Here is a 47,411-nt window from a genome sequence, read left to right on the forward strand (position 1 = left end):
ACAACTATGACGCTCAGGCGTCACCACCTAGAATGAAAATAATATACTCCAAATTTCCAAATTGCGCTTTTTCGAAATAGTACAGCTAGCTTATTCGTGAGAAGTCAGAGGATTGCAGATCGAACACAGTAGAGGAAAAAATCTCCTTTATTTTCGAAAATGAGATGATTTTAAGGAAAATAAAGGAATTATTTTCCTCTATCCTTACTGAAATTGCCCTAAAATGCGAAAAATCAGCGTGTAGCACCAAAATAGAGGAATTAAGTTCCTTTATTTTATGATCTTGAGCGAATCCTGATGGAATAGGGGAACCTTTTTCCTTTATTGCTACCGAAGTGTTGAAAAATGTAGGAATATTGTTTAGAATAGACTAGTTTGAAGAGAATCCTTAGAGAAAGCCTGCACATTTGCAGGAATTTCAGGAATTCCGCATCATGACACTATTACACATGAGATAAGGTCATAGAATGCGGCAGGATCAAGCGGTGCAGGGAGCGTCTTCCCTGCACCGCTATTTCTAGTTTTGAAGTAAACCTACTTTTGGGACAGCCCCCTCCCCAATACCTTTTCATATTTAGCTAAATGTATCCTATTCGAGCTTACCGCCTTCAACTACAAGCTCATCGGTATAACCCTCGCCATAAACCTCATTTAATGTTTCTTTATATGCTTGGTGAATAAACTGTTCTTTACCCAGGTTATCAAGCTCGGTATTAATCCAGTTTAGTAGCTCTGTATTCCCCTTGGCCACTGCTGGAGCGATCGTATCTTGGCCGCCAAAGGCTGGAATACTAACCGTGAAACCGGGATTGGACTTAGCCCATGCGATCAACTCTGTATTATCATTTGCAATTGCTGCACCGCGTCCATCTTTGAGCGCAGCGAAAATTTCCGTATACTGGTCAAATTTGAGCAGCTCGATTTCCGGGTATTCTTTTGTAAAATAAGTTTCTGCTGTCGTACCCTTAGCTACAATTAATCGCTGGCCTTTTTCTTTTAGCTGATCTATCGAAGTAATAGGCTCACTATCCGGTGACACAATTCCAAAGGACAGCTTCATATATGGATTGGCAAAATCAACTTTTTCCTTTCTCTCGTCGGTTACTGTAAAATTAGCCATTATAATATCGACCTTGTTGGATTCCAAATAAGCTACGCGGCTGGCTGCATCTACAAGTACGAATTCAACCTTCGATTCATCACCAAGGAGGTCTTTTGTGAATCGTTTGGCTATATAAACGTCAAAACCCTGATTCTTACCGTCAGAATCTACATAACCAAATGGCGGCTTATCAGCAAATACCCCAATCTTGATCTTGCCATTCTTTTTAATCTGCTCGATTGAATTAAATTTGGACTTGGATTCCCCGTTATTTCCGGAGCTTCCGCAAGCGGTTAACCCCATCAATAGCAAGCTCATGGTCAAGAATACAACTAATATGTTTCTGCTCTTCTTCATTCCTCTTCATCCCCTGTTTCTATAATTTTTCGTACTGAAATATATCCAGAAAGTGCTGTGCACGCTCTGTCTCTGGCCGGGTAAAAAATTGCGCCGCCGCCCTAATTTCACAAATTTTGCCCTGATCCATAAAGACAATAAAATCCCCTACGGATTTCGCAAATCCCATCTCATGCGTCACAATGATCATCGTCATCCCCTGGTTGGCGAGCTCTTGTATTACATCAAGTACTTCCCTGACCATTTCGGGATCAAGCGATGCTGTCACTTCATCAAATAAAATAATGTCCGGATTCATACATAAAGCTCTGACAATCGCAATTCTCTGCTTCTGCCCCCCGGATAGCTGTCGTGGATAGGCATCCTTACGATCAAGCAATCCGACCCGATCAAGTAATTGTTCAGCTTGCTGAAGCGCTTCTGTCTTATCTCTCTTCTGCACCTTCAAAGGTCCTAGCAGAATATTATCGATTACCGTCATATGTGGAAATAAATCATAATTCTGAAACACCATGCCGATATGCTGCCTTATTTCGCGCCAATCTACCTGATCTTCGGCAAGATTACGACCGAGATATTGGATTTCGCCTCCTTGAACCGATTCCAGTCCGTTAAGACATCGCAGGAATGTGCTTTTGCCGCATCCTGATGGACCTAGAATGACGATCACCTCCCCTTTTCTTACCCGTAAATCAATTCCTTCCAATACCTTTCGATCCCCGTAGCTTTTCTGCAGGTTTTTTATTTCAAGCAGCAGTTCTCTTGAATCCCCCATAAATAACGTTCCTTCCCATCGCTAATTTTGCCATCTGCGCTCAAAACGTCTGGAAATGATTGATAACGGATAACATACGAGAAAATATAAAATAAAAATAAAGCCATATACCCAAAATGATGCCGAAGGTGCTTTAATCACACCCAATTCAATAATCTGTTGTCCGATTTTCACAACCTCAATTACTCCGATTAATACAACAAGGGATGTCGTCTTCACCATACGTGTCGCTAGATTGATCGAGCCTGGCAGCATTCTTCGTACAGCCTGCGGAATCAAGATGTAGCGATAAATTTGTCCGCTGCTCAGACCTAATGCCTTAGCGGATTCCATTTGATGCTTCGGCATAGATTCTAATGCACCACGTACGATGTCCCCAATCTCCGCTGCGCCCCATAAGCTGAACACAAGTATAGATGTCACTTCTCCACTGATATGAATATCAAACAAAGGTGTGAAGCCAAAATAGACTACATAGAGCCAGACCAAAATCGGAATAATTCGGAACAGCTCAAGATACAAGCGCAAAATAAATCTAAGAAACTTTAACTCTATCGTTCTAAGCAGTCCCATGAATAGGCCTAATATCGTTCCGAGTACAATGGAGATAAACGAAATTTCAATCGTTACGAGCAAGCCCCCCAGCAATCGTTCCATATTGGAGCCTTCAAACAACACCTCAATCCCCAAATTCTGCATATCTCACCTTCCTTTCTACCCACGACAGCACAATAGACAAAGGCAAGATCAAAATAAGATAAGACACAACGAGAAGCGTCAGAGATTCTGCTGTTTTGTAGTGCATACCAATCAGGTCTTTTGCCACATTCATTAGATCCATTAACGCGATCGCGCCAACAATCGAAGTCTCTTTTAACAGGAAAATGGCATTGGCTCCCAATGAAGGAATGCTGATCGCATACGCCTGTGGAAGAATTACATATCTCGCAAGTTGAACCTTGGATAACCCAATGCTAAGGCCGGATTCAACTTGCGACTTGCTCACCGCCTCAATCCCGCTGCGGAAAGCCTCCGTCATATAGCTTCCGCCAAGAAATGTCAGTCCGACTATTGCACAAGCTACCTCACTCATGTGAATTCCGATTTTGGGTAAGCCATAATATAAAAAGAACAATTGAACTAATAACGGAGTATTCCTCGATAGCTCGACATAAGCAACAATCACACCCGAGATCACCGGTAACTTATAATGCAAAACAACACTAAACAACAATCCCAAAACAAGTGAAAAAAGTGTTCCCCAGAAAGCTAACTTCACCGTCAACCACATGGCGTCCCCATAAAGGGGCAAGCTTTCAACAATAAACTCCCAGTCAAAATTCATAAGCACAGCCCTTTATTGTTCATTAATTTATGTAAGCCATGAAAAATAATAAATTCTATTCCTAACATTAATCACTGTATTCACACTATTTAACTAGGTATTAAATTATTGTTTTAAATCTTATAGCAACCTTACGTATCACGATATGATTTTATTCACATTATTCTTATTTAATAACTATGGATTGAAATTGATGACAATAATAATTAGACAACTGAATAAATATGTAATACCTAATTCATAATTCACTTCTATTCTCATCCATACATAAAAAAAAGCCGTCCTGTCCAGTTTAGACAAGAGGCTTTTGTTTTGATGACTTGATCAATTATAAATACGCGTCGTTCTATTCTGGTATTGTAACAGAAACACCATAAGACTGGTCCCCAGAACAATAAAGAGTGCGATTAATTGCGAGGTAGATAGTAAACCGACTTGACCTCGAATAATATCCCCTCTGTAAAATTCAATTATAAATCTACCAAGACTGTAAAAGATTAAATAGACGCAGGCAACTAGTCCAAAAAAAAACGTTGCGGAGAACCCCGAACATTTTTTCGTTTACAATTCCATTTAAGTAATATATTGTAAAGTTAGGTTCTAATTAACTCTAATTAAATAAGGAGGGTTAGTTAATTTTGTAAGTTACCTAATATAAGGGAGGAATAGGAGTATGTTTAAAGCTAAATTTCCAAAGTCTAAACGAACATTTTTAAGTGTTTTTGCAGTTGGGGTACTTTTTTTCACAACCATGAATGTTCATAGTTATGCAGAATCTGAAAAAAAATTAGGTAAAATTACTGAAGGTAATTATGTTGTTTCAACAAGCGTTGATGACGAAACAGGACTACCCTCATCTGGATTACCAACATATTATCAAGGGACCCCCGGCATGGTTCAACCATATCTTGCGTCAGGAAATATTATTTGGAATGATGCAGGCTACTATGGATCCAGTTATGTAGTAGACAAAGCAATTTCCGAAGGAGAATCAATAGCATCAAGGTTATTTGTAAAATATCTAACTAGTTCTTGGGCAAAAGCTGCTAGTTATACCTGGGGAACATCTAACTCCGCTGCATGGACTTACTCTGGCAGCGCTACGTTTGATATCGCGAACAAAGTTAAAGTCCAACTGGGTCTTTCAACAACGAGAACAACAACATACAGTGTAGCCATTAATATACCAGCAGACAGTTCGAGATTTAGTAAACTTGGTTTCGCAAGTGACTACTTCACACAATACTATTATTGGACAAAAACAGTCGATGGTACTCTAGTTGATTCGGAACATGAATATATTAGAACACCTTTAGCAGATTCCTATTTAATTGTGTATTATCAATAATAATTATGGGTAAGATACTTAAACTCTTAGTTGTTATTTCATTCATTATGACAATACTTATTGCTTGTTCAGAGAAAACAAAATTATCAAACCGTACAGAATTCTTTGCTTGGATGGATGCTTATATTGCAGTAGAAGAAAATGTGGCAAACTCAATTGCTATCACTATGTTTTTTGAGAAAGCCCCCTATGATTTTAAAGAAATTTCCAATATCTCGTTTGTTGGTATTCAAGATAAAGTAAAAATTGATGAATTTCAATTTACTCAAAACCAACAGCCCAACTTGAAATACTCATCATATGGAATCACTCTAAATTACAAAGCTATAAAAAAAGGAATATTTCAGACATCAGGCATTATTATTACCTTGAAATCTAACGAGAAAATTCAATATCCAGTGGGTGACTGGACGTTCGACGTGGGTACATCAGATGCAGGTAATGTGAATACTTGGAACTCCCCAATAGCTAGCTCGAATGGAAAACAATTCCCTTATCAGTACTCTTTAAATAATTCTTTGGGTTTAATTAAGAAAATGTATTATGGAAATGGATTATTTATTGAAAAAGCAGAAGGAATAAATTTAAAAGGCACAATACGCCTAGAAGAGCATTATTCTTCTCCTATCGTCTATATTAAGACAAAGATTATCTATTCTGAAACCGAACAAGAATATTCTAATTATGGAAAAGGTACTTATTGTGGTGCGTACAATATTTCAGAGGACATAATTGAAAAATCGAAAGAGCATAATAGATTGGAGACTAATCCAAATTAGAGAGATTAATAAACTCAAAGCGACATGAGAACTAAATTATCAATTCACAACTACAGAAATCTAACTTGAACCGCTAGTCTCTTTTATGACTAGCGGTAATTTATTGCCTATAATTTCTATTTGTACTATTAGATTTTCTATAAACGAGATACGGAAAAGTAAGCATCTAATAGCCCCCACCTAGTTAGATAGAGCTTGATATAATTGAATTATCACGGTGTCAAAAAAAAATAATTTGTTAGACTCGGAAAATTAAGTTGTAGACTGGTAAGCCGCTAAGCTCTAGATTGTTCCTTTCGGAAGCGTTCAATTCGGCGTGATCGTTAGTCTTACGACGTCGTCGGCCAACTGCGAGGCGAAGTTATACTTGCCTCATCAGTCTAATACTTTATTTTCTTCTGACACTTCCTGATAGTCCTACTTCAACGGTTATAAACACTGAGTCTAAAACTTATTTTTGATAAGCTACTGATTTTCGCGGTTAAAAACCACGATATATAAACAATTTCAGTCTACAACTTCATTTTCTTCAAACATTAGCTACCCTCCATTTGTTTAAAACCCCTACTTTCTATGAGCTTATTATAGACTATTACTAAATATGTTAAGAAAAGAGAGTTACCCAAATTCTATTCTAGCGGCTGCGACTATTACCAAACTTAATAATACAAACCTCACAACCTACAAAAATAAAAGGAAGTTGAACGATGTTACTCCATTCAACTTCCCGACAACTAACTATAGACTAACAATCTCTTACCCGGCTAATTGATTTTTACTTTTTTTAAATGCATAAGCTATCCCCTATTAATGGCATAGATATATATGACCATCATTTGAATAATAAATTTATTAATAATATTATACTATATTTTTCCTATTACTATCGATATCTTATTGTTGTTGCTTCAGAAAAGATAAAACCTAAGTCCTATACTTCCAAAGTGGGGATAGATACGACCTGAGGGTGATTGAGTATGTGACCAGGATAAATAGTAATGTATCGAAGATATCTCTTAGATTACTGCTGGCTTACAACCTCAAAGTTTATGGCGCCCATATAACGGAATGAGTAATTAAGAAGAGAGTATTACTCTTTTTCAGTAGAAAAAGGTAAAAAGGATAGGCGATCATAGTCGATCGCCTATCCTTTTTAGGACCTCATGATACGTTTTTGGAAGCAAAATTTTGCCTCTGGTTATTGGAAGCATATTCTTGCCGATGCGGCAAAATTTTGCTTCAAGTCACAGTAAACAAGCATGCGGGCGGTGTTCATGATGGTGGAGGCGAGGGGAGTCGAACCCCTGCTTTGCATATAACCAAATGTGGACTAGCGAGTAATCTTATATCCATAGAACAGTCACACCTTTAGCCAAATAGTTAAGGTTTTAGCTAAATAGGATATATATTATTGCTGTCATTTTCAAGTATACTATAGCCGGATTGATTATCTTAACAAATATAGAGGAGTAACTTCACATCATGCTCAAACGACTCACCGAACTATTTTCGATTCCTTCGTATGCCTTACTCTTTTTATGTATGTTACTGCAGGGGATGGGTGTTTCACTCAGTGCCCCTTTTTTATCCATCTATTTCACAGAACAGCTTGGCGTATCTGTCGGAATGTTTGGTATTTTTCTAGCAGTCACGTTAATTGCCGGGATATGGATTAGTACATTAACCGGGAGACGCTCCGATCGCGGCTTGAATCGCAAAAACATTTTTCTAATTGCCACGCTCTGTAATGCTCTGGCTTATGGTGGGTACTTGCTCATCCAGGATTTTACGATCCTGTTCATCTACATGACTGTGTTCACCGCCCTTGGTGCACCAGGGATGCCTCAATTATTCGCCATTTCTAGAGAAGCAGTGAGTAAGAGCAACTTTACGGACCATGCATTTGCTAATTCTACCTTACGTTCTGCTTTCTCTCTCGGCTTTATCACAGGACCTTTAATCGGTACTTTGCTAATCGCTGCTGTTGGGTTTAGGGGGATTTTCTCGGGCACGATCGGAGTGTTTCTGCTTGTTGCCTTACTTATACTCCTATTCCTCAAATCAAATATAGAGCTGAAGAGCAATAATGCCGAGGTAAAATCAACAAACTTCCAACTAGTTCAGAACCGTAATATTCTGCTTCCGTTTCTAATTCTGATATTCATGTATGTGGCTCACTGGATGAGCAGCATCAATACGGCCCTCTTTATTACAAACAATCTAGGGGGAACGACAAGCGATGTCGGTCTAGTCAGCAGTATTTGTGCTGCGTTGGAAATTCCTTTTATGATTATGCTCGGTCTACTTAGTGCAAAGTACAGTAACCGGACCTTGATGATGTGCGGGGCCATTCTAGGAGGCGCTTATTATCTCGTTGTCATTATCTCAGGAGCGATGTGGCAGATGCTTGTAGCTCAAATTCTGCTTGCTGTTTTTGTTGCCGTCATCTCAGCGATTGGCATTAGTTACATTCAGGAACTGCTTCCAAGCATGCCTGGTTATGCATCCACGCTCTACTCGAATTCATCTACAATCGGCAGACTGATTGGTAGTCTTGTTGGTGGGGGATTAGCCAGTCTTATAGGATATCGGTACTCTTTTGTGTTCTGTTTTATACTCATCATTATTTCTCTAATCTTACTTGTGGTTAGCGAACGACACTCTGTACATGAACCACAACACGATCGTTTTCAATGAATTCGATTTTACGGAAATAACGGGTCACATTCTGTTTATCATTTGTCACTTTGACCTCACCATTCATTTGATCATTTCCTGACGATACGCATCAAGTAGTGGAATACAAAAAAAGAGAGCTTCTAAAGCTCTCTATAGGCTGGCTGCATCATCCCTTGAGTGGGTTGATCCTCTGGGAAGTCATAATATTGCGACTGAACCGGTGCATGTACTTGTGATTCCACTGGCACTGACGGCTGCTGATATGGCTCATCCACATACATGATTCTGCGCTGAATTTGCATGAGCCCATTCACGACGCGAAGCGCGATCCAAAAAAGTACAAGACCAATGCCTACGTACAGCATATATTGCTGATTATAGGTCCAATCTATATGAAAATAACTAAACAAGGTATTCTCTAAAATATCAAGCTGCATTTCATTCATCAAAATGATATGCACGACTGGAAGAGCAATAAATCCTAGTCCCAGGGAAATTACCGTTACCATAATAACAAAGAATACAATGCCTGTTACAAATCTTTGTAATATGAGCAGCAGATTTCGAATGAATAGCCCACCGTCAAAACCTCTCACCATGCGCTTCAACCAGTTCTGCCCAGCTTCAGACTGTCGATTGTAGGTATACGAAACAGGAGGGGGAGTAGGTAAGCCCAAAATTTGTCTAATCATGCTTTGTTCAAAATTCACAATCCCATTCAGCAGCTTGGCTACTCCAAAAAACAGTGGTATTCCGATAAATATTGGAGTTAAACCGATGGATAGTGCAAGCCCCGTTATCGCTACTGTAAAATAGATAATCCCTAACGGGAGAGATAGCAATAAATAGAGGATCGTTGCATAGGTTTTTGGATTAAAAAGCACCCAATTCACCTTACCTGTCCGCGCCTTCGCAGTCGCTTCCATTGTCTTCATATTCAAACACTCCTTTGGCTTCATAAGACACGATCTGAGTTATAAATCCATTATATCCGCCTTATTCGACTGACATAACCGTCTTAAGAGGGATCTGAAGCTAGACTTTAGACTAGGGACTGGTCGATTTCTCCGCTAAAAGCCTTCCCGAAATTTACGAAATTCGTTGGTAGTTACATAGAAAAAGTAATAGGTACAAAGAACACTTAGAACTTTGGCTACCGCAGGCTAGCCAACTTCTCCAGAAAGTCTGCCACGATTTCCAACGACGCAGCGTCGAAACTTGTTAACAATTCCATCGATTTTTGATCCTGCTCCTGATGGAATACCCGATGCAGTTCGGCCAATTCGGTGCCGAGCGAAGTCACTGAGAAATAAATTTCTTTCAGGTTGTCCGGCAGCCGCGTTTTCGAAATCAGGTCCTGATCCAGCAATTTGCGGGTAATTTTGGAGACGGCGCCCTTTGTTATCCCCATATCGCGAGCGATATCGACCCCTTTAATGCTTTCATGCGCATTGATCACGTCCAAAACGTGCAGGCTTGAGACGGATAGGCGGGGCAGCAGCTTCTTTAGCCGGACATCGGAGATGCGCCCTACGAGCCAAAGCCGATCCTGGTCCTCGTCGGTTTTGCTGATGAGGATCCGGTACATGGATTTTTCGATGCGGTTTTTGAGCTGAAGCAAGTCATCATTCATATCTGGCATAAGGCAAGCCTACCTTTTTTCTTTTTATTATACCATGGTTTCCGAGGAAACCATTTGACAAAATATTCTCTCCTTGTTATTATGGTTTCCATGGAAACAATTTAATTATACACCTGTCTTCTGAGACTTCTACAAAAAACTAACTATTTGGAGGGAATCTAAATGAATGAGGTCTTGCAAGTGATCCGCCAGCATCGCTCCATCCGTAAGTTTAAAAATATTCCGTTGACTGGCGAGCAAGTCGATGCCATTGTCGATGCAGCGCAAATGGCACCGACCTCGGCGCATATGCAGCCGTTCTCGATCATCGGCGTTACCGATCAGGGACTGCGGAAGAAGATCGCGGTGCATTCGAAAAATCCGTCGATTGAAGAATGCGGGTACTTTTTTATTTTTTGCGCCGATCTTCATCGGATGATGTTGGCCGCCGGCCCGGAGCAACAAGAAAAAATGGGTCGTAATCTGAGCTTTTCGTATTTTTACCAAACCGCTGTGCTGTGTGCCGCGCTCGCCCTGCAAAATGCCAATGTGGCGGCGGAATCGATGGGGCTCGGAACCGTGATTATCGGCGGAATTAATGAGGCCCTGCCGGCACTGGACGAATGGCTTGGCCTGCCGGACTTCGTCATTCCTTTGGTCGGTCTTGCAGTAGGCGTTCCCGACGAGCTCCCCGAGCAAAAGCCGCGGTTGCCTCGGTCTGCCGTATTTTTTGAAAACCGGTATGATCCCGATCTTAAAGCAAAGGTCGAAAAATATGACCAGGAAATAGAGGAGTACTACGGCGCGCGAACGAATAACAAACAAAAGGCTAGCTGGTCCGGAAAATTCATCGCCATGTTGGATAAGGATTTGCCGTTGGGCGGATATACGGAATACGTAAAAAGCAAAGGATTTGATTTAAAATGAGGATCATGTATAAGAGCTGAAACGCAAAATCCACAACCGGATTCGGTTGTGGATTTAACATTATGGAGGCGAGGGGAGTCGAAACTTAGCTAGGGACGCAGGTTTCTTTGAAGCGATAGAATTCTCAAAGAAACCGCAAGCCCTAGGGGAAAACCCTTACGCTTGCGGTTTCTTTCATACTAGTGGCAACTTCAACTATCTTAAATTAATAGTGGCCTTGTTCTCATCTTTTGCCAGCTTTAGAATCAAACTATCTTCTGATTTAGCTACTGTGTCAGGAACTTCCATTACAACAAATCCGGTTTTTGAAGATAGCGGCTTAATACTTTCTTTGCTAAGGTCTTTATCTATCATCGTGATCGTATATGTATACTCATATTTGTCCTGAAATAGCGCCTTCATTTCGACTCCGCCAATCATTGACGTAAAGTTGTCTGCTTCCGTTCCTTGATTAGTAACCGTATAGTTTAAAATTAAAAACTTATTGCCCTCGTCCGCACTAGAAGAAAAATATTCATCACTGACTTTTTGATTAAATTCAAACGAGTCCAGCACAACTTCCCAATCGCCCAAATTGAACTTGTCCCCTACTTTGTTGACAACCTCTTTCGGCTCTTCAGGCTCCTTAGTCGGTTCTGTTGTAACAGCGTCATCTGTTTGCTCATTATTTACGTTCTCTGCAGGGCCTTGATCCTTTACAGAAGTATTAGCATTTTGCGTTCCTGTTGATGTAGACGCAGCACCTCCACATGCAGTAACCAGTAATAACAGTGCCAAAAGTAAAATTCCCAAACTTGTCTTTCTCAAAACTTTCTCCCCCTTTTCTACATATTACCACATATTACGAGCTTTTTAGTCCCTAAGTTTCATTTTTCTCAATATTTCGCCTTTCTTCCGTCCCAAATTTGTTAGTCACTACCTTAACGTAATTTTGCCACTTCCTATTTCATCAAAAATAAAAAGTTGCTCTGACGCTACCGTAGCAGGGAGTATGTCACATCTCGACCAAGGGACCATAAGTATTCTTTGTTTGTTGATTATTGAGAGGGCTTCATTTATTTGTTTTGTATGTAAAAGGAAACTAGTTATTATTTTCGTTGAATATCAAATCAAAAATTGTATAATTGTTATAACAGTTGAATATATTGATAAGGAGGATTTCCGAATGAATAGGGTGGTGGAAATGGAACGCAAAGTGACTAAGTTTGGGAACAGTTTGGGCATAACCATGACCGATGCACTCAAGCAAATCGGCTTGAGTCAGGGAGATAGCGTCCAAATCGATGTTAACCAGACCACTGGTGAAATTATTATTAAAAAATCGACAAAAGTAGTATTGCCCAATGGGATTAGTAAAGATTTCATGGATACGCTGTCCAACGTAATTGATGAGTATGACCAGACATTACAAGGTCTGAAAGATCGATGAACAAAGTACGTTATTTGTCCGTAGAAGAAGTCATAGCCATTAATATTGCCATGATTCAGCGATATAGTCCAGGTGAACAAACAGGTGTTAAAGAAGCAGGGCTGCTTGAATCAGTCGTCCTTCGCCCCAAGTCCTCTGCTTTTGGTGAGGATGCCTACCCCAACGTTTATGAAAAATCAGCCGCACTGTTTGAGTCTTTAGGGCAAAATCATCCCTTCCACAACGCTAACAAACGCACTGCCTTTACGGCTCTGGTCATATTTCTACGTTATAATGGCTTGCAGTTTAAAATGCATACCAAGTATGCCGAAGACCTCACAGTAGACATGGTAAACCACAAATACACATTGGAGGAATTGGCCGTAATCATTAAAAGGCATTGCGTAATTATTTAATCAAATGAGGACGTAAAAAAACGACCAGTTAAGGTCGCTTTTCTGCTACTATATATGGAGGCGAACCGCATCTTGGACACCTCCGGTTAAATGATTACCATTATTACAGTAGGTTTGTAACTTCTAAACCAGAGTCAGACCTCCGCCCGATCGCTGGAGTTCTTTTATAAAGCGGTAGCCTTCCAGAAATCCAGCCACAAAAGCTTCCTCTTCTTCGAGACCCTGTTCTGTGCTCATAGCCTCCTCCAATTTGCTAGATTTAACAGACTCTGGTTCATTCATGACTAGCAAGCTCAGTGCGATTTCTGGCTACATTGTAAGTAATCTCAAATTTTTGCCCAGTGGCAATCCTTACGGTTAAATAATTCATCCGTATACGCTACTCAAGGTCTTCTTCATCCATATGTCCTAAATAGACACTATACAAATCTATCATATCAAATCCAAAACCCCAGCCAATATTCAGACTTCTCTGCATCAATTTGTTGCATCGATCTACAAATTTCTCTTCTAATTGATTGTCTACAATATGCTTTAAGGCTTGTTCATATATGCTTGCTATAGTATGGTAGAATTTCTGACCAATGTCTCCAAATGAAAGCGTGAAGTCCACTCCACATTCCACTGTAAAAACCATTATTTCTGCAATTTGCTCCTTGTTGTTTGAAACATTACTGAAGTCCTTAATTGCTTTCTTTATAATCGGGTATCGCAAAATCTCTCCCTTGCGGTATCCAAATTCCTTCTCAATAATTTTCTTGTACTTGCTTAAGACCTCAACTTGATCAGGAAATAACACTGAAAAATAATGCTCTTGAATGATCGGGTATTTTTTGGCCAAATTCAAGACTTCAGCCTCAAGCTCTTCCTTCGTAAGATTGTTCAGATGCTTTTTAATGGTTGAGTTTCTTAATTTTGGCATTATAATCTCCTTAATTCGGTTATTATTACTCTGTAGCTTACAAGGTATAATATAAATAAAACGCGAGGAACAATCAATGGACAAGCACGAATGAACAAATAATGTCTTATTCTACCTCCCCGGCAACAGAAAGCAAAGAGACAACTGTTAGAGAAACTAATATTTACCGGTACTCTACCGTAGAGGACAAGCTCGCCCTGTATAAAAGTTATTTTCGCGGCAGAGAAGATGTATACCCGATACGCTGGAGCAACAAGCAAGGCAAGTCCGGATACTCGCCCGCCTGCGCCAATGAGTGGACTTCCGTTTGCGAGAAACCCCGGGTGAAATGCTCATTTTGCAAACACCAGAGCTTCATGCCCCTTACAAGCGAAGTGCTGTCAGCCCATTTAGATGCAAGAAAAGACCGGACGATTGGCATCTATCCAATGCTGCCGGATGAAACCTGCTGGTTTTTAGCCATGGATTTTGACAAACATGATTGGAAGCAGGATGTTACTGCCGTGATGGAGCTATGTAAAAGCCACGAATTACCTGCACTGTTAGAGCGCTCACGCTCTGGCAATGGGGGGCATATCTGGATTTTCTTCAGTCATAATATTGAGGCTGCGACTGCCAGAAGATTTGGGATGACTTTGCTGAGTTTAACCATGAACAAAAGATATCAGATCGGCATGGAATCCTATGACCGCCTGTTCCCCAATCAGGATACGCTACCCAAAGGCGGATTTGGCAAGATGAACGAAGACGAGGTGAAGCAATTTATATCAAGCACAGGGAACGTGGTGAAGAAATCCAATTCAAAAAAGCAACCTCTGAATAATTATTTATTTCTATCATTTCGTCCTCCCTTTTTCAAAGTTTTCTTGAGCACTCGTATGGCATAATAGACATCTTACATAATTTCGCCAAAAAAACATTTTATCCTTCCGTATTATTTCCAAGTAAGTATGAATTCGATGATTCCCGCTGTATCCAAACATAACACTAAGAAATCAATAAATAGGCTTCCCCTTGCAGTTCCTGTACATAGCAAAAGACACCCTCGTAACAATACTCTCCCTCAGTAAAAGAAAGCGCATGATGGAGTGTCCGGCATCAGATAGGTGGTCGCTATATGTAGGTCGGAACGGCTGGATTCGAAGAACAATCAAAAGAAAAAACCGGAGACCTCCCCTCAGGCCCCGGGCTTGCTCACTACTTATCGATAAACCCTCTCCCAAAACGAATACCCGCGCGACATCGCTCTCTGCGCGCCGTTCATCTTAACATATCTTGCTTGAATGGTTGGGAAGAATATCTCATCGACAGCCCTATCGTCATATTTTTGGTCTATTGCCTACTTCATAAGTAGATTATGGGCAACGAAGCTTTTCCACTTAGGCCTGCCTGGACGATATTTGCTGGATTTTGATTAAATTGGTGCTTCCGGATTTACCGATGGGAACGCCGGCTGATATAACAACGAAGTCCCCGTCTTTCAATAATCCTGTCTTGCAGCTGTTTTCTATAGCGGATGCAAACATTTCATCCGTTGATCGCACCTCACTACCCATCACGGGTATAACACCCCACATCAAGCATAGTTTCATCATCACATGGGGATGCCGTGTGATTGCAATAATAGGTGCTTTAGGCCGGTATTTTGAGACCATTCGCGCAGTAAATCCGCTTTCAGTCGGCGTAATAATCGCTTTGGCGTTTAATTCCAGCGAAGAGCTAGCCGCGGCTTGACTGATGATTTCAGTAACGTTAGCAGACTTCATTATTTTGCGCAGAGCAAACTGCTCAGAATAATCGATACTCGTCTCAGCTTTTTCAGCAACCGTTGCCATTGTGCGTACAGATTCGACAGGATATTTCCCAGCAGCAGTTTCGCCTGAAAGCATCAATACATCCGCCCCCTGTAGCACGGCTGTAGATACATCGCTGACTTCCGCGCGGGTCGGCCTTGGGTTAATCTGCATAGACTCAAGCATATGAGTGGCTACAATAACTGGTTTCCCTACGGTGTTGCACTTCACAATGATTTCACGCTGTACAAGCGGAACTTCTTCGACTTGAATTTCAACGCCCAGGTCACCTCGGGCTACCATGATACCATCAGATACCTCGATGATCCCGTCTAAATTAGCGACTCCTTCTTCATTTTCTATTTTGGAAATAATTTGTATATGTTCGGCATTTCTTTCTTTTAAAATTCTTCGGACTTCTAAAATATCTTCGACCTTTCTTACAAAGGATACCGCAATAATATCGATCCCGTTTTCCAGTCCGAACATGATGTGGCGAACATCTCTCTCCGTAATGCCCGGCAACGTTGTTTTTACTCCCGGCAGATTTACGCCTTTTCTCGGTTTTAAAGTGCCTCCATTAAGTACTTTGCAATTAATTTCCGATCCGCTTATATAATTGACTGTTAACTCAATCAGCCCGTCATCGATTAGGATACATGAGCCAGGCTTCAGGACATTCGGCATGTCCTCGTAGTTAACGGGTATTCTTTTTGAATCGCCGAGTACCTGTTCTGTAGTCAGGATAATTTCATCATTGATCGACAATTCGATGGCTGATTCTTTAAATTTTCCGATTCTTATTTCTGGTCCCTTGATATCTAGCAGAACTGGAACAGAAACATTCATTTCTTTCGATGCAGCTCGAACTTTTCGTATTCTTTCGCTGTGCTCTTCTAGTTCACCATGAGCCATATTCAGTCTTGCAATATTCATGCCTGAACGGATCATCTCTTTTAATACCGGAAGCGATTCGCATGAAGGTCCCATCGTACATAAAATTTTAGTTTTTTGCATACATCTATCTCCTTTACCGTTTGCTATATTCTATTCAAGATAAATTTATATTTCCATTTAATCTAGTACTATAGATGGAGTATAGTACGGAAAGGTGTGTGCGAAGTGTTAATGATTCAAAGACTGCGTATTGATAATGAGCAGGAATGGAATAAGGAAAACCAACAGACTGTTCTAAACGATTTCTATTTCAGTTTAGTTACTTATGGCAAGTGTGTTTATTGGGTGAATGATCAGAAGATCATTATGGATAAAGGAGGTATTCTTCTAATACCTCCTGGCAATTCTTTTAAATGGAAATATATCCCCACTGTTTTCCACTCCAAGTATGTAGTGGAGTTCAATACAAAGCAGGACTTCACAAGTTTGCCTTTGATAATGAAAGACAGCCATACACATCTTCAAGCGGGATGTTTCAGCATTTTACATGAGAAAATGAAGATAATAGGAAGCCAGTGGACTGAAAAAATGCCGTATTATGAAGTCTATGCATCATCCGTATTCACCGAGGTGCTCATTCATATTAATCGTGAACTGGACAGAGGCCCAGTAACTCCTGATAAGTACAGGTATGCAGAACTTATGAAAAACTATATACGTGAGAATTACCGAAGCAAAATAACTAAAGAAGATCTGGCCGATGTGATACAAAAAAGTCCTAATTACACAGCGACACTGTTCAGCAGCGTTACAGGTCAGACTATAAGCGAATATGTCCATTCGATCCGGGTAAAAAAAGCGCTCTATATGCTGGAAGAATCCCAGTTTACTGTTGCTGAACTGTCTGAATTTTTAGGATACAGTGACGTTTCTTATTTCAGCAGGGTTTTCAAACAAATTATCGGTGTATCGCCTTCTGACTACGCACATCATAAATTGATTTATCTGTAGCGCTCTTGGCTTTAGGTATTTGAAAAGCTGCATTCGAGGGCAGAGCATCCATCAGGGCTTTTTGTCATGAATTGCGTTTGGAATTGTATACTGTACCATTTGGTTCAGCAGCCCGCCAAATACCAAGCAAAAAAAGATGAGCCGTTCAAACTGAGACTGTAACGCTTCAAAAGAACCTGCTCGAAACAGCCAGACAGATCAAAAATATTCAGCACGATCGCCAATGGCGTTACCAACTCGACCTCGGCAAACTAAAGGAACTTTGAAGCCCAAATTTTAAAGCTGAAGCATCTCTTAATTAGTCACGGTTTTGATGTCACCCTGGCAGTGCCCATTCAAACCATGGTTAAACTTCACAGGTTCGTTTATAATGGTACTATCGAATGAATGGAGGGATCACATGCGAAAACTTTCTCTTCAAGATATTCAAAGCAGGTTAAGCAAAAGTAATCCTGATGTGAATCTCGCTGTTGCAAAATTTCGAGATATGACGATCGAACAGGGCTGGTCCTTATCCCGTAATCGCCCAAGATCTGCAGACGAAATAAAAGCTTTAAATTATATAGCCAGGATTACTATTCTAAAAGGCATCCGATCAGGCACCATTGCTTACGATAAAGAAAAGAGGGTGCTTCGTATTGAGAAATATGCAAAAGGCTAAAGAAGCCCTTGAACAACTTCACGACAAATCAAAGTTTGAAAAATTGATCCAAACAGCTGCAATCATTACAGAACTACTTCTTCCTCACGACATCCGCCCCATTATCGTTGGAGGCCTTTCCGTAGAAATCTACACCTTGAATGGGTATACCACTCAGGACATTGATTTTGTCTTGAACGGTTATGACTTAGCTAGTGAAGTTTTTGCTTCATTAGGCTTTGTAAAGCTGGGGAAAAATTGGGTTCATGCAGACCTTGGTGTTTCAGTTGAAATCCCATCAAATTTCTTAGCGGGGGACTATGATAAAATAACGGAACTATCCATAGCTGATAGAACTGTTTATATCATCGGACTCGAGGATATTATCCTAGACCGCTTACGAGCCGCTGTTCACTGGAAATCAGGCGAATCTCGTGAATGGGGATACCGTATGCTGCTTATGTACTTCGAAGAGCTAGATTTGGAATATATTCAAGGACGCTTCGAACATTCCCTTGAAGAGAATGAGTTTAATCTGTGGATTAATGAAGCCATACAAGAAAAAGCCCTGATTGCGGACAAAGAAAAAGACACCGATCACTAGGTCAGTGCCTTTTCTGCATATGGAGGCGAGAGGAGTCGAAACCCTGTCCGAAGGCAACGCCACACAGGTGTCTACGGGTGTAGTCACGGTTTTGATGTCACCCAATCATCTGTACCCCAAAAAAAACAGTTTCAGACCAAGCAGGTATCGACTCAACACAGTAGATCATCTTACCCTTCATGATTTCAGCCACAATGGAAGGCTCGTATGTATTATCAATGGTGATAACTTGGTCTGCGATGGCTAAAGCAGGTTTCTGGGCGGTTAAGCTTCCATTTCCGGCACATTTGCATGAACGTATAGGGAATTGGGATAGACGCTCTAATATACGTTTCCTATCCTCTGGTAATTCCGCATCTAACAGTTGAGTGCTCAAGGTTAGATGCGATGCTAACGATGCAGAAGATGATCTTCCAAACAGCTTGGACACTCGTTAGGAAAACTTAAACCTTCATTCCCGTAATATTCAGGATTCTCCTCATCAAACAGCCAACAATCCCATTCTTGTACGAACTCTTCAGCTCGCCTTTCTTTTTCGATCGCCCACGCGAAGTGAATATAATTGTGGGATACTTACCATTGACCTTCCTTTCCAGAAAACCTGTTCGAATCATATGATCGACTTTATCCATGATCTGTTCCAATGTAAGGTCTTTATAATAACCTTAAGAAGGGGTTCGATCTAATCCAAGTTCTAACAACTTTCGTTCCTTTGAACCTTTCAAGATTTTCGAAAGAAGCGTCCTTCCGCCTTCGGCAATGATATCGTCCGCAGCTCGCAGAATAGCCCTCAGTTCAGGATCTGGCAATGGTTATATGTGTTTTTTATTGGTATTCGAGGGTCCCCCATTCCTCTGATAGGTCTACCTTAGCCTGATACCACAGAAACTCTTCTAAATCAAACGGCACCTCCTCACGCTCCGGTCTTTCGATAACTAACCAGTACTCATCCGTACAAAATTGTGGCTCCTGGCTCTGATGTAGGAGCGTATTATCAAGGCTCGCCTGATCGAAAAGCCTTCTTGCGTGATTTTTTTGTCCTTGCAGCAGCTTTTTCATTTTCCTTAGCTTTTCGAACGGCATCGTCGGTTATCGGTACTCCCAATATACGGAGCTCTGTGATGGGCATCCCTACGAGGGAGTCGAACCCCTGATATAATACCGGATTTTAGGGCTAAACAACGGATAAATTCACGCTGAGTTCTCCCATTACCCTCTCGAAAAGGGTGGAGTACATTTAGTTCAGTTAAATAATGGTTCAATCTGTTTATTAACACATCCTGCTCCAAGCCAATTAAATATTGCTCTAGTTTAAGCTCATTCAGAAGTTGATGAGTTTGAGCTAGCAGAAATTGCACATGAACAAAAATCTGAAATTCCCCTTTAGGGGCTTCGAGGCAAGTTACGTAAACGGTCCGCTGTTACCAAACGTTCATAGGCATCGAGTTGATTTTGTTCACCGCTGTACCCCTTGCACCTCCTTTGCATGCAGTTATTATTTACTTAGTGCCGATAATGCTCAAAAAGGTTGCTTTTTTTATATTGCGGATATAGTAAGGCCCCAGAAAAGATGAAAGCCCGCTCACAGAGCGGGTTTTCAGTATGGAAATGAGTGCTATAATCTTCATCATTACAAGTTAGGAATCTGCCAATCAATTTCTTGAAGTCCCGTCTTTCGTAAAAATTCGTTTGCACGAGAAAACGGCTTGCTGCCAAAAAATCCTCTATGGGCAGACAACGGACTCGGATGCGGCGAACGAATAAGCACATGTCGTGGGTTCGTAATGAGCTCCGCTTTCTTCTGAGCGTGGCTTCCCCACAACAGGAACACAACAGGATCATTTTTCCGATTGATCGTTTCAATCACTTTATCCGTGAAATGCTCCCAGCCTTTATTTTTATGAGAATTGGCCTCATGCGCCCTTACTGTGAGCACCGTGTTCAGGAGCAATACTCCTTGCTGCGCCCATTTAAGCAAATGCCCGTTATTCGGAATGAAGCAGCCCAAGTCATCCTGCAGCTCCTTAAACATATTTTGCAAGGATGGAGGTGTACCTATACCCTGTTTAACGGAGAAGCTTAATCCATGAGCTTGCCCCGGTCCATGATAAGGGTCCTGACCCAAAATTACCACCTTAGTGTCAGCCAACGACGTATAATGCAGTGCATTAAAAATATCGTATTTATCAGGATAAATGCTCTTCGTTCGATATTCGTCGATAAGGAACTCCCGCAGCTGCAAGTAGTATGGCTTTGTAAACTCCTGCTCCAAATCAGACGCCCAGTCGTTATTCAATATAGCCATTCTAAATTCTATCCTCCTGCCAATAATAAAAGATTTATTAAAATTATATCATATGGTTCTTATATCATTATTCCCACTTCATAAGTCCTTTGATTTGAGGTATTAGTTTTTCCGCTGCTTTGCTGTGGGTTGTTACAGACGGGTGCCAGTCGGCTCCGTAGCCATCAGCGGTCAACTGCACGTCAAACTTCATAGCTGCAAGGTTAGCATCACCGGTTTCCTTCGTATAATCATTAACCGCTTGTTCAAGGAAGGGGTACAGTCTGTCTCCCATGATCCCCAGCGTACATAGAATTGTGGCATTGGCATTATTCCGTCTAACCATTTTAAGAAATTCAATATATTGTTCAGCATACTCTGCCTGCTTGTCAGCATCATCCTTGGTGTACGAATCATCATTCGTTCCCAGATTAATGACGATAAGATCGGGTATAAACTTATTGAAATCCCAGCTTACGGATTGAGGCTCCAGTACGCCGTCAAATTTTCCATCGGATTTGCCTACCTTTTCGTAGTAATCAGGTAGAAGCTGCGAGGTTAATTTTTGATCGTTATGCGTAAAACCTGAAATAATTCCGTAACCGCTATACGAAACCATACTATAGTCTGCCTGAAGCTCCTGAACGGCTTTATAAGCATAGGCTTTCGTGACATCCTCAGTACTTGTGGAAAAAGAATGCTGCTCATTTTCACCATCAACGCCATAGCCGCAAGTGATCGAATCGCCAACAAACTCGATTTTATGTACATTGTCCGAGGTTGGCTTAATTCCCTCTTTGCTATCCACTGTGATTCCGTGAATCCCAATAGTTGACATAGCCGCTTCTGATAGTTTAATGATCCTTACCGTGACGTCCTGCTCCGACTCACTTTCGAACAGGGTATATGTTTTCAAAGTCTTATTCACCATGTCATCAATCACTCGTTTTCCATTTACGTAAATGCCAATTCTAGCCTGATTGTTGTCACTTAACGCTACAGGATCGCCTTTTATTGTAACCTCTGCTTTTTTACCAATAAAAGAAAATTCTACACCGCCACCGGACAAAGCAAGCCATAACACATCATTGTAATAGTACGTTCGCCCGATGATTTTGACATGCTTTTCCGTTGCTTTAAAGGTTTGAGTCGCTTCCTCTTTGTTTGTTGCCGTTATAGATAAATCAGTTCTCTTGGTTTCTTCTGTCGACATATTAGAACCTTCCTTTCCGCTTTATACGAGATGATTGCAAAGGCATTTTCACAAGATCATTTCCCCGCCCTAACTAACTCTAATATTATAGGGATTATCACGTTATCGTCTATCTTTTTGCAAGACCAGGGACATTGCTAGAATCTTTGCGGTAGATTATAAAGAGCAAAGCAGGAACAATCCGGACTCCCGGTTGTTGCTATAATAAAGTCAACCGTACGGGGAAAAGGAATGATGAAGCATTGAATTATAGTACAGATATCGAACGCAGTATTGAATACATCGAAGCCAACATTAAAGAAAGACTGACAATCGAAATGATTTCTCAGCATGTTGGATACTCCTTGTATCATTTCTGCAGGGTTTTTCAAATATGTATGGGGATACCTGTCATGGAATATGTCCGAAAAAGGCGTCTGTCAGTTGCATCAACGGAGCTATATAAAGGCAGACGAATCCTTGATATCGCGTTAGATTATGGATTCGAAACTCAAAGCGGGTTTACAAAAGCATTTCGTAAGGAGTTTGGATATAGTCCAACACAATATGCCGTAAGGATGACTGGAATTCAAGAATACATTTCTGGCAAGAAAACAATTGAGTACGGAGGTTGGCATATGGTTCCTAAAATAATCACAAAACCATCTTTCAAAATTGCAGGGTACGGAATAAAAACGAATATTGCAGATGGGAGCTTTACTAAAGATGTTGCAGCATTCTGGGACAATTACGACATCAATGGTTGGGAGTGTAAATTGTATGACCAGCTTAACCCCTCAAAGCATGGGGAAGTCGGAATTTGTGTGCCGGAGTCCAGAGATAGCGACAGCTTGATCTATTTGTTTGGTGTCATTGTTGAAGACTTTGGAAAAGTGACTCCTGACATGATCACCCTTGATGTACCTGAAGCTACCTATGCTGTCTTTACCACACTCCCAGTTGATGTAACAGCCGGCGAGAAGAACGGTGGAGCGAATCAGGAAGATTTTTCAAACACAATAAAACTAACCTGGCAGTATATTTTCCAGGAATGGTTCAAGGACAGCGGTTATGAATATGATGACACGAAGCTAGACTTTGAATATTATGATGAGCGTTGTCACTTCCGTCCCGATACCGTAATGGACATCTATGTGCCAGTAACTAAGAAGGGGCAATAATTGTGTAGATAGGATAAAAAGTAGAAAGACCACCTTTTAGTAAATTGCTGCAAAAGTGCATTTTTTCGGAATCTATATCACCAATCCAACTGAACAGCCTGCAAAAGTGCAGTTTTATTACTCTTATTGAGCCAGAATCTGCGTTTTAGCTCAAAAAAGGTGCACTTTTGCATGAATTCCACATGGCTGATTAGCATTCCGAAAAAAAGATGTACTTTTGCAGTAGTTACTTTTAGGGTGGTCTTTGGTGTATTGATTACTCTGTAACCTGAAGCTTAACCTCTTTCTCGATAAGGTTAGCCTTATTGTCTATGTTCTCATTCTCCATATAATAGTCCTTCAATTCGTCTTGAGCGGTTCCCTCTGCTAACGGCACTTGATGACGATAGGCAGCCCGGCAAATCACATGAGCAGCCACCGGAGCAGTCAGAAATACAAAAACGATACCCAAGATGAGGCGGATGCTGAAATAACCGTCAGAAATTACGAAGTACAGCAATGTTCCAACCAACGTACACAGCACGCCAAGCGTAGAACTTTTAGATGCAGCATGAGACCTTGTATACACATCCGGCAATCGAACATTCCCGATCGCGCTGATCAAGCTAATCGCAGCTCCGATTAGTATAAGGATAACGCCGACTACTTCACCGCTTCCGCTCAATAACAACACCTCTTTCAATAAACCTGGCAAACGCAACCGTCCCTATAAATGACAGGATTCCGATCAGCAATATTAGATCAAAAAAAGCATGGGTATGCAATAACACGGAGTACACGGCAATACTAGCGATCAAATTAATGCCGATAGAATCCAACGCTTGAACACGATCCGCACTGGACGGCCCTTTTACAACTCGATATAAATTGGCCAGGATCGCCAGCATTAACAGACATAAAGCGATGATCATAATCGTCTCAAGTATCACTTTCTTGTCACATCCTTTATTGCTTTTTCGAACACAGATTTTGACTTTAATACAGCCTCTTTGGACTCGGGCATATTCAGACCATGAATGTACATAGCCTTTGAATCAGGAGCTATCTCCATAACGACCGAGCCTGGCGTTAAGCAGATCAATAAAGATAAGAGCGTGATTTCCATATCTCCCTCCATATCCGTCTCGATCCTGAAAATCCCCGGTTTGACATCAATTTTAGGACGGAGTACATGCTTCATGACCATCAGCGAGGAAATGCCCAGCTCATGTATGAAAATGATTAGCAGCTTGCCAACAGCAGCCAGAGTGTAGAGATAGAACGGCTTTTTAAAAAAACGGCGCATACAGAACAGGATAAATAGACCGACAAAATATCCGCTGATAAAGTTAATCATGCTCGTACTATCCTGCAAAAACATCCACAAGTAAGCAATAAAAATATTTAATAAAACCTGAACGGGCAAAGTCATCTCCCCCTTTAGTCAAACACTGCACTAATATAGAGACTCGGATTCAACAATTCCTCTGCAGCTTGGGCCACATGACCGGCAATTCCTTCAGCACCAAATCCTAAAGTGAGACTGCCGACGGTCAATAGAGCAATTGGAAGCAGCAAGCCTTTAGTTGTCCCCTTCTCTTCCTCTTCACTCAGAATCGTTTCACCCCAAAAAGCGTTCATGAAGATCTTGATCATAGAGTATAAAATGAACAGGCTAGCCAACAGACCGATTCCTCCGAGCCAGAAATAACCGGACTCAAAGGTGCCTTTAGTAATAAATACCTTACCAAGGAAGCCGCTTAACGGCGGAATACCTACCATGGATAGTGCTGCAATGAAGAACATCCAGCCTAACCGGGGATGGTGGCGAATCAAGCCGCTAATTTGCTTCAAATCACTAGTTCCGGCTATATGAATAACCGTTCCGCCAATCAAAAATACAAGCGCCTTAATCAGCATATCGTGAATTAAATAATATATAGAGCCCGTCATACCGGCCGGTGTCATGGAGACCAGTCCAGCCATAATAAATCCGACGCTTATGACCACATTGTACGTTAGTATTTTTCGCAAATCCCAATAACCGATCGCTCCGATGCCACCTAAAACCATAGTAACAGCAGCTAATATTCCTATAAACAAATGGGTAATCTGCGGTTCATGATAGAAAATGAGGGTAAACATTCTAATCATCGCATAGATACCAACCTTGGTGAGCAGCGCCGCAAAAATACCTGCTATTGCAGTTGGCGGTACACTGTATGAGCCTGGCAGCCAGAAAAAGAGCAGCAGCCCCGCCTTTAAGGCGAAAACAATCAGAAATAAAAATGCAACGGTTGTAATTAACCCATCCTGACCGACCTCAGATATCCTGATCGATAAATGAGCGAGGTTCAATGTACCTGTCATTGAGTATAAATAAGCAACACCTATTAGAAAGAAAGCTGACGAAATAATGTTCGTAAAAATGTATTTCAACGATTCCTGCAGCTGTCTCTTATCTCCGCCCATTGTGATTAACACATAAGAAGCAACTAGAAACACCTCAAAAAAGACATATAAATTAAATAAGTCCCCCGTCAAAAACGAACCGTTAACACCTGTGATCAGAAACAGAAACAAAGGGTAAAAATAAAGCTTTTCTTGCTTTCGGCCAATCGATGAAAATGCATAGATCAGACAGCCTATTGAAACAATGGAGGTTGCCAGCAGCAGCAAAGCACTGAACATGTCACCCACAAAGCTAATGCCAAACGGCGCTTCCCAGCCGCCCAGCTGCAAGGTTTGAATCCCATCATTTTTGATCTGATTCATCAATAGCACGGAAATAACACTTGTAACTATTAAGGCAATTAAACTAAGAACTCGCTGAAGCTGTATATTTCTCTGAAAAATAATGAGTACCATTCCCGTTAACAGGGGAATAACAACTGGAGTAATCAATAAATTATTCATGCTCACTTCCCCTTAATTGCTCCATGTCATCCGTCCCGAAGTTTTGATAGGCTCGATAACATAAAACTAGTACTAGTGCGGTCACCGCAAAATTAATGACGATGGCTGTTAAAATCAATGCTTGCGGAATAGCATCCGTAAAGCCTGCTGTTTTCTCTCCAAGAAGGGGCGCACTCCCTGTCTTCAGGCCCCCGGAAGTAATGAGCAGTAAATTCACTGCATGCCCCACAATAGATGCTCCAAGCACAATCCGCAGAAATTGCCTTGATAAAATCAAATAAGTTCCAATGGATATTAAGATACCGACAAGTATGACAATTAGCGTCTCCATATTACCGATCCTCACTTATGCTTAAAATAATATTGACCGCAGTGCCTATAACAGCTAAAGCAACTCCGGTGTCAAAAATTAAGGCAGAAGCAAGCTCGGTATCTCCAAAAATAGGTAAATCCACATGACCAAAGGTCTGAGTTAAAAACGGTTTGCCAAAGAGTACGCTGGCTGTCCCCGTTCCAATCGCAATCAGCACGCCGATGGCTGCCAGCTTCTTAAAGTCGGTCCGTATATTTTCCCTGACCTTCTCGATTCCAAACGAAAGATACAAAAGGACAATAGCTGATGCTGTACTCAGCCCTCCAATAAACCCTCCACCCGGATGATGATGACCATTCATAAACAAATAGATCGAGAAGGTCAAAATAATTACAGCGGCCACTCGGGTTACACTTCTCAAAATCACATCATTCGGTTTCACGTTGCTCCCTCCTTTTGGAACGCTGATGAACCAATATATACACACCCAATCCAGCAATTGTTAGAACGGATATCTCCAGCATGGTATCAAAGCCGCGGAAATCCACCAGAATGGCATTGACAATATTTTTAGCTCCAGCCAGCTCATATGCATTTTCAAAAAACGCCGTGATGGGTTCAAACAGCTTATGGCCATTCGCGGCCAGTGCCAATAAAGTTACCGTTAATCCCATAGCGACCGATATGATCAGATTCGTCAGTTTAAAAGGAATACGATCGATGCTCTTCTTCAGCTTCGGCAAATGATAGAAGCACAGCAAGAACAGAACCGTCGTTACAGTCTCCACAACCATTTGCGTCAATGCCAGGTCGGGAGCGCGGAAGATAACAAAGAACATAGAAACCATATAGCCTAACGCGCCTAATGCAACAATAGCCAGTATCCGATTGCTGGCAAGCAATACCGTTAACGAGGCGATAATCATGGCTATCACAAGCCCGATATCATAAATACTTATGGCTGCGTTATTCGAGAAATCAAACTGAATACCATGGAACAGCAAAAGCGAGCCTAGCAGCAACAAAACAAAAAACGAAAAAATGTATATCAAATAATGTCTCAGCGATCCTGTCATGTATCGATTCGTGAGCGATGCCGAGAGCCTTTCTGTGCCGGATACGCCCTGATTATACCAATGATTCAACATTAATCCCTGCGGATAACTTCGTACGATGTGAATCCATCGCTTCGCTGTTTTGAAGAGAATGAAGCCGATAGCGATTACTCCGAATGTCATCAGGAGCTCCAGGTTCAGCCCATGCCATGCGCTGATTTTTACATCGTAAGGAGTAAACGGCATCATCGGTAAAATTGATGTTAATGCAGGAGTAAGAATGTATTTGCCTAACACATTCGGGAAGAAGAAAATGAATACAACCAACAAGCCTAATATGATTGGAGAAATCAACATTCCGAGAGGCGCCTCATGCACTTTTCGCGTCAGCTTCTCAGGACGATACACCCCTCCAAAGGTTTTGAATATGAAAATCATGCAGTACACAAACGTAAATATGCTGGCTACCCAAGCAATGATCGGGAACAGCATACCGATCTTGCTCAAGCCGAAAATACCGGCTTGGGATACGTCATTCACCGCGGCAAAGAACATTTCCTTACTCAAAAACCCGTTAAATGGCGGCAATCCCGCCATCGATAAGCCGCCTACCAAAGCGATCGTGAACGTAATCGGCATCACCTGCATCAAGCCGCCCAGATAGCGAATATCCCGTCTGCCTGTCTCATGGTCAATAATACCGACGACCATAAATAAGCTGCCTTTAAAGGTGGAGTGATTAAACAGATGGAACAAGGCAGCAAAGGTAGCTACCGTGAACACAGTCCCGCTCTCACCGGGTCCAAAATAAACCGCTAAAGAACCGATGCCGAGCAAGCTCATGATTAATCCCAGTTGGCTAATCGTAGAATAAGCCAGCAACGCCTTCAAATCAGTCTGTCTCAGAGCTGTCAATGAACCATACAGGAGCGTAATGAGACCAATTCCGGCTACAAGCCAGAACCACACCGGGCTGCCGCCGAATACCGGAGTCATCCTTGCTACTAAATAAATTCCGGCTTTGACCATTGTCGCAGAATGGAGGTAGCTACTCACCGGAGTTGGCGCCTCCATAGCATCCGGAAGCCAAATACCAAACGGAAACTGAGCTGATTTTGTAAAAGCTCCTAATAGAATACAAAGCAGCGCAGGAATAAACAGCGCATGTCCCTGTATAACATCAATATTCGCGATGATCTCCCGAATACTGTAGGTATCTCCCATCATGATGAGCATAATAAACCCGGCTAACATGCCGAAGCCGCCAAATACAGTAATCATCATCGCTTTTAATGCGCCTTGACGCGAGCCCTTTCGCTCATACCAATAGGCGATTAGCAAGAAGGATGAAACACTGGTCAACTCCCAAAACCCATATAAAACTAATAAGTGATCCGAAAATACCAGCCCCAGCATCGCACCCATGAACATGAGCAGGTATATATAAAAGTTATGGAGAGCCTCTCGCACCTTGGACATATAAAAAATAGAATAGATGATGACCAAGCTTCCGACACCTGTAATAAGCAGACCAAACAGCAAGCCGAGACCATCAATGTAAGATGTTATATTAATTCCGAAGGTCGGTATCCATGACAGGGTATATTCAAATGTTGCCCCGGATGCAACATCAGGTATATATCTCACCAAGTAGATAAAGATGGATAATGGTACCAATAATACGAACCAGCCTGTATGTGCCCGGCGATTCAAATGCTTATACAAAAAGGGGACAAGCAGCGCAAAAATAAACGGCAAAAAAATAAAGATATATAACGTAATCAAAGTACTCCTCCCCACTTATGATTTTGTTAATCATATTGTCTTAAATATGGTTTGACTCTTGTCTTAACATCAATTATAGTCTTACATAGTTTAAAGGAGCCTTACTATTAAACTTGAGGTGAAATGTTTAAAATGGACAATCTGTATAATGAAAGTATCCTTGTTTGCGTTTATTATGGACCAAATGGAGAACGGTTAATCAAGCGTGGCTGTAAGATCGCCAATATGCTAAAGGCCCCACTCTATATTTTGACCATTGATCCGAAGCCGTTCGATGAACTGGATGCCGAGAAAGTATTTTATATTGAACAATGGAAAGAATTCGCCAATTCTCATGAATCTGCACAATTTATTATGAAGGATAATGAAAGCCGCCCTGTTTCCAAAGTCATTACAGAAGTAGCTAGAGATAAAAACATTACTCAAATCATTCTCGGCCAGACGGCCCATAGTCGGTGGGAACAAATCACGAAAGGCTCGATTATTAATTCCTTGGTACGTGATATCCCATTCGTTGACTTGCACATTGTTTCTGTTGCCCGTTATATCCGGGATGAAGAAGGGATTTATGATAAGGGTGTTCGTGCTTATTTAATTAAGGATGGAGATAAGTATCAACTGAGCTTCAATCATGAAAAAGATACCGAATATGAGGGCATTTTCTTCAAGGAAATTGATACTGATTTTGATAATGGAATTTTCCGCTTTATGAAAAACGCTGAAACTTTGCAAGTTCTGGTTATCGATGGAATTGTCACCGAATTAAAAAACGTGGATATTCATGCAGCGATGAATCTGGACAACGAAGATGAATAAAAAGGAATAACTTTCCTCATGTGTTATCAAAACTCTCCGCATCATCAATGTGGGGAGTTTTGATCTTGTTAAAAAACGGAACCCCTATAAATTCACATCTACTTTTATAGGCAGCCTCTCGCTCTTATTGACTCCTAAATACTTTAATGTTTCCGCTGTCGAGTGATGATTTAGAATCGACTTTATGATGGAAATGGCAATTCCCTTATGATACGCATGATAACCAAATGTCTTTCTCAGCGTATGTGCCCCGATTTTCTCTGAAATTCCTACCTCCCTGGCTGAATGATTAATTATGCGGTAAACCTGCTGACGAGTTATTGGCCGGCAATCCTTCTTCGACTTGAATAAATAATCCTCTGCCTTCCAATCGATACTGGATAAATACTCCTTTAAAATTTCCGCAATCTTGTTGTTTAAGTAATAAGCCTTTTCTTCCCCTGTTTTTTCATCCTTAATATAAAGAAACTGCCTAGCACCCTGACCATCCCAAACATCCTGCACAGTAAGGTGCAGCAAATCAAGAAGACTGATCCCTGTATTAATTCCCAGCACAAACAACAACAGGTCTCTTATTGAGCTCTTTCTCAACTCCTCTTTCATCGCTTGAATGGTCTCGACGTCTCGAATCGGATTTACATATTGCACAGATAATCCCTCCGAAGTAATGTTACATAATTTAAGCTTAACATATATTGAGTAACATAACAAACCATTAATCACTAAATTTTAATGATTATTTATTACAAAAACCCGATAAAATCCCACTATGTACGGAATCTTGATCATTTAAGCTATGGCCCAGCGCAAATTACGGATACAGGAATCTGCTTTGCATGTATGGGGATTAAACCGAATTAATCAAATTAGACAAGGCCTTGAACAGAAGGAGGCGAACCGTGGCTGTACAAAACCACAATTCGCCTGAATGTGATGCTGAAGTTGTTTGAGGAAGTGCGTAATCAACCTGTCTGCATGTCTGCTCCTAACATAACTTAGCCTGACTTAACTATTGTTCCCCGTTAGTAGAACGGAAATGGGAAAAAGCTGCATTATCACCGGATAATCCTTTTCTCTGTCGCATCCTTGATCCACTTCGGAAATTCATTCAGGAGCTGGTCATACAGCATTTCATCGGGTACCGCTGAAATATCTTTTAAATGAATGAAATTTGCATTATCGACAATCCGCCCTTCCATCGTATCCAGCTGCTTTAGTACTTCAAAATCAGAATCTCCGATCCCCACGAACTGCCAAAATATTGGATGAATCGCTGAGTCTACGATCGCTTTTTTAGTCGGCTTCACTACGCCTCCATCATTGATAAAGATAATGAATACAGGTAGGCTTGATTGTTCTTCGATGGTATATTTCTTAATGACATCCTTCATAACTCGAGGCTCATTATTGCGGCCATACTTATGGATTTTCGAATTATTCAAAACTTGAGTATTTACGTAGGAAATGAAATCCCGCTCCGTCACAGTGGGTAATCGGCTGAATTCATGATCATAGACCCACACATCCAAAGCAGCATTGTCATCAAATTTGCTAGCCACGGCCAATATACGCTCAACAACATCTTGGACCGTTCCATTCCTATACAAGGTCCGCATAGATCCTGTAACATCAAGCACGATGCCTACTCTAGCCGATAGATGGGTCATTTTCTTCTTTTCCAATGTGTACGCCACAATTTTCTTTCGCAAATCTATTTTGGACAATACGATTTCTTCCGCGACTGCTACAGCCTCGACAACCTCTTCCGACTGCTCGACTACAAGCCCATAATTCGTGCACAGCGCGGCCAAACCCCCATAGAATCCACTGCCAATGGCATTAAACTTCCATTCCTCGTTATATCGATACAACTCGCCCACGACAATCGCTGTTTCCTTTGACAGATCATTCCCATATTCAAAACGAAATAATTCTTCTCCCGTAATCGTATCTACAAGCCGTAAATAAAAGTCTGACGCATCACTTATCGTATGCCCCTGCTCGTCCCCAGCATGAATAGTCACAGAAAGGGCTACTTTTGCAACGCTTTTCGGCAGTTTCGATAGATGTAGCTCAATAGTCTCTTGGTCCTCTTGAGCAGTTGCACTATGTGCAACTGCACCATAATGATCAAAGGGATTCCCGTAAAAAATAAAATCCTCATCCCGCTCGCATCGACCTTTCTCCGATAAAATAAAACAAGCTGCATCGATGCTCATCGTCGCTTTCTTCATCGTCCAACCAAATTGAAAGCTAAGGACGGATAACTTTCTACCTTTTGTAATTTCTATCTTTTGCCCTTTAAGTAGATTCAAGAATTATCTCCCCTTTTTGATAATATGTTCCAATTGTACATCAAAAGTAAAAAGATTACTTCTTTACATGCTTTAGAAAGACAGAAGTTTTCAATCAACGCTACATCTCAGGGTGTTAATCCAATCAACTGCAAAGAGTCTTCATAGAGAAGTCTCTATGAAATTTGCTAGCTAGCTTCAAAGGCGTTGTCGCTGACAAGAATGTTTCAGCGATTAGAGATTAGAAAGTTCATCGCTAGATATATAAAAAAATGATTGTATATAAGAGCATGTTGACATTATCTTAAAGCTGCATGTCCAGGAAACGCAAAATCCACAACCGGATTCGGTTGTGGATTTAACATATGGAGGCGAGGGGATTTGAACCCCTGTCCGAAGATCACGCCACACGGCTTTCTACGGGTGTAGCTGCAGTTTTGATGTCACCTTAGTATCACCCCTTTATTCGAACCCATCGTTATTATGATCGTTTCGCCTAACCATCTCAACATTGCTTGACTGTTGATCATTAGTACTATATAGTACTAATATGAGAAAAAATATACTCAACAATAAAGACATTGCGCTGCAATCAGCTTTCACATTGTTTCTTACCAAGGGTTTTCAAGCGACAAGCATGGACGACATAGTCGCACATAGCAAAGTCTCAAAAACCAATATTTATTACTATTTTAAGAGTAAGGAGGAACTGCTCCTCACTACAGTTGATCAGTTGATTTCACATTATGAGCAACGTATTAATCAAATCCTGTCTCACAGTGATACCACTGTTCTAGAAAAATTAGAAGCGTTACTCATCATCCTAACCGATAATACGGAACAAAATAATTACCTTGGCGGCTGTCCGTTCCTAACCCTTTACACGCAAACACCCCTTGAAGCTATCGAAGTCAGAGATCGAATCAAAAGCTTTTTTGAACAACAGTTTCAGGCCGTTGAATTGATTTTAGCCGAAGGGATTGCGAAGCAAGAACTAAAGACAGAACTCCCCGTCAAGCAAACAGCTGCACTCATCGTCTCCTCTATCGAGGGTGCTCTTTTCTTAGCTCAAGCTTCTAATAATCCAGATATCATCAAAGCCGTTTATCCTGCTTTAGCTTCATTGCTAAAGTAATTTTTTTAGTTATATTAGTACTGATTAGTACTAAAAAATGATAAAGGAGGATTTCTATAATGAATATCTTTTTAACGGGTGGAACTGGTTTTATCGGAAGACATCTGCTCTCTGAATTGGCTTCTCAGCACCAAGTTTATGTACTCGTACGTCAAAAAAGCCGTTTGCATGCAATCGTAAACCAATTACCGACCGATCAACAGCCTAACATCCTGCCAGTCATTGGTGATCTAACTAAACCCAGATTAGGTTTAGATGATACTAGCTATAAGCAAATGCTTGCCACGGATCTGATCATCCATGCAGGCGGCCCCATGAATATCGAGTTAAGCCTCAGTGAAGCAGAGCAATCATTTCTCTATCCAGCCAAATCCCTTGTTCAGCTGGCCAGAGATATTCACTACGCAAAAGGTTTAAAGCATTTCATCCATGTCGTAGGTTTCATGAGTCCTTATCATGAACAAAATGCAATGTCGGATATGGATCACCTGCTAGATAAAGAACCGCCCTATGAAAAAATGAAGTTTCTAGCGGACTCCTATATACGTAAATCTCTTCATGCTATGAACATCCCATTATCTACAGTTAATCCTAGTGTCGTCGTTGGGAATTCCTTCTCAGGGAAGACGGAACAGCTTGGAGGTCTTAGTATCTTAATCGATGCCGTGAGGCGAAACCTTATGCCGCTCGTTCCAGGTGGCGACGACTACTGGTTGCCCATGGTACACATTGATCATGTTGCCTCATTTATTGCAAAGCTTGCTCATACAGAAGGATTATCAAGTAATACCTACTATCTATTAGATACTAAACAAGCGAGTCCATCAATTCGAGTCTTGATTCAACTCATTGCAAAAGAACTGCAAACTGCCAAGCCCTTTGGAAGGGTATCTCTTCCATTATTAAAAACCATTCTTGGAATGGGTGTTGGGAAGCTTCTTGGTATTCCAACGGAGTCCATGAACTTTCTTGTAAAATCAGAATTTCCCGTCAACACTAAATTAGAAATTGAACAAATGAGTGAGATGAAATTTTCCATCGCGCCATCTACACTGCCTTTTATAGTAAGCGATCTGGATTATCGGTTAAATCATTTAGGAGTGAATCGGCAGGAGAGCTTTTCTCAACGAAGAAGAACGAATTTAATCTCATTGGAAAAAGATATGCATGGCATACCTGTTATTTTTCTTCATGGGACGTTTAGCGGTGCGGATGTCCTATTGCCTATCGCAGGATCCTTAAGTGATATTAATACATGGCTCATTGATTTGCCTGGATTTGGACGCACTCCATACCACCATGAACCTTCTGTTATAGAAGGCTATGTAGACAGTGTAACAGCCATGATTATCGAGTTGAATAGACCCGTTATATTGGTTGGCCATTCATTTGGCGGTTTGATTGCCGCCCGAGTCATGCAACGCCAGCCTTCACTGATCCATCAGCTCATTATGCTGCAGCCTGTCTTGCATCCTATAAAACCTAAATACAAAATTCAAGGTGTTACAAAACTCATTTTAAAATATGTGAAGCCTGCCAAACTGAAAAGAGAGCTGCTTCAAAGCAAAAATTTCATAGCATCTAGCAAATATTTAGAGGATTATGTACATGATGTGGTTCGTGATTTAAAATCACCCCGCATCCGCACGACTAACGCCGCGGTCATGTCATGGTTAACACAATCGAAGTCCATTCAACTGGATCCTAAGAGGTGGGATGAGACCAAAGTCAACATATTATGGGGACACATGGACAAAGCACATCATATTCCAAAGTCATATGAACACCTCGATATTACTCGTATTCCATATGGCCATCAATTTCCTATTGAACGTCCCGAACAAACGGCCCACTGGATTCGTCAGGTTTTGAAAGTTTGAAGCGGTCTTTCTGGTACAAATAGCATTACATGTATCTGTTAAAATTCACCATCACTGATTCTACTCTCTAAAATAGCAAAAACCCCGACCTCTTGCGGTCGGGGTTCTACATGTTGGTGGAGGCGAGGGGAGTCGAACCCCTGTCCGAAGGCAACGCCACATAGGTGTCTACGGGTGTAGTCACGGTTTTGATGTCACCCTAGCAAGCGCCCCGTAACAGGCTATCGCTTGGGTCAGCCTGATTGTCTTCTTCAGCACACCCCAGGCGGAGATGTGACAGCGTATCCCACTAAAGTTGGGCCCTAGTCTCGGCACATGGGCGATGCAGAGGTAGAGCTAGCTCACAGGTTATTAAGCTGCGAAAGCTAAGTTGTTGTTTTGTTTGCCGTTTAATAGGCTTTAGCGTTGATAAAGCGGACGCGTCCCCACTACCCGCTACCCATGCTCGAACTACCCCCGTCGAATCCAAAAACGCCCCCGTAAAATGGATAATCGGTCGTAATCTTTCACGAACCGCTAGCCTTTCAACGGCGACTCGATGGGTTGGCATCGGAAATGCCAGTTCACTATCGAGCATAAGTGCTTCTTGCATGAAGTTGTAATTTTACTACCGAAATAACTAAATTCAGTATACCACACATATCTCGTCGCATGTCTGGTTAGTTGCTGGTAGATAGACCATAATTGTATCAACTCGTACAGAGGAAAGCAAGTCGAGGCAGCTATTCCCTGCTTTTGTGTGATTATATAAAAAATCCTACAGGATCAACCTTCAGCCTCCGATATAAATGGTTATAAAAAGAAGATTTGGGGGATACCATGAATATCAACCGTTTATTAAAAAATCACGCAACACATCTTATGATGGCATTTGCCACGATCATCAGCACCTTGGCAGTCCTTTATCAGTTGGAACAAAAAAAACAACCTCCATGTAATCTGTAAAATAAAACCCTCAGATTCGCAACGATCACATGTCGTTGTTAATCTGAGGTTTTTTGCATTTCAATATGCATCTATTTACCGTGCCACTTTCTGCTTCTCACGCAGAGCACGCTGAATGTCACGTTGAGCATCTCTTTTAGCCGCGGTATCACGCTTGTCATATTGCTTCTTACCTTTACCAAGACCAAGCAGCAGCTTCGCATAACCGTTGCGAATATAAATCTTGAGCGGCACGATCGAGTAACCCTCTTGCTTGGACAATCCAAGCAGCTTATTGATCTGCACCTTGTGCATTAAAAGCTTGCGAGTTCGAGTCGGATCGGTTGGATTATAACGATTCCCCTGTTCAAAAGGGCTAATGTGCATGTTATGAATTTGAATCTCGCCATTACGAATCGTGGCAAAGGCATCCCCAATATTCACTCTGGCGTTACGTATCGACTTAATTTCAGTACCCGTCAGCACCATACCCGCTTCATAAGTGTCTTCGATGAAGTAGTCATGGGAAGCTTTTTTGTTCTGAGCCAGTACTTTACCATCATTTTTCTTCGCCATGCTCATCCTCCTCACGAATCCTCGTGCATACTAGAAATTTATTGTATCAACTATATAGCGCAAAATCAAGAATGCCGACTATAACGCAGGTGGCAATAAGATCTCAACCCTGTTGTCCTCGGACCATGGACTTTCCAGAGAATTGTTTTTTAAAAGGTGGACACTGAACACTTTTCCAATGAGTGCAATGACTCTCCTCTCTCTCACTTGAAAACAAAACAAACAGGTCGGGACCACACGAAGCTGTGATACACGACCTGCTATTTTTGCTAAGCAGCTATTTTTTCTTCTTGCGTACAAAAGCAGCCGTGCTGTTGCTTTTGCCCTTGCCGCCCCGTTTTTTACGCGGGGAGGACGCGCTGCTCTCACCGGCGCTTCCGCCGCCGGTGAAAATCCCGCTCGCGGATGTTTTCTTCCGCCGCGAGCCAGTGCCAGAGCCCGATTCGGTGCGGTACCCACCGCCACCATCGCGGCTCACAGCCGGGCCAGAGGCGTAGCCGCCTTTCCCGGAACCAAAGCCAAAGCTCACGGCAGGCGCACCACCTTCACGCTTTCCGCCTGCGCCACCATCATGGGCATTTGCATTAATGCCCTTGCCGCCTTTACCACTTCCGGCTTTTGCACCTTTACCGCCGAACTTGCCGCTTTTGCCAGCTTTGCCGCTTGAAGCAAAGCTGCCCTTGCCCTTACCGCCATCGCGGCCTCCAGACTTGCCGCCTCGTTTACCACCGCTCTGCCTATGCCCTGCATCCCCGCGTGAATCACTACGTCCTGAGCGTCCGCCGCCTCGGCCGCTTCTCCACTCGCCTGAGCCTTCATCCTCACGGCGGCGCGGCTTCATATCAACCATCTCAAAATCAATCGTATGATCATCCATGTTCACTCGGGCAACTCGAATCTTCACCTCATCACCGATGCGGTAAATTTTTGACGTTCGTTCACCCATCAGTGCCATGTGCTGTTCATGGAAGTGATAATAGTCATCCGTCATCGCGCTTAGCCGAATCAGGCCCTCTACTGTATTTTCAAGCTCAATGAACATTCCGAAGCTCGTCACACTGCTGATAATGCCCGGGAATTCCTCTCCGACCTTATCCAGCATGAACTCTGCCTTTTTCATCTGCTCTGTATCCCGCTCCGCATCAACTGCAACCCGTTCACGCTCAGAGGATTGCTGCGCGATATCGTGCATCCGGCTAGCCAAGTACTCCATACGTTGATCCGGCAAAGCTCCATTGTTCTCGATCACTTCACGGATAATGCGGTGAATGACCAAGTCGGGATAACGGCGAATCGGCGAAGTGAAATGAGTATAGAACTCCGCAGCGAGTCCAAAGTGACCCGTACTTTCTGCATCATACTTTGCCTGCTTCATCGAACGAAGCATCATCGTACTGATCACGGTCTGTTCCTTCGTACCTTGAATCTCTTCTAACAGAGACTGAAGCGCGCGAGGATGCACCTTGTTAGCTTTTCCGCCTTTAACCGCGTATCCAAAATTCGCCACAAACGCCATAAAGTTCATCAGCTTCTCTTGGTCAGGGTCTTCATGAATCCGGTATATGAAAGGAACCTTAAGCCAGTGGAAATGCTCTGCCACCGTCTCGTTAGCTGCAAGCATAAATTCCTCAATAATCTGTTCGGCGATGGAGCGTTCCCGCTTCACAATATCCACTGCCTTGCCGTTCTCGTCCACAATGACCTTCGATTCCTCAAAATCAAAATCAACCGCACCACGACGCATCCGGTTAGACCGCAGTTTAAGGGCAAGCTCGCGCATTAAATGGAATGTATCGACTAAATCACTATAGCGCTCTGTAACTTCAGGATCTTCCTCCTGCAATATTTTGCGAACATTCGTATATGTCATACGTTCCGTCGTCCGAATCACACTTGTAAAAATATCATGCCTTACCACTTTCATATGCTCATTAAATTCCATCTCACAAGACAGCGTAAACCGATCCACCTTCGGATTCAACGAACAGATTCCATTGGACAGACGATGCGGCAGCATCGGAATGACACGGTCTACCAAATACACGCTGCAGCCACGATTATACGCCTCTTGATCCAGCTTCGAATTCTCGCGGACGTAATAACCGACATCGGCAATATGAACACCAAGCATAATGTTCCCATTGGGCAGTCGCTCTACATTAACCGCGTCGTCGAGGTCCTTCGCATCCTCACCATCTATCGTCACAATTACCTTGTTACGAAGATCACGACGCCCCTGAGCTTCAATTTCCTCTTTGGCAATCGTATCCGGTGCGGCCTGCGCCTCTGCCATAACATCCTCCGGAAAAGCTTCCGGCAGCTGATGCTTGCGAATGATCGACAGAATATCTACCCCTGGATCATCCTTATGGCCCAGAATTTCCGTAACTTCGCCTTCTGCAGCAGAGCGTCCTTCAGGATAGTTGACGATACGAACAACGACCTTTTCACCATCCACAGCGCCTCCAAAGGCTTCCTTCGGAATGAAAATATCGCGATTAATCCGTTTATCATCAGGCAACACGAAGCCATACGTCTCATAATTTTGGAATACACCAACAATTTGAGTTACCGCACGAATGACGATGCGAACAACCTCGCCTTCAAGCTTGCCCCCTCCAACACTTTTGGAGCTAATTCGGACAAGTACCGTATCGCCATTCATCGCACTTTTTAGATCATTGGCGTGAATATACACATCAGGATGCTCCCGATCATCGGGGATCAAAAACGCAAAACCCTTGGCATGCGCCTGCAATCTACCCCGTACCAAATCCATCCGTTCCGGTACTCCGTAACGATGAGTTCTGGTTAGAATTATTTTTCCTTCCTGTTCCAGAGAATTCAACAGCTTTAGAAATTCCCTAAAATCATCCGCCTTCTCTATCTGAAAATGCTCTTCCAACTCCTGATATGTCATTGGCTTATACGCCGTTTCCCGCATAAAATTTAGCAATTCAGCTTCAGTTATCATACTCACTCTCACCTCAATCGGCTTGTCACTACCCCAAACCAGTATGTAGTCTAAATTTTTTCCATCATTTACATAGGTACAATCTAACCTTAGTATACACGAAATTCTTCTCCGGCATCCCTTTTCCACAAAGAGATCATCTTAAAAAAGCCCCGTTCCCTATTGGAAACGAGGCTTTATATTGAGTAAATTAACCAACCACGACGGCAACGACGATCGCGAGAATAAAGAATCCAGCGGCAAGGCCAACTGTAACGCGCTCAAGTACAAGTTCCATACCACGTGCTTTAGATTTACCAAAAAGATGTTCCGCACCCCCGGAGATGGCACCGGAAAGCCCTGCGCTCTTCCCTTCCTGCAGCAATACAACCGCGATCAAACCGATAGAGAAAATAACGAGCAACACTTCCAATAAGATATCCATTCAATCCACCTCCTAAGTGAGAACTCTCATATATTCCTAACTCATAATTACATTCAAAAACAGCATTATAATTGTAACATAGCAATTACAGAATAACAACTATTAATAAAAGGAATAGAACTAACTCTCAGATGTCAATTTACTGTCAGCTTATACACCCGAGCTTCGTAAGGACGTAAGGTGAGTTGATCGATATCCTGATTTGCCGGAACGTCATAATTGCTTATTAACAGCTCTGCTGTATTAGAATCAAACGAAACTTTCTCCCGATCAAGCACAAACCGCGCAGGATGCTCATAGAAATTGAGAATAACAAGCAATTGCTCTTTGCCTAACGTTCTTGTATAGGCATAGATTTGTTCATTTTCCGCGTCTATAAGAACGTATTCTCCATATACAATCACGTCATGACGTTTACGTAGCTCGATCAATTTTTTATAGTAATAGAAGATAGATCCTTCGTCAGCCAGAGCCGACTCCACATTAATCTCCTTGTAATTCGGATTAACTGCTAACCACGGCGTGCCCGTCGTAAAGCCAGCGTTAGCTTCATCATTCCATTGCATAGGCGTTCTAGCGTTATCTCTGCCTTTTGCATAAATGGAATTCATAATTGCAGAGTGATCATGTCCGTTATCTCTATATTCACGATACATATTTAGGGTTTCTATATCTTTGTACTCGTCAATTGATTCAAAGCGAACATTGGTCATTCCAATTTCTTCACCTTGATAAATATATGGCGTACCCTGGAGCGTATGCAGAAGTGTAGCCAACATTTTACCAGATACACTATGATGTTCGCCATCGTTACCGAATCTGGACAGCAGGCGCGGCTGATCATGATTGTTCAAATAAATACTGTTCCACGCTTTGCCCTGAAGCTCAACCTGCCATTTGCTCACAATTTTTTTGAATTCGGATAACTTCCATGGAGCAACCCCCCATTTACCAGTTGGCCCTGAATCAATACCCATAAGTTCAAATTGGAACACCATATTGAGCTCCCCGCGATCCTCTCCGGCAAATAAAATGGCATCATCCGGAGTTACATCACACGTCTCTCCTACTGTCATGACATCATACTTCGACAGGACTTCACGATTCATTTCCTGCATAAATTCGTGTACACGTGGACCGTTAATAAAACCGCTTTCCCCTTCTTTTGAATCCGGCAAGCCTGGAACCTTCGAGATCAGATTAATAACATCCATGCGGAAGCCGTCGATTCCCTTATCAAGCCACCATGTCATCATGTCATACACTTCTCTGCGAACCTTCTCATTCTCCCAATTCAAGTCAGGCTGTTTTTTGGAGAAAATATGCAGGAAATACTCCTCGGTCGCCTCGTCATACTGCCAAGCCGATCCGCTAAAAAATGAACCCCAATTATTTGGCTCCGTAACTCCGTCACCTTCAGGATCATCCTTACCCGAGCGCCAAATATAGTAATCGCGATAAGGGTTATCCTTGGACTTACGTGATTCTACAAACCAGGCATGCTCATCCGAGCTATGGTTAACAACAAGATCCATAATCAGCTTCATTCCCCGATCATGCAGACCTGCAAGCAGGTCCTCCCAATCCTTCATTGTACCGAATTCGCCAATAATGCTCTGGTAATTGCTAATATCGTATCCATTATCATCATTTGGTGACTCATACACCGGACACAGCCATATCACATCAACACCAAGGTTTTTCAAATAGTCCAGCTTGCTAATAATTCCTTTAAGATCACCTACGCCATCTCCATTGCTATCCATAAAACTCCGCGGATAAATTTGATAAACTACGCTCTCTTTCCACCATTTCTTCACCATCAAGGTTCCTCCTGCATCCTTTAATTACTATATATTATCGGCCAACGTAAACGTTTTCGATATAAAAAAAATACCCCCCATATTAATTTCTAGCAACTTTTAAAAAGGGGTAATTCAAGCATTTAATCAAGTGATAGTTAGATTAAGGCAGCTTTCTCACGGTATTGCGCTCTATAATCTTATGAGGCACAATTTCACTGACAACTCTTTCTTTCGATGTAATCATAGAAATCAGTTTGTCGGCTGCACGCTCTCCCATTTTATAGAGTGGCTGAGCGATCGTCGTCAAAGGTGGATTACTCATTTCAGCCAATTTCAAATTGTCATATCCAATGACAGAAATTTGTTCTGGAACGGAAATCCCGTGTTTCGCTGCTACAGAGATCAGGGCAATCGCCATTTCGTCCGAGGCTGCAAATACTGCCGTTACTTCCGGAGCGGTCAAAAGCAGATTCTCTGCCGCGACAGTAGCCTGATCAAATCGGAAGCCTCCATCAAAAATAAGTTCATCTCTAAGCGTGATTCCGTTGTCCAATAAAGCCTGCTTAAATCCATCAATTCTCGGTTTTCCGGCGATAGGGTCTCCTTCGTATCCACCAATCATGGCGATTTGCCGATGACCTTTATGAATTAAATACTCGGTAGCCTCATAGGATGCCTTCCAGTCATCTACTTTCACATAGGGCACGGATTTATACTCTGAATGGGTCGCAACCAGCACAACCGGAACATCCATCGCCTTCAGGGCTTCATAATATTCTTCCTTCAATACCTCACTCGAAAAAATAATCCCGTCAACCTGCTTTTCACGAAGCACCTGCAAATATTTCATCGTCCTTCTTCCGTCTTCCGCTGTATTGCATACGACTATACTGTAATTCTCATCATGGGCAAAATGCTCGATACCATGGAGAACTTCCGAGGAAAATGCACTTGATACGCTCGGGAACAATACCCCTATCGTCTGTGTACGTTTATTGATCAACCCGCGCGCAATGGCATTAGGCTGATATTTTAACTCTTCGATAACTCGAAGCACCGTACGCTTTGTATCCTCTGAATATCCCGGAAGATTATTTAGCACCCGTGATACAGTTGCTACTGACACATTAGCTTTTCTGGCAACATCTTTAATCGTTGATTTCATATCCGTAGCATTCCCTTTAGACCCTTGGTAAATTTTTTGATTCTAAGTATAAGTATATAAACTCATTACTTAAACGTCTACTTAAATATTTGGACATATAGAGACTTGGTTCATAAAATAAAACAAGAGCTTTCATTAAATAAGACTGCATGCTTCGCTTAGGCCAAACATGCAGTCTTATTTTGGTATATTACCCTTCTCTTAGTTTTGAGTTTGAACTTATAATTGTTTATCATTCACATAACGAAAAACAGCTCCTCTTGCTTCATATAACTCATCTGTAAGTCTGAAGGGTATTTTTTAGACCATCCCCACTTTATACCAATATTTGCTCATAAGTCATAAGCACATCAATGTATTGCTCATATTCTTCACTTGTTAAGATATCTCTTGATAATCCAGAATTAGCATTGAGCAAGCTTGCCCCAAACAAATGAAATTCGTTATAAAATTACTTTCTAGCGATTAATAATAGTTTGGATTTCTTGTTGCATTGAAGATAATAGTTCTTTCATACTAATATCGTTATTTATAGCTCCCCATAGCTCCTGATTAATAGTTTTGAATATCTCCTCACTTTGCTCTAAACTTAACGGAATATTGAGAACTTCCAAGGGGGCAATGTTATAAAAAGATTCTAGATTTTTACCAATACTTTTGTTGTATCCTTCACGTGACAGGAGTACGGAATAATTATTACTCATTTGGTAAGTGTTTGCGAACTCAGAGCCATTAATATACTGAATGAATCTCCAACTTTGTTCCACTTTGTCTGATCCAGAATAAATTCCAAATAATGCATTTGGGGAAATAGCTGATGCACTTTTAGAATAGGCAGGATCCACCGGTGCGGTAACAATATCCCACTCAAAATCGGCATCTAATAAATCATCAATCAGATAAGAATAGTCAACCGTCATAGCGATGCTTCCAGAAGTAAATGGAAAACTCCCAGGATTAACTTCAATTTCATTAATATTTTCCCGTGTTTTCAAGGTACCAGCTATAGCCCCTTCCAGAATAGGGTTTAAGATATTTTCCCAACTTGAGGTATTTATTGTCGCATTCTTCCCCCGTGTATCCACATAGCGAACCCCTTGGGATGCCGCCATATCGACTGCCATACCAAACAAAGTATCATCATAGAATAACCCAACAAAATCACTTTTATTTTGAGCAGAATTCGTTATAGTTGAAGCCAACTTAAAGACATTATCCCAACTCATTCCATCATTCGGATAATCTACTCCATACTGATCAAATAGCGTCTTATTATAAAATAAAGCCTTTGCCGAAAACGTTGGTGATAAGGCGAAGATTTTACCTTGACCTTTTGAACGCAAATATTCCAACAAGTTGGGATTAATCTCTTCAATTTTAAAATCACTAGAATTGTTAATATATGGGTTAAGGTCTACCAATATTTCTTCAGAAATAATGGACTCAAAAAAGGTTTCATCTATATATACTAAGTCAGGTTGTTCAGATTTTATTAATTGTTTAAGCGTATTTTCACTTAACCCTTCTTTATAATATGCAGACAATGGTATGACTTCAAAATTAATATTGGGATACTTTGCGTGGAAAATACTTCCATATTTTACCATAAATTCATCAGTGTCAAAATATAGAACTCTAAGTGTTATATCCTTTTCCTCTGCTCTATTCATGCACCCCGATATCAATATAATGACTATAAGAAGTGAAATCCATCTTTTCATAATCTAAACTCTCCTCAAAACATTATATTCTTAAAAAGATGTTGCGTTCTGTTTATATTCGCTAGAATCGTTTTCTATATACCACTTCGCTTGAGTCAAATACATATTTTTGTAGTAACCATCTTTGCTCATTAGCTCTAAATTAGGAATCCCATTACCAAATAATAAATAATTTTGCTAATCCCATCTCTCTATGAATCTGAAATTATCTTTTTATTTCTTCAATGTAATTATTATTACAATCATTAAAATTTACCATTTAATGTAATTATTATACAATAAATGTGTAACTATGTATATACATTATGCGTTTTTAACAAATATTTTCCTAAGAGCACTTACCACTCTTCAGATTGATCCTCCCTTATATATCGAAGAAAGCTCTAGATATTTCTACTGATTTTTTTGAATCATTCAAGTCATTTTCCAACACTAAGATCCAAGAAGCATTAGCTTCAATTGAACAAAAAGGCCAAGAGCTTTTATATAAATAAGGCCCCATTTCCGCCCTGCCTTCGGGCGAAACATGGAGCCTTAGCTCTGAATATGATACCTCTCTTAGTTTGAATGTTGCGATTGTTTATCACTCACATAATAAAGAACATCTCTTGCTTCATTTAATTCATCTTGTAAGTCTGAAGGAGTATTTTTCAGATCATTCCCGCTTTCTACCAATATTTGCTCATAAGTCATAAGCGCATCAATATACTGCTTATATTCTTCACTTGTTAAAACTTCTTTACTCGATTGCACTCCGTTCAGCTGGTCAAAATAGGGTTGAATTTCATACATCACATTCTTAATTTCTTCTATTTTTTCGGAAGGTACTTGAGAGTAATCAATGTTACCATATTGATCTCCATATTCAATTTTGGCACTGGTTATTACTTTTAACAACTCTTTAAAATGCCCAAATTGCTCCTGCCCCAGGTCACCCTTCGCCTGAGTTAATTTAGCATTTAGCAATAAATATCCTTCCATCGTTGCACCTGCAGCATGTTTTTTGAAATTATCAAATGAACCAAATAAGCCGTCAACAAGAAGTGCTTCATAAGCAAACGCACTTGTTGGAACGATTAGGCATACTGCTAAGATTGCAGTAACTAATCGTCTTCTTGCATATGCCCTTACTTTTGTTCCCATCTCAGCTTTCGCTTTTCTCACGCCCATTTTACTCATTTCATGTATCTCTATCGGAGTTTGTATATTATCTAACTCTTCTTTTAAACTTCTATTCATAGTTGCCAGCCTCCTTAAAATCTTTACGCAGTTTGTTTAACGCACGATATAAGATTGATTTTGCAGTTCCAAGCGGTATTTCTAATATCTCTGATATTTCTTTTAATGTATGGTCATGATAAAACCTTAATAAAATAACGCTCTTCTCATCATCTTGCAAAGTGTCCATTAATTCTTGTAATGATAGTGTAAGTAAAATATCCCCATCATCCGAACCTACGAATTCTTCAAACTCAGGTTTTAGTTGAACTACTTTTTTGTTCTTTTTCACTAAATTAATTGCACTGTTCATCGTAATTTTCATCAGCCATGTCTTGAAATACTCTGGTCGTTGCAAGGTATCTATCTTTTTAAACGACTGATAAGCCACTTCTTGAACTACATCAAGGGCATCTTCTGTATTCCTAACGTAAACATACGCCATGCGATAAATATCCTGTTCAAATTGTTTGAATAGCTTTAAAAAGGCCCTGTCATTCTCCTTCTGAGCTTTTAGAACTAACCGCCTGATACGCACTCACCTCTCCTCTTTTATCTTTACATTTATTAGACAATCTGGAGGTGTATTTGGCTTAAAGTAACTGGATAATTTTCTTACAAATAAAAAAACCGCCCAGATAAAGGCGATTCTGATAAATATTAATTATACATGCCTGTAAATAAAATTAAAAACCCCCTGCTAATTGTGAATTACCACAAATAAGCAGGGGGTTAGATGTATTGGCAAAGATTATCTCTTCAGGTTGTAGAAGGATTTCAAGCCGTTGTATTGAGCAAGCTCGCCCAATTGGTCTTCGATACGAAGCAATTGGTTGTACTTCGCAATACGGTCAGTACGGGAAGGTGCACCAGTTTTGATTTGGCCAGCGTTAGTTGCAACCGCGATATCAGCGATTGTGCTATCTTCGGACTCACCGGAACGGTGGGAGATAACGTTATCTTTTCAATAATTAATAAATTTATAACCAAAAAACATGGCTCTGATTTTGTCTTGCTTAACTTATCCAATTGCATTAATATTACTATCACTTTTCTGAAGTAATTGGTAAATTCCTTCTTTATCTTGAATTATTCCTTTATTAATTACCTCTCCAGTACTAGATAAAATATAGCAATAAGGGAAAGTATG

45 protein-coding genes, 1 other RNA gene and 3 pseudogenes are annotated in these 47,411 nt (G+C 41.3%); 14 read left to right on the top strand and 35 right to left on the bottom strand.

Annotated elements, in window-relative coordinates:
- Nucleotides 1–589 precede the first annotated feature (589 nt).
- The 5 genes and pseudogenes from BLS49_RS21160 to BLS49_RS21180 form a co-directional block, all read right to left on the bottom strand.
- The gene (locus BLS49_RS21160) at nucleotides 590–1,459 is read right to left on the bottom strand and encodes a cysteine ABC transporter substrate-binding protein (RefSeq protein ID WP_091235523.1); all 870 of its coding nucleotides are present in this window, start codon (nucleotides 1,457–1,459) and stop codon (nucleotides 590–592) included.
- Between the two features lie 19 nt (nucleotides 1,460–1,478).
- A complete protein-coding gene (locus tag BLS49_RS21165; RefSeq protein WP_091235525.1) occupies nucleotides 1,479–2,234 on the bottom strand; it encodes an amino acid ABC transporter ATP-binding protein in 756 nt (251 codons plus the stop codon).
- Between the two features lie 21 nt (nucleotides 2,235–2,255).
- A complete protein-coding gene (locus BLS49_RS21170) occupies nucleotides 2,256–2,933 on the bottom strand; it encodes an amino acid ABC transporter permease (protein ID WP_091235527.1) in 678 nt (225 codons plus the stop codon).
- Nucleotides 2,914–3,579 carry an amino acid ABC transporter permease gene (locus BLS49_RS21175; RefSeq protein WP_091235530.1) on the bottom strand — a complete coding sequence of 222 codons (666 nt, stop codon included), beginning with the start codon at nucleotides 3,577–3,579 and terminating at the stop codon, nucleotides 2,914–2,916. Before BLS49_RS21175 ends, BLS49_RS21170 begins: the two co-directional genes overlap by 20 nt.
- A 324-nt stretch (nucleotides 3,580–3,903) precedes the next feature.
- Nucleotides 3,904–4,095, bottom strand: a pseudogene (locus tag BLS49_RS21180) (prolipoprotein diacylglyceryl transferase family protein); the annotation flags it as partial.
- Nucleotides 4,096–4,252: 157 nt separating this feature from the next.
- On the opposite strand from BLS49_RS21180, the gene BLS49_RS21185 reads away from it, so the two are divergent.
- The 3 genes from BLS49_RS21185 to BLS49_RS21195 all read left to right on the top strand — a co-directional run bounded on the left by BLS49_RS21185 (nucleotide 4,253) and on the right by BLS49_RS21195 (nucleotide 8,403).
- Nucleotides 4,253–4,927 (top strand): hypothetical protein, encoded by a 675-nt coding sequence (locus tag BLS49_RS21185; RefSeq protein ID WP_091235533.1) that lies wholly within the window; start codon nucleotides 4,253–4,255, stop codon nucleotides 4,925–4,927.
- Nucleotides 4,928–4,932: 5 nt separating this feature from the next.
- The gene (locus BLS49_RS21190; protein WP_091235536.1) at nucleotides 4,933–5,706 is read left to right on the top strand and encodes a hypothetical protein; all 774 of its coding nucleotides are present in this window, start codon (nucleotides 4,933–4,935) and stop codon (nucleotides 5,704–5,706) included.
- 1,482 nt (nucleotides 5,707–7,188) lie between these two features.
- Nucleotides 7,189–8,403, top strand: coding sequence for a sugar efflux transporter (locus BLS49_RS21195; RefSeq protein WP_091235539.1), 1,215 nt, complete (start codon nucleotides 7,189–7,191; stop codon nucleotides 8,401–8,403).
- A gap of 122 nt (nucleotides 8,404–8,525) precedes the next feature.
- Here the strand turns inward: BLS49_RS21195 and BLS49_RS21200 are convergent, their stop codons facing one another.
- Both BLS49_RS21200 and BLS49_RS21205 read right to left on the bottom strand, forming a co-directional pair.
- Entirely contained in the window at nucleotides 8,526–9,320 is a 795-nt protein-coding gene (locus BLS49_RS21200) for a sensor domain-containing protein (protein ID WP_091235542.1), read from the bottom strand.
- A gap of 218 nt (nucleotides 9,321–9,538) precedes the next feature.
- A complete protein-coding gene (locus BLS49_RS21205) occupies nucleotides 9,539–10,027 on the bottom strand; it encodes a MarR family transcriptional regulator (protein WP_091235544.1) in 489 nt (162 codons plus the stop codon).
- 162 nt (nucleotides 10,028–10,189) lie between these two features.
- Between BLS49_RS21205 and BLS49_RS21210 the strand changes: the two genes are divergently transcribed.
- Entirely contained in the window at nucleotides 10,190–10,933 is a 744-nt protein-coding gene (locus BLS49_RS21210) for an NADPH-dependent oxidoreductase (protein WP_091235547.1), read from the top strand.
- 195 nt (nucleotides 10,934–11,128) lie between these two features.
- On the opposite strand, the gene BLS49_RS21215 is transcribed toward BLS49_RS21210, so the two are convergent.
- On the bottom strand, nucleotides 11,129–11,740 hold the full coding sequence (locus BLS49_RS21215; RefSeq protein WP_091235549.1) for a DUF4352 domain-containing protein: 612 nt from the start codon (nucleotides 11,738–11,740) through the stop codon (nucleotides 11,129–11,131).
- Nucleotides 11,741–12,098: 358 nt separating this feature from the next.
- Here BLS49_RS21215 and BLS49_RS21220 point away from each other — a divergent pair, with 358 nt between their 5' ends.
- Both BLS49_RS21220 and BLS49_RS21225 read left to right on the top strand, forming a co-directional pair.
- Nucleotides 12,099–12,362 carry an AbrB/MazE/SpoVT family DNA-binding domain-containing protein gene (locus BLS49_RS21220; RefSeq protein ID WP_091235551.1) on the top strand — a complete coding sequence of 88 codons (264 nt, stop codon included), beginning with the start codon at nucleotides 12,099–12,101 and terminating at the stop codon, nucleotides 12,360–12,362.
- Entirely contained in the window at nucleotides 12,359–12,757 is a 399-nt protein-coding gene (locus tag BLS49_RS21225; protein WP_091235555.1) for a type II toxin-antitoxin system death-on-curing family toxin, read from the top strand. Before BLS49_RS21220 ends, BLS49_RS21225 begins: the two co-directional genes overlap by 4 nt.
- A 379-nt stretch (nucleotides 12,758–13,136) precedes the next feature.
- On the opposite strand, the gene BLS49_RS21230 is transcribed toward BLS49_RS21225, so the two are convergent.
- Nucleotides 13,137–13,679, bottom strand: a complete 543-nt coding sequence (locus BLS49_RS21230; RefSeq protein ID WP_091235557.1) for a DUF6155 family protein — start codon at nucleotides 13,677–13,679, stop codon at nucleotides 13,137–13,139.
- Between the two features lie 101 nt (nucleotides 13,680–13,780).
- On the opposite strand from BLS49_RS21230, the gene BLS49_RS21235 reads away from it, so the two are divergent.
- Nucleotides 13,781–14,566, top strand: a complete 786-nt coding sequence (locus tag BLS49_RS21235) for a TOTE conflict system archaeo-eukaryotic primase domain-containing protein (protein ID WP_175471501.1) — start codon at nucleotides 13,781–13,783, stop codon at nucleotides 14,564–14,566.
- A 492-nt stretch (nucleotides 14,567–15,058) separates the two neighbouring features.
- Here BLS49_RS21235 and pyk read toward each other — a convergent pair whose 3' ends face one another.
- On the bottom strand, nucleotides 15,059–16,489 hold the full coding sequence (gene pyk, locus BLS49_RS21240; protein ID WP_091235559.1) for a pyruvate kinase: 1,431 nt from the start codon (nucleotides 16,487–16,489) through the stop codon (nucleotides 15,059–15,061).
- 111 nt (nucleotides 16,490–16,600) lie between these two features.
- On the opposite strand from pyk, the gene BLS49_RS21245 reads away from it, so the two are divergent.
- From BLS49_RS21245 to BLS49_RS21255, 3 genes are all read left to right on the top strand, one after another.
- The gene (locus BLS49_RS21245) at nucleotides 16,601–17,380 is read left to right on the top strand and encodes a helix-turn-helix transcriptional regulator (RefSeq protein ID WP_091235610.1); all 780 of its coding nucleotides are present in this window, start codon (nucleotides 16,601–16,603) and stop codon (nucleotides 17,378–17,380) included.
- 400 nt (nucleotides 17,381–17,780) lie between these two features.
- Nucleotides 17,781–18,041: a hypothetical protein gene (locus BLS49_RS21250; protein ID WP_091235561.1), complete on the top strand. Its 261-nt coding sequence runs from the start codon at nucleotides 17,781–17,783 to the stop codon at nucleotides 18,039–18,041.
- Nucleotides 18,028–18,624, top strand: coding sequence for a hypothetical protein (locus BLS49_RS21255; RefSeq protein WP_245742670.1), 597 nt, complete (start codon nucleotides 18,028–18,030; stop codon nucleotides 18,622–18,624). Before BLS49_RS21250 ends, BLS49_RS21255 begins: the two co-directional genes overlap by 14 nt.
- Before the next feature lie 825 nt (nucleotides 18,625–19,449).
- Here the strand turns inward: BLS49_RS21255 and BLS49_RS21265 are convergent.
- The 4 genes from BLS49_RS21265 to BLS49_RS21280 form a co-directional block, all read right to left on the bottom strand.
- Entirely contained in the window at nucleotides 19,450–19,707 is a 258-nt protein-coding gene (locus tag BLS49_RS21265; RefSeq protein WP_091235564.1) for a hypothetical protein, read from the bottom strand.
- Nucleotides 19,689–19,982 (bottom strand): Fic family protein, encoded by a 294-nt coding sequence (locus BLS49_RS21270; RefSeq protein ID WP_245742664.1) that lies wholly within the window; start codon nucleotides 19,980–19,982, stop codon nucleotides 19,689–19,691. The genes BLS49_RS21265 and BLS49_RS21270 overlap by 19 nt, the downstream gene beginning before the upstream one ends.
- Before the next feature lie 272 nt (nucleotides 19,983–20,254).
- On the bottom strand, nucleotides 20,255–20,929 hold the full coding sequence (locus tag BLS49_RS21275; RefSeq protein WP_091235568.1) for a uracil-DNA glycosylase: 675 nt from the start codon (nucleotides 20,927–20,929) through the stop codon (nucleotides 20,255–20,257).
- Between the two features lie 67 nt (nucleotides 20,930–20,996).
- Nucleotides 20,997–22,121, bottom strand: a complete 1,125-nt coding sequence (locus tag BLS49_RS21280; protein WP_091235570.1) for an SGNH/GDSL hydrolase family protein — start codon at nucleotides 22,119–22,121, stop codon at nucleotides 20,997–20,999.
- A gap of 242 nt (nucleotides 22,122–22,363) precedes the next feature.
- Between BLS49_RS21280 and BLS49_RS21285 the strand changes: the two genes are divergently transcribed.
- Nucleotides 22,364–23,281 (top strand): AraC family transcriptional regulator, encoded by a 918-nt coding sequence (locus BLS49_RS21285; RefSeq protein WP_091235572.1) that lies wholly within the window; start codon nucleotides 22,364–22,366, stop codon nucleotides 23,279–23,281.
- A gap of 256 nt (nucleotides 23,282–23,537) precedes the next feature.
- On the opposite strand, the gene BLS49_RS21290 is transcribed toward BLS49_RS21285, so the two are convergent.
- The 7 genes from BLS49_RS21290 to BLS49_RS21320 are packed head-to-tail and all read right to left on the bottom strand — an operon-like array spanning nucleotide 23,538 to nucleotide 29,329.
- Complete coding sequence (locus BLS49_RS21290; protein WP_091235574.1) at nucleotides 23,538–23,945, bottom strand: Na+/H+ antiporter subunit G; 408 nt, start codon at nucleotides 23,943–23,945, stop codon at nucleotides 23,538–23,540.
- Nucleotides 23,929–24,210, bottom strand: coding sequence for a Na(+)/H(+) antiporter subunit F1 (locus BLS49_RS21295; RefSeq protein ID WP_425432170.1), 282 nt, complete (start codon nucleotides 24,208–24,210; stop codon nucleotides 23,929–23,931). Before BLS49_RS21295 ends, BLS49_RS21290 begins: the two co-directional genes overlap by 17 nt.
- A complete protein-coding gene (locus BLS49_RS21300) occupies nucleotides 24,207–24,686 on the bottom strand; it encodes a Na+/H+ antiporter subunit E (protein ID WP_091235575.1) in 480 nt (159 codons plus the stop codon). The genes BLS49_RS21295 and BLS49_RS21300 overlap by 4 nt, the downstream gene beginning before the upstream one ends.
- A gap of 14 nt (nucleotides 24,687–24,700) precedes the next feature.
- Entirely contained in the window at nucleotides 24,701–26,176 is a 1,476-nt protein-coding gene (locus BLS49_RS21305) for a Na+/H+ antiporter subunit D (protein ID WP_091235577.1), read from the bottom strand.
- The gene (locus tag BLS49_RS21310; protein WP_091235579.1) at nucleotides 26,169–26,507 is read right to left on the bottom strand and encodes a Na(+)/H(+) antiporter subunit C; all 339 of its coding nucleotides are present in this window, start codon (nucleotides 26,505–26,507) and stop codon (nucleotides 26,169–26,171) included. Before BLS49_RS21310 ends, BLS49_RS21305 begins: the two co-directional genes overlap by 8 nt.
- 1 nt (nucleotide 26,508) lies before the next feature.
- The gene (locus BLS49_RS21315) at nucleotides 26,509–26,931 is read right to left on the bottom strand and encodes a Na(+)/H(+) antiporter subunit B (RefSeq protein ID WP_091235582.1); all 423 of its coding nucleotides are present in this window, start codon (nucleotides 26,929–26,931) and stop codon (nucleotides 26,509–26,511) included.
- A complete protein-coding gene (locus BLS49_RS21320; protein WP_091235584.1) occupies nucleotides 26,918–29,329 on the bottom strand; it encodes a Na+/H+ antiporter subunit A in 2,412 nt (803 codons plus the stop codon). The genes BLS49_RS21315 and BLS49_RS21320 overlap by 14 nt, the downstream gene beginning before the upstream one ends.
- A gap of 132 nt (nucleotides 29,330–29,461) precedes the next feature.
- Here BLS49_RS21320 and BLS49_RS21325 point away from each other — a divergent pair, with 132 nt between their 5' ends.
- Complete coding sequence (locus BLS49_RS21325) at nucleotides 29,462–30,145, top strand: universal stress protein (RefSeq protein WP_091235586.1); 684 nt, start codon at nucleotides 29,462–29,464, stop codon at nucleotides 30,143–30,145.
- Nucleotides 30,146–30,229: 84 nt separating this feature from the next.
- On the opposite strand, the gene BLS49_RS21330 is transcribed toward BLS49_RS21325, so the two are convergent.
- From BLS49_RS21330 to BLS49_RS25405, 3 genes and pseudogenes are all read right to left on the bottom strand, one after another.
- Nucleotides 30,230–30,793, bottom strand: a complete 564-nt coding sequence (locus tag BLS49_RS21330; RefSeq protein WP_091235588.1) for a tyrosine-type recombinase/integrase — start codon at nucleotides 30,791–30,793, stop codon at nucleotides 30,230–30,232.
- A gap of 407 nt (nucleotides 30,794–31,200) precedes the next feature.
- Nucleotides 31,201–31,869, bottom strand: a complete 669-nt coding sequence (locus tag BLS49_RS25400) for a vWA domain-containing protein (protein ID WP_245742671.1) — start codon at nucleotides 31,867–31,869, stop codon at nucleotides 31,201–31,203.
- Nucleotides 31,870–31,944: 75 nt separating this feature from the next.
- A pseudogene (locus tag BLS49_RS25405) lies at nucleotides 31,945–32,460 on the bottom strand (TerD family protein); the annotation flags it as partial.
- Nucleotides 32,461–32,989: 529 nt separating this feature from the next.
- Here BLS49_RS25405 and BLS49_RS21340 point away from each other — a divergent pair.
- Both BLS49_RS21340 and BLS49_RS21345 read left to right on the top strand, forming a co-directional pair.
- A complete protein-coding gene (locus BLS49_RS21340) occupies nucleotides 32,990–33,574 on the top strand; it encodes a TetR/AcrR family transcriptional regulator (RefSeq protein WP_091235592.1) in 585 nt (194 codons plus the stop codon).
- A gap of 59 nt (nucleotides 33,575–33,633) precedes the next feature.
- Entirely contained in the window at nucleotides 33,634–35,454 is a 1,821-nt protein-coding gene (locus tag BLS49_RS21345) for an alpha/beta fold hydrolase (protein WP_091235594.1), read from the top strand.
- A gap of 114 nt (nucleotides 35,455–35,568) precedes the next feature.
- Here the strand turns inward: BLS49_RS21345 and ssrA are convergent.
- The 11 genes and pseudogenes from ssrA to eno all read right to left on the bottom strand — a co-directional run.
- Nucleotides 35,569–35,933, bottom strand: a transfer-messenger RNA (tmRNA) gene (gene ssrA / locus BLS49_RS21350).
- A 541-nt stretch (nucleotides 35,934–36,474) separates the two neighbouring features.
- The gene (gene smpB / locus BLS49_RS21355; RefSeq protein WP_091235596.1) at nucleotides 36,475–36,954 is read right to left on the bottom strand and encodes an SsrA-binding protein SmpB; all 480 of its coding nucleotides are present in this window, start codon (nucleotides 36,952–36,954) and stop codon (nucleotides 36,475–36,477) included.
- A gap of 277 nt (nucleotides 36,955–37,231) precedes the next feature.
- The gene (gene rnr, locus BLS49_RS21360; RefSeq protein WP_091235598.1) at nucleotides 37,232–39,928 is read right to left on the bottom strand and encodes a ribonuclease R; all 2,697 of its coding nucleotides are present in this window, start codon (nucleotides 39,926–39,928) and stop codon (nucleotides 37,232–37,234) included.
- A gap of 190 nt (nucleotides 39,929–40,118) precedes the next feature.
- A complete protein-coding gene (gene secG, locus BLS49_RS21365; protein WP_091235600.1) occupies nucleotides 40,119–40,352 on the bottom strand; it encodes a preprotein translocase subunit SecG in 234 nt (77 codons plus the stop codon).
- 134 nt (nucleotides 40,353–40,486) lie between these two features.
- Entirely contained in the window at nucleotides 40,487–42,175 is a 1,689-nt protein-coding gene (locus BLS49_RS21370; protein WP_091235601.1) for a glycoside hydrolase family 13 protein, read from the bottom strand.
- 142 nt (nucleotides 42,176–42,317) lie between these two features.
- Nucleotides 42,318–43,322, bottom strand: coding sequence for a LacI family DNA-binding transcriptional regulator (locus BLS49_RS21375; protein WP_091235603.1), 1,005 nt, complete (start codon nucleotides 43,320–43,322; stop codon nucleotides 42,318–42,320).
- A gap of 316 nt (nucleotides 43,323–43,638) precedes the next feature.
- Nucleotides 43,639–43,755, bottom strand: coding sequence for a DUF3600 domain-containing protein (locus tag BLS49_RS25830; protein WP_139173165.1), 117 nt, complete (start codon nucleotides 43,753–43,755; stop codon nucleotides 43,639–43,641).
- 25 nt (nucleotides 43,756–43,780) lie between these two features.
- Complete coding sequence (locus BLS49_RS21380; RefSeq protein ID WP_091235605.1) at nucleotides 43,781–45,043, bottom strand: ABC transporter substrate-binding protein; 1,263 nt, start codon at nucleotides 45,041–45,043, stop codon at nucleotides 43,781–43,783.
- A gap of 558 nt (nucleotides 45,044–45,601) precedes the next feature.
- Nucleotides 45,602–46,282 (bottom strand): DUF3600 domain-containing protein, encoded by a 681-nt coding sequence (locus tag BLS49_RS21385; protein ID WP_091235607.1) that lies wholly within the window; start codon nucleotides 46,280–46,282, stop codon nucleotides 45,602–45,604.
- Nucleotides 46,275–46,799: a sigma-70 family RNA polymerase sigma factor gene (locus BLS49_RS21390; RefSeq protein WP_245742667.1), complete on the bottom strand. Its 525-nt coding sequence runs from the start codon at nucleotides 46,797–46,799 to the stop codon at nucleotides 46,275–46,277. Before BLS49_RS21390 ends, BLS49_RS21385 begins: the two co-directional genes overlap by 8 nt.
- 213 nt (nucleotides 46,800–47,012) lie before the next feature.
- Nucleotides 47,013–47,216 (bottom strand): annotated as a pseudogene (gene eno, locus BLS49_RS21395) (phosphopyruvate hydratase); the annotation flags it as partial.
- Between the last annotated feature and the right edge of the window lie 195 nt (nucleotides 47,217–47,411).

Origin of the sequence: Fontibacillus panacisegetis (assembly GCF_900102215.1) — a bacterium.
Lineage (GTDB): Bacteria > Bacillota > Bacilli > Paenibacillales > Paenibacillaceae > Fontibacillus > Fontibacillus panacisegetis.

Coding starts and splice junctions, on each gene's coding strand:
- BLS49_RS21160 (WP_091235523.1), bottom strand. CDS start 1,459: ATGAAGAAGAGCAGAAACATATTAGTTGTATTCTTGACCATGAGCTTG.
- BLS49_RS21165 (WP_091235525.1), bottom strand. CDS start 2,234: ATGGGGGATTCAAGAGAACTGCTGCTTGAAATAAAAAACCTGCAGAAA.
- BLS49_RS21170 (WP_091235527.1), bottom strand. CDS start 2,933: ATGCAGAATTTGGGGATTGAGGTGTTGTTTGAAGGCTCCAATATGGAA.
- BLS49_RS21175 (WP_091235530.1), bottom strand. CDS start 3,579: ATGAATTTTGACTGGGAGTTTATTGTTGAAAGCTTGCCCCTTTATGGG.
- BLS49_RS21185 (WP_091235533.1), top strand. CDS start 4,253: ATGTTTAAAGCTAAATTTCCAAAGTCTAAACGAACATTTTTAAGTGTT.
- BLS49_RS21190 (WP_091235536.1), top strand. CDS start 4,933: ATGGGTAAGATACTTAAACTCTTAGTTGTTATTTCATTCATTATGACA.
- BLS49_RS21195 (WP_091235539.1), top strand. CDS start 7,189: ATGCTCAAACGACTCACCGAACTATTTTCGATTCCTTCGTATGCCTTA.
- BLS49_RS21200 (WP_091235542.1), bottom strand. CDS start 9,320: ATGAAGACAATGGAAGCGACTGCGAAGGCGCGGACAGGTAAGGTGAAT.
- BLS49_RS21205 (WP_091235544.1), bottom strand. CDS start 10,027: ATGCCAGATATGAATGATGACTTGCTTCAGCTCAAAAACCGCATCGAA.
- BLS49_RS21210 (WP_091235547.1), top strand. CDS start 10,190: ATGAATGAGGTCTTGCAAGTGATCCGCCAGCATCGCTCCATCCGTAAG.
- BLS49_RS21220 (WP_091235551.1), top strand. CDS start 12,099: ATGAATAGGGTGGTGGAAATGGAACGCAAAGTGACTAAGTTTGGGAAC.
- BLS49_RS21225 (WP_091235555.1), top strand. CDS start 12,359: ATGAACAAAGTACGTTATTTGTCCGTAGAAGAAGTCATAGCCATTAAT.
- BLS49_RS21230 (WP_091235557.1), bottom strand. CDS start 13,679: ATGCCAAAATTAAGAAACTCAACCATTAAAAAGCATCTGAACAATCTT.
- BLS49_RS21235 (WP_175471501.1), top strand. CDS start 13,781: ATGTCTTATTCTACCTCCCCGGCAACAGAAAGCAAAGAGACAACTGTT.
- pyk (WP_091235559.1), bottom strand. CDS start 16,489: ATGCAAAAAACTAAAATTTTATGTACGATGGGACCTTCATGCGAATCG.
- BLS49_RS21245 (WP_091235610.1), top strand. CDS start 16,601: ATGATTCAAAGACTGCGTATTGATAATGAGCAGGAATGGAATAAGGAA.
- BLS49_RS21250 (WP_091235561.1), top strand. CDS start 17,781: ATGCGAAAACTTTCTCTTCAAGATATTCAAAGCAGGTTAAGCAAAAGT.
- BLS49_RS21255 (WP_245742670.1), top strand. CDS start 18,028: ATGCAAAAGGCTAAAGAAGCCCTTGAACAACTTCACGACAAATCAAAG.
- BLS49_RS21265 (WP_091235564.1), bottom strand. CDS start 19,707: ATGCCGTTCGAAAAGCTAAGGAAAATGAAAAAGCTGCTGCAAGGACAA.
- BLS49_RS21275 (WP_091235568.1), bottom strand. CDS start 20,929: ATGGCTATATTGAATAACGACTGGGCGTCTGATTTGGAGCAGGAGTTT.
- BLS49_RS21280 (WP_091235570.1), bottom strand. CDS start 22,121: ATGTCGACAGAAGAAACCAAGAGAACTGATTTATCTATAACGGCAACA.
- BLS49_RS21305 (WP_091235577.1), bottom strand. CDS start 26,176: ATGAATAATTTATTGATTACTCCAGTTGTTATTCCCCTGTTAACGGGA.
- BLS49_RS21310 (WP_091235579.1), bottom strand. CDS start 26,507: ATGGAGACGCTAATTGTCATACTTGTCGGTATCTTAATATCCATTGGA.
- BLS49_RS21325 (WP_091235586.1), top strand. CDS start 29,462: ATGGACAATCTGTATAATGAAAGTATCCTTGTTTGCGTTTATTATGGA.
- BLS49_RS21340 (WP_091235592.1), top strand. CDS start 32,990: ATGAGAAAAAATATACTCAACAATAAAGACATTGCGCTGCAATCAGCT.
- BLS49_RS21345 (WP_091235594.1), top strand. CDS start 33,634: ATGAATATCTTTTTAACGGGTGGAACTGGTTTTATCGGAAGACATCTG.
- smpB (WP_091235596.1), bottom strand. CDS start 36,954: ATGGCGAAGAAAAATGATGGTAAAGTACTGGCTCAGAACAAAAAAGCT.
- rnr (WP_091235598.1), bottom strand. CDS start 39,928: ATGATAACTGAAGCTGAATTGCTAAATTTTATGCGGGAAACGGCGTAT.
- secG (WP_091235600.1), bottom strand. CDS start 40,352: ATGGATATCTTATTGGAAGTGTTGCTCGTTATTTTCTCTATCGGTTTG.
- BLS49_RS21370 (WP_091235601.1), bottom strand. CDS start 42,175: ATGGTGAAGAAATGGTGGAAAGAGAGCGTAGTTTATCAAATTTATCCG.
- BLS49_RS21375 (WP_091235603.1), bottom strand. CDS start 43,322: ATGAAATCAACGATTAAAGATGTTGCCAGAAAAGCTAATGTGTCAGTA.
- BLS49_RS21380 (WP_091235605.1), bottom strand. CDS start 45,043: ATGAAAAGATGGATTTCACTTCTTATAGTCATTATATTGATATCGGGG.
- BLS49_RS21385 (WP_091235607.1), bottom strand. CDS start 46,282: ATGAATAGAAGTTTAAAAGAAGAGTTAGATAATATACAAACTCCGATA.